This is a genomic window from Caulobacter sp. GW821-FHT11A05 (assembly GCF_058809015.1).
On sequence record NZ_JBXASF010000009.1, the window covers coordinates 124,541 to 179,078 of the forward strand.

The 54,538-nt window shown below is 68.8% G+C and carries 56 protein-coding genes (2 of these 56 cut by a window edge); 27 read left to right on the forward strand and 29 right to left on the reverse strand.

Annotated elements, in window-relative coordinates:
• The 4 genes from AC1RSK_RS14385 to AC1RSK_RS14400 all read left to right on the forward strand — a co-directional run.
• A protein-coding gene (locus AC1RSK_RS14385; RefSeq protein WP_492908252.1) for a DUF2231 domain-containing protein crosses the window boundary here: on the forward strand, positions 1 to 239 show its 3' portion. The gene continues 430 nt to the left of window position 1, outside the view; the window shows 239 of its 669 coding nt (coding positions 431-669); its start codon lies off the left edge, out of view; its stop codon occupies positions 237 to 239.
• Between the two features lie 107 nt (positions 240 to 346).
• Complete coding sequence (locus tag AC1RSK_RS14390; protein ID WP_492908253.1) at positions 347 to 2,089, forward strand: copper resistance system multicopper oxidase; 1,743 nt, start codon at positions 347 to 349, stop codon at positions 2,087 to 2,089.
• Positions 2,086 to 3,093: a copper resistance protein B gene (locus tag AC1RSK_RS14395; RefSeq protein WP_492908254.1), complete on the forward strand. Its 1,008-nt coding sequence runs from the start codon at positions 2,086 to 2,088 to the stop codon at positions 3,091 to 3,093. The genes AC1RSK_RS14390 and AC1RSK_RS14395 overlap by 4 nt, the downstream gene beginning before the upstream one ends.
• Positions 3,094 to 3,151: 58 nt before the next feature.
• A complete protein-coding gene (locus AC1RSK_RS14400; protein WP_492908255.1) occupies positions 3,152 to 3,625 on the forward strand; it encodes a nuclear transport factor 2 family protein in 474 nt (157 codons plus the stop codon).
• A gap of 29 nt (positions 3,626 to 3,654) precedes the next feature.
• On the opposite strand, the gene AC1RSK_RS14405 is transcribed toward AC1RSK_RS14400, so the two are convergent.
• From AC1RSK_RS14405 to AC1RSK_RS14420, 4 genes are all read right to left on the reverse strand, one after another.
• On the reverse strand, positions 3,655 to 4,230 hold the full coding sequence (locus tag AC1RSK_RS14405; RefSeq protein WP_492908256.1) for an RNA polymerase sigma factor: 576 nt from the start codon (positions 4,228 to 4,230) through the stop codon (positions 3,655 to 3,657).
• Positions 4,227 to 4,670, reverse strand: a complete 444-nt coding sequence (locus tag AC1RSK_RS14410) for a Spy/CpxP family protein refolding chaperone (RefSeq protein ID WP_492908257.1) — start codon at positions 4,668 to 4,670, stop codon at positions 4,227 to 4,229. Before AC1RSK_RS14410 ends, AC1RSK_RS14405 begins: the two co-directional genes overlap by 4 nt.
• Complete coding sequence (locus AC1RSK_RS14415; protein WP_492908258.1) at positions 4,667 to 4,954, reverse strand: hypothetical protein; 288 nt, start codon at positions 4,952 to 4,954, stop codon at positions 4,667 to 4,669. The genes AC1RSK_RS14410 and AC1RSK_RS14415 overlap by 4 nt, the downstream gene beginning before the upstream one ends.
• 108 nt (positions 4,955 to 5,062) lie before the next feature.
• Positions 5,063 to 5,338 (reverse strand): metal-sensitive transcriptional regulator, encoded by a 276-nt coding sequence (locus AC1RSK_RS14420; RefSeq protein WP_492908259.1) that lies wholly within the window; start codon positions 5,336 to 5,338, stop codon positions 5,063 to 5,065.
• Between the two features lie 122 nt (positions 5,339 to 5,460).
• Between AC1RSK_RS14420 and AC1RSK_RS14425 the strand changes: the two genes are divergently transcribed.
• Entirely contained in the window at positions 5,461 to 7,818 is a 2,358-nt protein-coding gene (locus tag AC1RSK_RS14425; protein ID WP_492908260.1) for a heavy metal translocating P-type ATPase, read from the forward strand.
• A gap of 97 nt (positions 7,819 to 7,915) precedes the next feature.
• Here AC1RSK_RS14425 and AC1RSK_RS14430 read toward each other — a convergent pair whose 3' ends face one another.
• Together AC1RSK_RS14430 and AC1RSK_RS14435 are read right to left on the reverse strand one after the other, a co-directional pair.
• The gene (locus AC1RSK_RS14430) at positions 7,916 to 8,425 is read right to left on the reverse strand and encodes a hypothetical protein (protein ID WP_492908261.1); all 510 of its coding nucleotides are present in this window, start codon (positions 8,423 to 8,425) and stop codon (positions 7,916 to 7,918) included.
• Between the two features lie 5 nt (positions 8,426 to 8,430).
• Positions 8,431 to 8,751, reverse strand: a complete 321-nt coding sequence (locus AC1RSK_RS14435) for a hypothetical protein (RefSeq protein WP_492908262.1) — start codon at positions 8,749 to 8,751, stop codon at positions 8,431 to 8,433.
• On the opposite strand from AC1RSK_RS14435, the gene AC1RSK_RS14440 reads away from it, so the two are divergent.
• From AC1RSK_RS14440 to AC1RSK_RS14455, 4 genes are all read left to right on the forward strand, one after another.
• Positions 8,744 to 9,301 (forward strand): TetR/AcrR family transcriptional regulator, encoded by a 558-nt coding sequence (locus AC1RSK_RS14440; protein WP_492908263.1) that lies wholly within the window; start codon positions 8,744 to 8,746, stop codon positions 9,299 to 9,301. The genes AC1RSK_RS14435 and AC1RSK_RS14440 overlap by 8 nt on opposite strands.
• Before the next feature lie 104 nt (positions 9,302 to 9,405).
• Entirely contained in the window at positions 9,406 to 10,473 is a 1,068-nt protein-coding gene (locus AC1RSK_RS14445; RefSeq protein WP_492908264.1) for an acyltransferase family protein, read from the forward strand.
• Positions 10,473 to 10,835 (forward strand): hypothetical protein, encoded by a 363-nt coding sequence (locus tag AC1RSK_RS14450; RefSeq protein ID WP_492908265.1) that lies wholly within the window; start codon positions 10,473 to 10,475, stop codon positions 10,833 to 10,835. The genes AC1RSK_RS14445 and AC1RSK_RS14450 overlap by 1 nt, the downstream gene beginning before the upstream one ends.
• Positions 10,836 to 10,876: 41 nt before the next feature.
• On the forward strand, positions 10,877 to 11,029 hold the full coding sequence (locus AC1RSK_RS14455; RefSeq protein ID WP_492908266.1) for a hypothetical protein: 153 nt from the start codon (positions 10,877 to 10,879) through the stop codon (positions 11,027 to 11,029).
• Between the two features lie 211 nt (positions 11,030 to 11,240).
• On the opposite strand, the gene AC1RSK_RS14460 is transcribed toward AC1RSK_RS14455, so the two are convergent.
• The 4 genes from AC1RSK_RS14460 to AC1RSK_RS14475 all read right to left on the reverse strand — a co-directional run bounded on the left by AC1RSK_RS14460 (position 11,241) and on the right by AC1RSK_RS14475 (position 13,061).
• A complete protein-coding gene (locus AC1RSK_RS14460) occupies positions 11,241 to 11,507 on the reverse strand; it encodes a hypothetical protein (RefSeq protein ID WP_492908267.1) in 267 nt (88 codons plus the stop codon).
• Between the two features lie 10 nt (positions 11,508 to 11,517).
• Positions 11,518 to 12,084, reverse strand: coding sequence for a hypothetical protein (locus tag AC1RSK_RS14465; RefSeq protein WP_492908268.1), 567 nt, complete (start codon positions 12,082 to 12,084; stop codon positions 11,518 to 11,520).
• Positions 12,085 to 12,098: 14 nt separating this feature from the next.
• Positions 12,099 to 12,476: a c-type cytochrome gene (locus tag AC1RSK_RS14470; RefSeq protein ID WP_492908269.1), complete on the reverse strand. Its 378-nt coding sequence runs from the start codon at positions 12,474 to 12,476 to the stop codon at positions 12,099 to 12,101.
• Between the two features lie 276 nt (positions 12,477 to 12,752).
• Positions 12,753 to 13,061, reverse strand: coding sequence for a hypothetical protein (locus AC1RSK_RS14475; RefSeq protein WP_492908270.1), 309 nt, complete (start codon positions 13,059 to 13,061; stop codon positions 12,753 to 12,755).
• Between the two features lie 221 nt (positions 13,062 to 13,282).
• Between AC1RSK_RS14475 and AC1RSK_RS14480 the strand changes: the two genes are divergently transcribed.
• Positions 13,283 to 14,167, forward strand: coding sequence for a Cif family virulence factor (locus AC1RSK_RS14480; protein WP_492908271.1), 885 nt, complete (start codon positions 13,283 to 13,285; stop codon positions 14,165 to 14,167).
• A 59-nt stretch (positions 14,168 to 14,226) separates the two neighbouring features.
• Entirely contained in the window at positions 14,227 to 15,531 is a 1,305-nt protein-coding gene (gene hslU, locus AC1RSK_RS14485) for an ATP-dependent protease ATPase subunit HslU (protein WP_492908272.1), read from the forward strand.
• 147 nt (positions 15,532 to 15,678) lie between these two features.
• Here the strand turns inward: hslU and AC1RSK_RS14490 are convergent, their stop codons facing one another.
• A complete protein-coding gene (locus AC1RSK_RS14490) occupies positions 15,679 to 16,152 on the reverse strand; it encodes a DUF2244 domain-containing protein (protein ID WP_492908273.1) in 474 nt (157 codons plus the stop codon).
• A 155-nt stretch (positions 16,153 to 16,307) separates the two neighbouring features.
• On the opposite strand from AC1RSK_RS14490, the gene recQ reads away from it, so the two are divergent.
• Complete coding sequence (gene recQ / locus AC1RSK_RS14495) at positions 16,308 to 18,488, forward strand: DNA helicase RecQ (RefSeq protein WP_492908274.1); 2,181 nt, start codon at positions 16,308 to 16,310, stop codon at positions 18,486 to 18,488.
• Between the two features lie 201 nt (positions 18,489 to 18,689).
• Here the strand turns inward: recQ and gyrB are convergent, their stop codons facing one another.
• From gyrB to AC1RSK_RS14520, 5 genes are all read right to left on the reverse strand, one after another.
• Positions 18,690 to 21,161 carry a DNA topoisomerase (ATP-hydrolyzing) subunit B gene (gyrB, locus tag AC1RSK_RS14500; RefSeq protein WP_492908275.1) on the reverse strand — a complete coding sequence of 824 codons (2,472 nt, stop codon included), beginning with the start codon at positions 21,159 to 21,161 and terminating at the stop codon, positions 18,690 to 18,692.
• Positions 21,162 to 22,310 (reverse strand): DNA replication/repair protein RecF, encoded by a 1,149-nt coding sequence (gene recF / locus AC1RSK_RS14505; RefSeq protein ID WP_492908276.1) that lies wholly within the window; start codon positions 22,308 to 22,310, stop codon positions 21,162 to 21,164. It abuts the gene before it with no gap.
• A gap of 172 nt (positions 22,311 to 22,482) precedes the next feature.
• Positions 22,483 to 23,604, reverse strand: coding sequence for a DNA polymerase III subunit beta (dnaN, locus tag AC1RSK_RS14510; protein ID WP_492908277.1), 1,122 nt, complete (start codon positions 23,602 to 23,604; stop codon positions 22,483 to 22,485).
• 127 nt (positions 23,605 to 23,731) lie between these two features.
• A complete protein-coding gene (locus tag AC1RSK_RS14515) occupies positions 23,732 to 25,378 on the reverse strand; it encodes an AAA family ATPase (protein WP_492908278.1) in 1,647 nt (548 codons plus the stop codon).
• Complete coding sequence (locus AC1RSK_RS14520) at positions 25,368 to 26,150, reverse strand: hypothetical protein (protein ID WP_492908279.1); 783 nt, start codon at positions 26,148 to 26,150, stop codon at positions 25,368 to 25,370. Before AC1RSK_RS14520 ends, AC1RSK_RS14515 begins: the two co-directional genes overlap by 11 nt.
• Positions 26,151 to 26,236: 86 nt before the next feature.
• Between AC1RSK_RS14520 and AC1RSK_RS14525 the strand changes: the two genes are divergently transcribed.
• Positions 26,237 to 26,971: a hypothetical protein gene (locus tag AC1RSK_RS14525; RefSeq protein WP_492908280.1), complete on the forward strand. Its 735-nt coding sequence runs from the start codon at positions 26,237 to 26,239 to the stop codon at positions 26,969 to 26,971.
• Positions 26,972 to 26,974: 3 nt separating this feature from the next.
• On the opposite strand, the gene grpE is transcribed toward AC1RSK_RS14525, so the two are convergent.
• Together grpE and hrcA are read right to left on the reverse strand one after the other, a co-directional pair.
• Positions 26,975 to 27,601 (reverse strand): nucleotide exchange factor GrpE, encoded by a 627-nt coding sequence (grpE, locus tag AC1RSK_RS14530; protein WP_492908281.1) that lies wholly within the window; start codon positions 27,599 to 27,601, stop codon positions 26,975 to 26,977.
• An 8-nt stretch (positions 27,602 to 27,609) separates the two neighbouring features.
• Positions 27,610 to 28,695, reverse strand: coding sequence for a heat-inducible transcriptional repressor HrcA (gene hrcA / locus AC1RSK_RS14535; RefSeq protein ID WP_492908282.1), 1,086 nt, complete (start codon positions 28,693 to 28,695; stop codon positions 27,610 to 27,612).
• 96 nt (positions 28,696 to 28,791) lie between these two features.
• On the opposite strand from hrcA, the gene rph reads away from it, so the two are divergent.
• Positions 28,792 to 29,508: a ribonuclease PH gene (rph, locus tag AC1RSK_RS14540; protein WP_492908283.1), complete on the forward strand. Its 717-nt coding sequence runs from the start codon at positions 28,792 to 28,794 to the stop codon at positions 29,506 to 29,508.
• A gap of 54 nt (positions 29,509 to 29,562) precedes the next feature.
• On the opposite strand, the gene AC1RSK_RS14545 is transcribed toward rph, so the two are convergent.
• Complete coding sequence (locus tag AC1RSK_RS14545; protein ID WP_492908284.1) at positions 29,563 to 29,796, reverse strand: helix-turn-helix domain-containing protein; 234 nt, start codon at positions 29,794 to 29,796, stop codon at positions 29,563 to 29,565.
• Positions 29,797 to 29,806: 10 nt separating this feature from the next.
• The gene (locus AC1RSK_RS14550) at positions 29,807 to 30,334 is read right to left on the reverse strand and encodes a DUF2975 domain-containing protein (protein ID WP_492908285.1); all 528 of its coding nucleotides are present in this window, start codon (positions 30,332 to 30,334) and stop codon (positions 29,807 to 29,809) included.
• Between the two features lie 641 nt (positions 30,335 to 30,975).
• Here AC1RSK_RS14550 and AC1RSK_RS14555 point away from each other — a divergent pair.
• From AC1RSK_RS14555 to modB, 4 genes are read left to right on the forward strand one after another with little or no spacing between them, the layout of a single operon-like run.
• A complete protein-coding gene (locus AC1RSK_RS14555; RefSeq protein WP_492908286.1) occupies positions 30,976 to 31,329 on the forward strand; it encodes a c-type cytochrome in 354 nt (117 codons plus the stop codon).
• Complete coding sequence (locus tag AC1RSK_RS14560) at positions 31,326 to 31,724, forward strand: MliC family protein (protein ID WP_492908287.1); 399 nt, start codon at positions 31,326 to 31,328, stop codon at positions 31,722 to 31,724. Before AC1RSK_RS14555 ends, AC1RSK_RS14560 begins: the two co-directional genes overlap by 4 nt.
• Positions 31,724 to 32,617, forward strand: coding sequence for a precorrin-2 dehydrogenase/sirohydrochlorin ferrochelatase family protein (locus tag AC1RSK_RS14565; RefSeq protein WP_492908288.1), 894 nt, complete (start codon positions 31,724 to 31,726; stop codon positions 32,615 to 32,617). The genes AC1RSK_RS14560 and AC1RSK_RS14565 overlap by 1 nt, the downstream gene beginning before the upstream one ends.
• Before the next feature lie 11 nt (positions 32,618 to 32,628).
• Entirely contained in the window at positions 32,629 to 33,315 is a 687-nt protein-coding gene (gene modB / locus AC1RSK_RS14570; RefSeq protein WP_492908289.1) for a molybdate ABC transporter permease subunit, read from the forward strand.
• A gap of 54 nt (positions 33,316 to 33,369) precedes the next feature.
• Here the strand turns inward: modB and AC1RSK_RS14575 are convergent, their stop codons facing one another.
• From AC1RSK_RS14575 to AC1RSK_RS14585, 3 genes are all read right to left on the reverse strand, one after another.
• Positions 33,370 to 35,061 carry an MFS transporter gene (locus AC1RSK_RS14575; protein WP_492908290.1) on the reverse strand — a complete coding sequence of 564 codons (1,692 nt, stop codon included), beginning with the start codon at positions 35,059 to 35,061 and terminating at the stop codon, positions 33,370 to 33,372.
• Between the two features lie 68 nt (positions 35,062 to 35,129).
• Positions 35,130 to 37,457 (reverse strand): PAS domain-containing protein, encoded by a 2,328-nt coding sequence (locus AC1RSK_RS14580; protein ID WP_492908291.1) that lies wholly within the window; start codon positions 37,455 to 37,457, stop codon positions 35,130 to 35,132.
• Positions 37,458 to 37,627: 170 nt separating this feature from the next.
• Positions 37,628 to 39,991, reverse strand: a complete 2,364-nt coding sequence (locus AC1RSK_RS14585) for a TonB-dependent receptor (protein ID WP_492908292.1) — start codon at positions 39,989 to 39,991, stop codon at positions 37,628 to 37,630.
• Positions 39,992 to 40,147: 156 nt separating this feature from the next.
• On the opposite strand from AC1RSK_RS14585, the gene AC1RSK_RS14590 reads away from it, so the two are divergent.
• Positions 40,148 to 41,344 (forward strand): BaiN/RdsA family NAD(P)/FAD-dependent oxidoreductase, encoded by a 1,197-nt coding sequence (locus AC1RSK_RS14590; protein WP_492908293.1) that lies wholly within the window; start codon positions 40,148 to 40,150, stop codon positions 41,342 to 41,344.
• Positions 41,345 to 41,533: 189 nt separating this feature from the next.
• Here the strand turns inward: AC1RSK_RS14590 and AC1RSK_RS14595 are convergent, their stop codons facing one another.
• On the reverse strand, positions 41,534 to 41,995 hold the full coding sequence (locus tag AC1RSK_RS14595; RefSeq protein WP_492908294.1) for a CC0125/CC1285 family lipoprotein: 462 nt from the start codon (positions 41,993 to 41,995) through the stop codon (positions 41,534 to 41,536).
• Positions 41,996 to 42,106: 111 nt separating this feature from the next.
• On the opposite strand from AC1RSK_RS14595, the gene AC1RSK_RS14600 reads away from it, so the two are divergent.
• The 4 genes from AC1RSK_RS14600 (at position 42,107) to AC1RSK_RS14615 (ending at position 46,991) form a co-directional block, all read left to right on the forward strand.
• Entirely contained in the window at positions 42,107 to 42,565 is a 459-nt protein-coding gene (locus tag AC1RSK_RS14600; protein ID WP_492908295.1) for an SAM-dependent methyltransferase, read from the forward strand.
• The gene (locus AC1RSK_RS14605; protein ID WP_492908296.1) at positions 42,562 to 43,701 is read left to right on the forward strand and encodes a CaiB/BaiF CoA transferase family protein; all 1,140 of its coding nucleotides are present in this window, start codon (positions 42,562 to 42,564) and stop codon (positions 43,699 to 43,701) included. Before AC1RSK_RS14600 ends, AC1RSK_RS14605 begins: the two co-directional genes overlap by 4 nt.
• Before the next feature lie 234 nt (positions 43,702 to 43,935).
• A complete protein-coding gene (gene fdhD, locus AC1RSK_RS14610) occupies positions 43,936 to 44,736 on the forward strand; it encodes a formate dehydrogenase accessory sulfurtransferase FdhD (RefSeq protein ID WP_492908297.1) in 801 nt (266 codons plus the stop codon).
• Positions 44,733 to 46,991, forward strand: a complete 2,259-nt coding sequence (locus AC1RSK_RS14615; RefSeq protein ID WP_492908298.1) for an FdhF/YdeP family oxidoreductase — start codon at positions 44,733 to 44,735, stop codon at positions 46,989 to 46,991. The genes fdhD and AC1RSK_RS14615 overlap by 4 nt, the downstream gene beginning before the upstream one ends.
• Before the next feature lie 114 nt (positions 46,992 to 47,105).
• On the opposite strand, the gene AC1RSK_RS14620 is transcribed toward AC1RSK_RS14615, so the two are convergent.
• The gene (locus AC1RSK_RS14620) at positions 47,106 to 47,597 is read right to left on the reverse strand and encodes a COG3650 family protein (RefSeq protein ID WP_492908299.1); all 492 of its coding nucleotides are present in this window, start codon (positions 47,595 to 47,597) and stop codon (positions 47,106 to 47,108) included.
• A gap of 56 nt (positions 47,598 to 47,653) precedes the next feature.
• On the opposite strand from AC1RSK_RS14620, the gene AC1RSK_RS14625 reads away from it, so the two are divergent.
• The 4 genes from AC1RSK_RS14625 (at position 47,654) to AC1RSK_RS14640 (ending at position 50,679) form a co-directional block, all read left to right on the forward strand.
• On the forward strand, positions 47,654 to 48,790 hold the full coding sequence (locus tag AC1RSK_RS14625; RefSeq protein WP_492908300.1) for a DNA cytosine methyltransferase: 1,137 nt from the start codon (positions 47,654 to 47,656) through the stop codon (positions 48,788 to 48,790).
• Positions 48,791 to 48,881: 91 nt separating this feature from the next.
• Entirely contained in the window at positions 48,882 to 49,859 is a 978-nt protein-coding gene (cysK, locus tag AC1RSK_RS14630) for a cysteine synthase A (RefSeq protein WP_492908301.1), read from the forward strand.
• The gene (locus tag AC1RSK_RS14635) at positions 49,859 to 50,275 is read left to right on the forward strand and encodes a hypothetical protein (RefSeq protein ID WP_492908302.1); all 417 of its coding nucleotides are present in this window, start codon (positions 49,859 to 49,861) and stop codon (positions 50,273 to 50,275) included. Before cysK ends, AC1RSK_RS14635 begins: the two co-directional genes overlap by 1 nt.
• Complete coding sequence (locus AC1RSK_RS14640; RefSeq protein WP_492908303.1) at positions 50,272 to 50,679, forward strand: very short patch repair endonuclease; 408 nt, start codon at positions 50,272 to 50,274, stop codon at positions 50,677 to 50,679. Before AC1RSK_RS14635 ends, AC1RSK_RS14640 begins: the two co-directional genes overlap by 4 nt.
• A gap of 153 nt (positions 50,680 to 50,832) precedes the next feature.
• On the opposite strand, the gene AC1RSK_RS14645 is transcribed toward AC1RSK_RS14640, so the two are convergent.
• From AC1RSK_RS14645 to AC1RSK_RS14660, 4 genes are all read right to left on the reverse strand, one after another.
• On the reverse strand, positions 50,833 to 52,497 hold the full coding sequence (locus tag AC1RSK_RS14645; RefSeq protein ID WP_492908304.1) for an ATP-binding protein: 1,665 nt from the start codon (positions 52,495 to 52,497) through the stop codon (positions 50,833 to 50,835).
• 188 nt (positions 52,498 to 52,685) lie between these two features.
• A complete protein-coding gene (locus tag AC1RSK_RS14650; protein WP_492908305.1) occupies positions 52,686 to 53,147 on the reverse strand; it encodes an OsmC family protein in 462 nt (153 codons plus the stop codon).
• 2 nt (positions 53,148 to 53,149) lie between these two features.
• Positions 53,150 to 53,530: a VOC family protein gene (locus AC1RSK_RS14655; RefSeq protein WP_492908306.1), complete on the reverse strand. Its 381-nt coding sequence runs from the start codon at positions 53,528 to 53,530 to the stop codon at positions 53,150 to 53,152.
• 147 nt (positions 53,531 to 53,677) lie between these two features.
• On the reverse strand, positions 53,678 to 54,538 hold the 3' portion of the coding sequence (locus tag AC1RSK_RS14660) for an acyl-CoA dehydrogenase family protein (protein WP_492908307.1). It continues 306 nt past the right edge of the window; 861 of the gene's 1,167 nt are visible here — the last part of the coding sequence; its start codon lies beyond the right edge, outside the window — the gene reads right to left on this strand; it ends in the stop codon at positions 53,678 to 53,680.

Below are 54,538 nucleotides of genomic sequence, written 5' to 3' on the forward strand. Positions count from 1 at the left end.
GCGCCGGCCTTCCCGCGTCTGATGACGGGAGCGCGCTGACAATTCACCGCTGGCTGGGAACCAGCCTGCCCTTCCTGATCCTGGCTTTGTGGTGGCTCAAGCGGCCGGCCGAGCAGGCGGCGCGGCGTCTGGGCGGGCGCGGCTATGAATTTGCCCTGGCGCTGACGGTTCTGCTGATCCTGGTCCAGTCCTACTTCGGGGCCGAGGTCACACATGGCGCGGGCCACATGATGTTCTGAGCCTGGCCGCGCGGGTGGTTAGGCGGGCGCGGGCGCGGGCGCGTATGATTGAAACGGACCCGGGCCGCCTTGTCTGGTCGGGCGGGCCGAGGTGACTGAGGTATTTCATGGCTGATCTGGCCCGCCGGGCTTTGCTGAAGAACAGCGGCCTTCTCGCCGCCGGCCTTGCCATGTCCCCGCTCCTGCCGGCCTGGGCGCGCACCGCAAGCGGACTGGTGCGCGATCTGCCGAGCCTCTCTGGCCATGACATCAAACTGCGCATCGGCCACACGCAATGGCCGGTCGATGGCCGCAAAGGTCACGCGGTCACCATCAACGGCACGGTGCCCGGTCCGCTTATCCGCCTCAAGGAAGGGCAGATCGCCCGCATCTCCGTCACCAACGACCTGCACGAAGAGACCTCCATCCACTGGCACGGCCTGATCCTGCCGTTCCAGATGGATGGCGTGCCGGGGGTGAGCTTTCCCGGCATCAAGCCGGGTGAAACCTTCGTCTATGAATTCCCGGTCCGGCAGTCGGGAACCTACTGGTATCACTCCCACTCCGGCCTGCAGGAACAGGAGGGCCACTACGGCCCGATCATCATCGAGCCGAAGGACCCCGACCCGGTCGCGTTCGACCGCGAGTACGCCGTCGTGCTCTCCGATTTCGCCTTCATGCACCCCCACGAGATTTTCAAGAAACTGAAGGCGCAGGCGGGGGTCTTCAATTTTCAGAAGCAGACCGTGGCAGGGCTTCTCGCGGGCAGGGATCAGCCGCTCAAGGACCGCATCGAGTGGGGCAAGATGCGCATGGACCCGACCGACGTCTCAGACGTCACGGGCTCCGTCTACACCTTCCTGATCAACGGCCACGGACCGGGCGACAACTGGACGGCGCTGTTCAATCCCGGGGAGCGCGTGCGGCTGCGCTTCATCAACGCCGCGGCAATGACCAATTTCAACGTCCGCATCCCGGGCCTGGCGATGACCGTCGTGCAGGCCGACGGCCAGAATGTGAAGCCGGTCGAGGTCGAGGAATTCCAGATCGCGATCGCCGAGACCTACGACGTCGTGGTGCGGCCGACCGAAGACAAGGCCTTCACCCTGGTCGCCGAAGCGGTCGACCGGTCGGGCATGGGGCGCGCCACCCTGGCGCCGCGGCCGGGGATGGTGGCGGCCGTCCCTCCGTTGCGGGAGCGACCGCTCGCGACCATGAAGGACATGGGCATGGACATGAGCGCCCATGGCGCCATGGAGGGCATGGATCATGGCGCCGACGGCGGCATGCAGATGGATATGGCCGGCATGGATATGTCGATGCGCAATCCCGACAACGCTCCCCAGGTGAAGATGGGGCCGGGCGTCCAGACCATCTCACCGATGCCGATGGACCGCACGGGCGAGCCGGGCCAGGGCCTCGAAAACGTCGGTCACAGGGTGCTGGTCTACACCGACCTTGAAGCGCTCGCCCCCAACCCCGACACGCGCACGCCAAGCCGCGCGCTGGAGCTTCACCTGACCGGCAACATGGAACGCTTCATATGGTCGTTCGACGGTGAGAAGTTCTCGGAAGTCACCAAGCCGATCCCGTTCCGCCTGAACGAACGGGTGCGGGTGACGCTGGTGAACGACTCGATGATGGCCCACCCGATCCATCTGCACGGGCATTTCTTCGAACTGCTCACGGGCCCCAAGGGCCGGCACCCAAGAAAGCACACAGTGAACGTCGCGCCGGGCGGCAAGGTGACGTTCGATCTGACCGCCGATGCGCCGGGCGACTGGGCGTTCCACTGCCACATGCTCTACCACATGCATGCGGGGATGTTCCGCGTCGTCAGCGTGCGGCCGATGACGGGAGGCGGCCAATGAGACGGCTCCTTCCTTTGACCGCCCTGGGCCTGGTGCTGGCGACGCCTGCCTTCGCGCAACAGCACCCCGGCCATCCGCCGGCCCAGCCCGCGCCGAAGGCTACGCCGGCCGAGCCGAAACCCGCGCCCGAGGCCGCGGCGCAGGCTGCGCCCTCCGACGACGCGGCGCTGTCGATGGATTGGCCGACCGAACTGCCGCCTGGCGACCCGCCTCAGGACGCCATGGAAGGCATGGACCACAGCGCCCATGGCGAGATGGAGGCGGAGGTCGGCAACGAGCCGCCGCCGCCGGCCCCGACCGACCACGCCGCTGACGCCGTGTTCGATCCCGTCGCCATGGCCAAGGCGCGCGGCCTGCTGCGCCAGGAGCATGGCGGCTCGCTGAGTTCGCTGGTGATGATCGACCAGGCCGAGTGGCGCGGTGGCTCCGGCCAGGGCGGTTTCGCCTGGAACGGCGAGGGGTGGTTCGGCGGCGACTCCAATCGCCTCGTGGTGAAGTCCGAAGGCCAAGACGGCGGCGGCGATCTCGACGAGGCCGAGGTGCAGCTGCTCTATTCGCGGGCGATCTCACCCTATTTCGATCTGCAGGCGGGCCTGCGCCAGGATATCCAGGACGGTCCCAGACGCACCTATGCGACGGTCGGGTTTGAGGGGCTTGCGCCCTATTGGTTCGAGACCGAGGGCGCGGTGTTTCTCTCGAACGAAGGCGAGGCCTTCGCGCGCCTTGAGGGCAGCTACGATCTGCGGCTGACGCAACGGCTGATCCTGCAGCCACGCGCAGAGGTGAACCTCTCCGCGCAGGACTCCCCGGAGCTTGAGCTTGGCTCGGGCGTCACCGACGTCGAACTGGGCCTGCGGCTGCGCTACGAGGTCAGGCGAGAGTTCGCGCCCTATGTCGGCCTGGTCTTTGATCGCAGGTTCGGCGGGACCGCCGACTATGCGAAGGCGCTTGGCGAGAGCGACAGCGAGACGCGTTTCGTGATCGGGCTGCGCGCATGGTTTTAGGCACGTGACGCGGCATCCGACGCGTCGCTTATTTCAGGCTCTTACTGGGGACACTTCCATGAACCTGCGCATCCCGGCCCTGGCCCTGTGCCTGGCGCTCTCGCCGATCGCGGCGGGGCCTGTCCTGACGTCCGTGGCGCTCGCCGCGCCGGCGAATGGCGCCGTGACCACGGTGGAGGCTTTTCACGCGGCGATGGCGCGCGGCGACGCGGCGGCGGTGGCCGATCTCATGCTCGATGAGGCGGTCATCTTCGAGCAGGGCGGCGCGGAGTCTTCGAAGGCCGAGTACGTCGAAGCGCACCTGCCCGGCGACATCGCCTACAGCCAGGGCATGACCGATACGATCACCAGCCGGAAAAGCGAGGTGCGGGGCGCCACGGCCTGGGTGCTCACCCAGGGCCGCACGACCGGGACCTATGACGGCAAGACCGTCGACCGGCTCACCACGGAGACCATGGTCCTGAAGCGCACGCGCGCCGGCTGGCGCATCGCCCATATCCACTGGTCGTCGCGCGCCGCGCCCGCCAAATAGCGCGGCGGCGGAACCCTCGCGGAAGCGCCTCAAGCGTCCTGCAAGGCGAGCTTTTCGGAGAGCGCGCGGCGCGCCCTGTAGACGCGCAGCTCGATCGCCTTGGCGCTGAGTCCCAGGAGCTTGCCGGCCTCGTCCTGCGAGAGGCCTTCGAGGGCCGTCAGGATCAGCGGCTCCTTGAGGCCGATGGGCAGGTCGGCGATCGCCCTGTCGAGGCGCGCAAGCTGTTCCTGATCGGAGACGGCGACTTCCGGCGAAGGATCGCCGGCGGCCAGGTTCTGCCCGGTCCAGCTGTCGAGGCCCTCGTTTCGGGTGAGCCAGCGGCGCACGGCCCTGCGGCGTGACCAGTCCCGGCATTTGTTGAGCGCGATGCGGCGCAGCCAGGCCGGGAACGGGCGCGACCGGTCGTAGCGCTTCAAGGCGCTCCAGGCGGCGGCGAAGCTTTCCTGCAGCAGATCGTAGGCCTCGTCGGCCTCGCCGGTGTAGCGCCGGATGAATCTATAGAGCGCGTCCTTGTGACGTCGCATGAGCCATGTGAAGGCGCGCTCGTCGCCGGCGACCGCGCGGGCGGCAAGCTCGGAGTCGGGCGGCTCGATCGCCGCGCTCACCGTCCCTCTTGGGTGAGTGCGGCGGCGATCTCGGCATCAAAGGTCCTGGCCTGCTGGGGCGTGAGGACAGCGCGCATGTCGAAGACGTGCGCGATAGTCGCCTTCTGCAGCGCGCCCATCGCCATGTGCAGATGGTCGATGGCGCGGTTCAGCTCGGGCGAGTCCTTCTCGCCCTTTTGAATGGCCGCCGCCAGTTCGCGGTTGGCGGCCTTGACCTCGCCTTCGAGCCGCGCGCGCTCGACGGCGTAGCTTTTTTCGATGACCTCAAGTCGGCGCGACTGGTCTGGGGTGAGGTCCAGGTTTTCATGGACCATGTCGTGCAGGGAGGGCCCCTGTTCGTGGTGGCTCACGACGTAGCGCGCGCAGAGCCATGCGCCGCCACCCGCCGCGATCACGACCAGGACAATGGTCAAAAGCAGATTGCGCAGAGAAGGCTTCATTGGCGACCTTCGAGAAGTTCGGAGGGCGCGAGCGCCGAGGCCGTGAGCGAAAGACTGGGCTGCCGCGCGCGCAAGAGGGCGGTGGCTTCGGCCCCGCCGAAGGCGATGCCCGATACGAGCGCAAAGGAGGCGGCGAGCATCTGCGCCGTGCGCCATCGGCGCTCCACGGCCGCGCAGGCGCGGGCCTGGCGGACGCGGTCCCAGACGCTGTCTTCGAGACTGTCCATCGCCGGCGCGGCCAGTTCGTCGCGCAGATCGCGCAAGGCTTTGTCGAGTGTCGTCATGAGCCGGCGCACCTCCCGCACCCTTCATGCATACGCATCAGCCCGCCCCATCCCTCACGGGGTGAGGGATGGCCGATGACGGCGCGTAGAAGAGGGCAAGGTGGTCGTTCATCGCAAGGACCGCTGCAGGATGGCCACGAGCTCATCGGCCTTTTGGCGCTGGTCGGCGGCGTCGCCGCTGGCGAAGGCGGCGCTGACGCAATGGTCGATATGCTCGCGCAGAAGCTCCTGCTCGACCTTGCTGAGGGCGGCGCGCACGGCCTGGAGCTGGGTGAGGATGTCGATGCAGTAGCGGTCCTCTTCGACCATGCGGCCGATGCCGCGCACCTGGCCTTCGACGCGGCTCAGGCGGTTTTGAAGATTGGCTTTGTTCGCACGATGCATCGACGCTCTCCTGACCAAGGAACATATACCCCCATAGGGTATTTGACAACGGCGGGCGGCGGCTCTATTTCAACAACGATGGATGCCCCCTGGGGGTATCTTCACAATTCAAGGAGGCGGGCGTGAGCGATCCACATCACCACGACCACGGAGGCCACGGCTGTTGTTCGGGAAAGCCCAAGAGTGGCGCCGACACGGTGATCGATCCCGTTTGCGGCATGGCGGTCGATCCGAAGACCACGGCGCATCACGCCCATCATGCGGGCGCGGACTTTCATTTCTGCTCGGCCGGCTGCCGCGCGAAGTTCGTGGCCGATCCCGGGAAATACCTCGCGAAAGACCGCGCCGAGGAGCCGCCCGCGCCGGCCGGGACGATCTACACCTGCCCGATGCATCCCGAGATCCGCCGGGTGGGTCCGGGGTCCTGCCCGATCTGCGGCATGGCGCTGGAGCCGGAGACGATCACCGCCGACAGCGGCCCCAACCCCGAGCTTGCCGACATGACGCGGCGCTTCTGGGTGGCGGTCGCGCTCAGCCTGCCTGTGCTCGCTCTGGAGATGGGCGGCCATCTGTTCGACCTGCACCGCTACCTGCCGGGGCAGTGGTCGAACTGGATCCAGTTCGCCCTGGCGACGCCCGTCGTGCTCTGGGCCGGCTGGCCCTTTTTCGAGCGCGGCTGGGCGTCCTTGAAGACGCGCAATCTCAATATGTTCACCCTCATCGCGATGGGCGTGGGTGTTGCCTGGGCCTACAGCGTGGCAGCCGTCCTGGCGCCGCAGATTTTTCCGGACGCGTTCCGCAAGGCGGACGGCTCCGTGCCTGTCTATTTCGAAGCGGCGGCGGTGATCACCGCCCTCGTCCTGCTCGGCCAGGTGCTGGAGCTGCAGGCGCGCGAGCGCACCTCGGGCGCGCTCAAGGCCCTGCTCGATCTCGCGCCGAAGACGGCGCGGCGCATCCGCGACGACGGGACCGATGAAGAGGTTTCGCTCGATCTCATCGCGGTGGGCGACCGCCTGCGCGTCCGGCCCGGCGAGAAGGTCCCGGTCGATGGCGCCATCCTCGACGGGCGCGCGTCGATCGACGAGTCCATGGTCACCGGCGAGAGCATGCCGGTCACGCGCGACATCGGCGATCCAGTCATCGGCGGCGCGATCAACAAGACCGGCTCGTTCGTGATGCGCGCCGACAAGGTGGGCGCCGATACTCTGCTCTCGCAGATCGTGCAGATGGTCGCGCAAGCGCAGCGATCACGCGCACCGATCCAGCGGCTGGCTGACCGTGTCTCGGGATGGTTCGTACCGGCGGTGATCCTCGTTGCCGTCATCGCGTTCGCGGCTTGGGCCATGGTTGGCCCCGATCCGCGCTTGAGCTACGCGCTGGTGGCGGCCGTTTCGGTGCTGATCATCGCCTGTCCCTGCGCGCTGGGCCTGGCCACGCCCATCTCGATCATGGTCGGCGTGGGGAGAGGCGCGCAGGCCGGCGTCCTCATCAAGAACGCCGAAAGCCTGGAGCGTTTCGAGAAGATCGACACGCTCGTTGTCGACAAGACCGGCACGCTTACGGAAGGGCGTCCGGCGGTCACGACGATCATGCCGGTGGATGGCGTCGACCGCCAGTCGCTGCTCCGCCTCGCGGCCAGCCTGGAACGCGGCAGTGAGCACCCGCTGGGCGACGCCATCCTGCGCGCGGCGGCCGAGGAAGGCGTCAGCCTGACCGAGGCAAGCGAATTTGACTCGCCGGTGGGCCGCGGCGTGCTCGGCCTCGTCGAGGGCAAACGCGTCGCCATCGGGTCTCGCCATTTCATCGGCGAACAGGGGGCGGACATCGCGCCGCTGGATGGAGAGGCCGACGCCTTGCGTCGCCAGGGCGCGACGGTGGTCTATGTCGCCCTCGACGGAAAGCTCGCCGGTCTGATCGGGATCAAGGACCCCATCAAGCCGGGCGCGCGCGCCGCCATCGACGCCCTGAAGGAAGAGGGCGTGCGCATCGTCATGATGACGGGCGACAACGAAACGACGGCGCGCGCCGTCGCCGACGCGCTCGGCATCAGCGAGGTCGCGGCCGAGGTGCTGCCGCAGGACAAGGCGTCGGTCGTCGAGCGGCTGCGCGGCGAAGGCCGCGTTGTCGCCATGGCGGGCGACGGCGTCAACGACGCCCCGGCGCTCGCGGCGGCGGATGTCGGGATCGCGATGGGGGCGGGCGCGGATGTGGCGATTGAGAGCGCCGGCGTGACGCTGTTGAAGGGCGACCTCGCCGGCATCGTGAAAGCCCGCGCGCTCTCGCGGGCCGTCATGCGCAACATCCGGCAGAACCTGTTTTTCGCCTTCATCTACAACGCGGGCGGCGTGCCGATTGCGGCGGGCCTGCTCTATCCGGTGTTCGGGTTGCTGCTCTCGCCCGCCATCGCCGCGCTCGCCATGGCGCTTTCTTCGGTGAGCGTCATCGGCAACGCGCTGCGCCTGCGCGCGGTGCGTCTCTAGAGCGCGTTCCGATAAGTGGGAACCGGTTATCGGAGCAAACGCGCGCCAACGAAAAAGCTAGAGCAAGCGATTTGATTCCATCAAATCGCGCCCTGCTCTAGCCAGCTGGGTCAGGAGGCGCTTGCGTCCGCCTGACCGCCCAAGGTGTTTTTCCAGCGGGCTTCACGACGGAAAGGGCGAGAACGGCGGCGAGCACAATTAAGCCGCCCAGGGCGTGAAGAGCGACCGAGGATTTGAGCGCGCTATAAGCCGCGAGACTCTCGATCCCTGCGGCTGGATAGGCCAGGGCCGCGATGCCTGGCAGTTGAACGAGCAGCACCAGAATGGTGATGACGGTCAGGAGCAGCTTCACCAGCACCCAGTAGTGTTTCGTCAGACCCCAGTTTGTGGCGAGCGATTGAACGACGCCCGTCGCGAGCGCCGCGAGGCACAGAGGCAAGATCATCTGGGTCGCAAGGACAGCGAGCGCGCCGTCGTCGAAGGTCTCGGACGGAGATGCCCGCAGTCCGTTCAGCACGAGGAGCAGAAAGCTCGCGACTGCACCCATGCTGCCGACGGACGTCCCGACATGGAGGGTGAGAAGGGCCTTGCGCAGAGACGGCGACATTCCGCTTACGAGCGGCCCGGCTGATCGGCGGCGCCGGTCTGGGTCGCCGGTGCGAAATGCCGGCCGGGGCCATGCCCCGTTGCCAGCAGAGCCGCGACAGCCAGCGCCGCGACGGCGAGGATGGCGAGCGTCACTTTCACCCAATTGGGCATGGCTGAAGGGTCGGACCGTTTCACGCGTGCTCCCTTCGGCGGCTCGGCGGTGTTGGCAGTATCCCAACCGGCTCGGTCAAGATCGAGACCTGCCGGACGGACAGATCGATCGATCTGTCCGACGAGGTCGCCTTCCAGGCCCGTTGGCGGCGCGTTAGACTCGCTCATGGTCATCAATGGTGAAGCTCGGGGTCGTCAGACGCGGTTGAAGGTGCAGCACGCGCTGCGACACCTCACTCGCACGGCCCCCTACGACGCCATCACCGTCGAAGCCATTTGCCGCGAGGCGAAGGTAAGCCGCTCGACGTTCTATGGGCACTACGCAGGCAAGGACGCCGTGAAGGCAGCAGCCGTCGCCGCTCATCTCTCGGCGGACATCGAGAAAGCGCTGCGCACTGCGTCGGGTCTTCACCCGATCCTTGAGGCGTTGTTCGCGCATGCGCATCAACACCGCGCCCACTACGCAGCCATTCGCTCAGGGCCAGGTAAGATCGTGGCCCTGACAGCGATTGAGGCGGTGCTCGCCGAAGCGCTCGTGCGTGAATCCGGCATTCGTCGCCGCGCGAGCGAAACACGGATTCAACATCCTGCGGCCGTGAAATTTGCGGTGGCTGGCGTGCTCGGCCTTTTAATGGCCTGGCTGGATCGTCCTACGGATAGCGATCCTGAGGTTGTTGCGAGGCAAGCTTCCGAACTCGTCGCGAAAATCCTTCCCGTGATCTGAGGGATGCCGGGGCGAGGGGCGTATCCCCCTTAGAGAGCGCTGGCCGCCCAGCGCTCCGCACGGGGGCGCGCATGTATCCAGGCGATATCCGGCCGTTGACCTCGTTGCGGATCGCGGCCGCCCTGTGGGTGCTGGTCTACCATTTCAGGGACCATCTTGGCCTCGGCGTCGACCGCCTCGGCCTTGTGGCCAAGGGCTATCTCGGCGTCGATCTGTTCTTCATCCTCTCGGGTTTCATCCTCAGCCACGTCTATCTGAGCCGGGTGGAGGCGAAGCGCTTCAGCTACGGCTCCTTTCTGTGGGCGCGCCTGTCGCGGATCTACCACGTCCATCTCGTGACGCTGGCCGCGACGGTCGTCATCTGGCTGGTGGCGATGAAGATGGGCGCGCGCTTCGATCCCGTCGCCTTCGACCCCAAGGTCCTGCCGCAGCACCTGCTGCTCATCCACGCCTGGGGCGCGACGCCGTCGGTGCAGTGGAATTTTCCCTCCTGGTCGATCTCCGCGGAATGGTTCGCCTATCTGACCTTCCCGGCGGCGGCGGTCGTGGTTCTTGCGCTGCGCAGGTTTGCCTGGCTCGCCGTCGTGCTCTCGCTCGGCCTGTTTTTCGTGATGTTCTGGAGCGTGGAGTCGCACGGCCTGCCGCTCTCCGAAGTGACGCGGCTCGGCATCGTCCGGATCGTGCCGGCCTTTCTGCTGGGCGCGTCCCTCTACCAGCTGGGCCGGACCGTGGTCTTGCCGCGTGTTGCGGCCCTGTCGGGCGCCGCCCTCTCGCTCCTGTGGATCGCCATCGCCTCGTCCCTCGATCTGAGCGACGCGGTGATCTGGCCGGCCTTTGGTCTGCTGATCTTCAGCCTCGCCGAGGCCTCGAAGACCAACCCGCGCGGCATTCTTGGCGCGACCGCGCTCGTCTATCTCGGCGAGGTCTCCTACTCGGTCTACATGGCGCACCTGCCGGTCGACATCGCCTATTTCCACGCGCTTGACCGCATCGCGCCCAACCTCTCGGGCCTGGCCGCCTGGCTTGCCTGGCTGGGCGTGTTCGCCGCGACCCTCATCGCCTCGGTCGCCACCTATCATCTGGTGGAGAAGCCGGCGCGCAACTGGATGCGGCGGCATGATCCCTTCATGCGCAAACCGCCGGCCGAGCCGAGACATGAGCCGGTGATCTGATGCGCATGACCGGGCGACCTTTCCCGACCTTCCGAACCCGCCCTGGCGGGGCCCCGGTTGTGCGTGTTGCGTTGGGCGTGATCAGCGCTTTGATTTTGCTCACCGCCCCGCTTTGCATGGCCCAGGCGCAGGCCGATTGCAGCTCGATGGCGATGATGGAGGGCGATCATCAGGGCCATGACCAGAACGCGCCCGCATCGAAACCCGATTGCGCCGTGAGCTGCCGACTGGTCCCGCAACCCGGCGCGTTGATGGCGGTTCCCACGGCCGTCAGCTACGAGATTCACTACGAAACGGAGACGCACACGGGCGAGGGCATCGAGGTCGATCCCGCCGTGCCCCCTCCCCGATGGATGGTCTGAGCCAAGACATTCCATCAATCGACACAACAAGGACTGTGAGCATGAAACCTATCCTGATCACCGCCGGCCTGCTGCTGCTGGCCTCCGGGACGGCCGCTTTTGCGGCCTCGCCCGAGACCGTCATCCAGGCGTTGTCCTCCTGCTGCGAGGCCCTGGCGGCCTGCTGCAGCGGTGGAGCGCCCTGCTGCCCGTAGAGGGATAGCAGGCGTCAGCTAAGGGGAAGGCCCGTGTCGGCAACGACGCGGGCCTTCTTCGTGATGTTCAGACATCCGGGCCCGCCGCGCAGCCCTGGATCGGGATCAAATCAACGCCGTCAGATCGCCGTGGCGTGGCGGCCGGCCGCCCGGTCGAGGTGGCCGTCGAAGGCCGCGCAGACCGAGCGCAGCACCGGTCGTCCGGCCTCGGTCACGGTGACGCGAGGGGCCGCAGGTTGGCGAGCGAGCCGGCCAGGTCGGCCGGTGAGCGGCCATGGCGAGCGCAGACAGCGGCCGGGTCGACTGTCAGGTCGCACATCAGCCGCTCGATGATCTCGCCGCGGAAGCGGTCCTCCTCAGTCAGGACAACGCCCCGCGCGATCGGCAGGGCGCCGGCTCGCGGACAGGTCGGCCCCCGCCATCGCAGGCCGGAGCGGGGACGCCCTTGATCCAGGTCAAGCGCGGGAAGGCGCGCCATCCGACCGGCCTCAGGCGGCGGCCAGCCGCTCGGCGAAGGCCAGGCGGCGAGCCAGGACGGCCAGGGGCAGGGCCAGCAGGTCCAGCATCGCCAACAGGGTGGACTGGCCGACGTCCTCCACCGTCAGGGGTGACAGGATCAGGACGATGACGGCCGCCGATCCGGCCAGCGACAGGATGGCCGGCAGGCGGGCGCGCCAGGAGGCCAGCCAGGCCGGCGCGCTCAGCACGACCAGCGCCAAGGCCTGCGCCCCTGCCACGACCAGGAAGACGTCGAGCAGGCCGGGGCTGTCGTAGAGGCCAAGGAAGATCACCCGGATCCCCGCCGCGGCGGTCGCCAGGCTCCATAGGAGCGCGCTCCACCGGACGGCGACTTCCAGAGCGAAGCAGAAGCCGGCGATGGCCGCTCCGATCAGGCAGATCGCCAGCAGGACCTGGCCCCTGTCGTCGATGAAGGGCGCCAGCAGCATGGCCATGGCCAGCGCCACGATGACCGACAGGGAAGCCCTGCCGGCGGGGTGGGCGTGATCGCGAGGCGTGACCGCGACGCGGTCGATGAGAACGAGCAGCGAGCGCATGGTCTGCCTCCGGGTCAGTCGAGGGTTTCGAGGTAGGCGACGAGGTCGCGGACTTCGGTTGCGTCCAGGCCGGCTGGCCGCATCTCCTGGTGACCCAGGTCCGAGATCGCCAGCAGGCGATCTTCCAGCGCCGGCGCAGGCAGGTCTTGCGCCAGGACGCGGAACGGCGGCGCCATCGGCGCGGGACTGTCGCCGGTCGGCCCGATCGCGTGGCAGGCGGCGCATTTCTGCTGGGCGATCGCCAGACCGCGGCCGATCTCGACGCCAAGCCAGGCGACCTGCGGCGCCGGCGGCTGTGACGGCGGCGGCTTGGCTCCGCTTGCGCAGGCCGATGTCAGAGCAGCGACGAACAGGGCGGCGATAGGGTGAAGGCTGCGGGTCCTGTGGGGCATCGGGCCTCTCCTGCTTCGCGGACTTCGCCGCATGATCCAGCAGACCGCATCTGGCCCCTCGCCACCTTGACCTGGGTCAACTCGGAGCGGCCGGCGCGGACCGCGCTCAGTGCAGCGCAGGTGACGGCAAAAGCGGGCCGAACACCCGGAGGGGCCCGGGCTCAATGGCCGCCCGAGCCCTGAGGCGCCAACGAAGACCGCCCCGAGAAGCATCAAGCTCCCCGGGGCGTCTCGTCGGCCGGAATCGTCGGGGGGAGTGGTCCGGCCGACGATGCCTCAGGCCGACTTGCGGCGCTGCGCGATGGCCAGGCCGATCAGGGCGGCGGCCGCTGCGGCGGCGACGGCCGCCGTCACGCCTGGGTGCTCGCGAACCTCCTTGCCGGTCTTCTCGGCCAGCGTCCTGGACTGGACCTTGGCCTCCTCGACCAGGTCGACGGCCGCATGGGCCAGGGCCGAGCCCGTCTTGGCCATGGCGTCGCCGGTGTCCTCGCCCAGGTGCTTGGCCATCTTCTTGAGGTTGTGGACAACGACGTCGAAGGCGTCATCGACCTCACTGGCGACCTGCTTTGCGATCGACTTGCTCATCCGAGAATCTCCCTTTCTGCTGTTGAGGTCAGGCTAGGTCGGCCGGCTTCGGCGAACCTTGATCTGAATCAACCGGCGCCAGCAGACCGACCAGGTGCTCGGCGACGCCCGCCGGGCTGGAGACGCGCGGGCCCTGCCCACGAAAAGACATCTGAACAGAGTTTCACGGGACGCGCCGCCTGTCCGACCGCTAAAGTCGTCCTCGAACTCCGGAGCGTCCGATGATCCGTCCCCTGCTGGTGGCCCTGCTCGCACTCGCGTTCGCCCTGCCGGCCGCCGCCGCCAAGAAGCCCAAGGAGCCGGCGCCGTTGACACCCGCCCCGGTGGTCGCCGCCGAGCGGGCCTTCGCCGCCGATGGGCTCAGCATGGGAATCAAGCAGAGCTTTCTCAAGCACATGGCCGACGACGCCATCGTCTTCCAGCCAGACCCGGTGAACGCCCGGGAGGCCATCTCGGCCCAGTCCGACAAGCCCGGTCCGAAGCTGGAATGGTGGCCGACCTGGGCCGGCATCGCCGCCAGCAGCGACCTGGGCTTCACCACCGGCCCCTATGCAGTCGAAGGAACCCGGCGCGGCCACTACTTCACCATCTGGAAGAAGCAGGCCGACGGCTCCTGGAAGTGGCTGTACGACGGCGGGCCCAATAGCAGCGCCAAGGATGCCCCGGGACCAGGCGGCACGCCCGGCTACCTGATGGTCGCCAAGACCTCGGCCGGCGACGAGGCCACCGCCTTCGCCTCGGCCCAGGCCGCCGACGCGGCCCTCAACGCCGCCGCCGCCGAGGACGTCACCACCGCCTTCCTGGCCGTGCTGGTCTGCGAGGCCCGGGTGCAGGGTTCGACCGCCGCCCCGGCCCAGGGCTGCTCGACCTTCCGCGAGGAACTGGCCGCCCGTGGCAAGAAGATGAATTTCGCCCCGCTGGGCGGCGGCGCCTCCAGCGGCGGCGACCTGGCCTGGACCTATGGCTCGGTCGACTGGACCATCGCCGGCAAGGCCTTCCGCGGCCACTATGTGCGGGTCTGGCAGTACCGCACCGATGCCTGGAAGCTGGTCTTCGACCAGATCATCCAGGCGCCGCCCAGGACTCCGGCGGGCAAGAAGGGGTGACGTTTGGGGCCCGCGCCCCCATCTGCGGTGATCGACCCTATCAGGAGCCCACACCCCCCGTGACCGAGTTTTCGCCCCGCGAGATCGTTTCCGAACTGGACCGCTTCGTCGTCGGCCATGCCGAGGCCAAGCGGGCCGTCGCCATCGCCCTGCGCAATCGCTGGCGCCGCCGCCGCGCGCCCGAAGCCCTGCGCGACGAGATCACGCCCAAGAACATCCTGATGATCGGCCCCACCGGGGTCGGCAAGACCGAGATCGCCCGGCGCCTGGCCAGGCTGGCCCAGGCGCCCTTCCTGAAGGTCGAGGCCACCAAGTTCACCGAGGTCGGCTATGTCGGCCGCGACGTCGACCAGATCATCCGCGACCTGGTCGAAAGCGCCATCGCCATGGTCCGCGACAAGCGCCGGGCCGCGGTCAAGGCCAAGGCCGAAGCTGCCGCCGAGGAGCGCATCCTCGACGCCCTGACCGGCCCCGGCAGCACCGCCGCCCGCGAGAGCTTCCGCAAGAAGCTGCGGGCCGGCGAGCTGAACGACGCCGAGGTCGAGCTGCAGCTGGCCGACACCGCCAGCCCCTTCCAAGGCATGGACATCCCCGGCATGCCGGGCGGCTCGGTCGGCATGCTCAATCTCGGCGAACTGATGGGCAAGGCCATGGGCGGCCGCACCCGCACCCACAAGACCACGGTGGCCGGGGCCCACGCCCCGCTGCTGGCCGAGGAGAGCGACAAGCTGGTCGATCAGGAGGCTCTGACCCAGGAGGCCCTGGAGCTGGCTGAGAACAGCGGCATCGTCTTCCTCGACGAGATCGACAAGGTGGCCAGCCGCTCGGACCGGGCCGGGGCCGACGTCTCCAGAGAGGGGGTGCAGCGCGACCTGCTGCCGCTCATCGAGGGCACGACGGTGTCGACCAAATACGGGCCGGTGAAGACCGACCACATCCTGTTCATCGCCTCGGGCGCCTTCCATGTCGCCAAGCCCTCGGACCTGCTGCCCGAACTGCAGGGTCGGCTGCCGATCCGGGTGGAGCTGAAGGCGCTCAGCCGCGACGACATGCGGCGGATCCTGACCGAGCCGGAGGCCAACCTGGTCGTCCAGCAGCAGGCGTTGATCGCCACCGAGGGCGTCACCCTGACCTTCACCGAGGACGCCATCGACGCCATCGCCGACGCCGCCGTGGCGGTGAACGGCAGCGTCGAGAACATCGGGGCCCGCCGCCTGCAGACGGTGATGGAGAAGGTGGTCGAGGAGATCAGCTTCACGGCCGGCGACACCTCGAACGCGGCGGTGACGGTCGACGGGGCCTATGTCCGGGACCGGGTCGGGGCGCTGGCGGCGGACGCGGATCTGAGCCGGTTTATTCTGTAGAGGCGGGCGGCCCATCTCGCCGGTGAGCCATAATCCGGGGACACTATATAGATTTTCGCAATGCCCGCCGGCCGCCTCCCGGTCGAAAATCTATATAGTGTCCCCGGATTATGCGGCGCTGACGGTGGGGTCCGGGACAGGACGCACTCAGTACCGCTCCGCCCGCGCCCGCCTGATGGCGTCCCGCAACGCCTGCCCCAACGCCTCGCGCTCGGGCGGGCTGAGCGCCTTGCCGACGCTGTGGCGCTTGCCTGAGAGTCGCAGGCGGACCCGCATCTCATGCTCGCCGAGCGCCTCCAGGTCGACCGCGGTGAAGGCGGTCGGCGAGGTCCAGACGGTGCGGCTGCGCCCCTCGGTCTCCTCGATGACCTCGACCGTCTCGGCGCTGACCCGCAGCCGTTCGCGGCGGTTCAGGGCCCGGAAGCTGGCCTTCAGGGCGAACCAGACCAACACCACGTCGAGGCCGAGGAACAGCGGCGCCGGCCAGGCGCCGATGGCGAAAAAGAAGACGCTGACCAGGGCCGACATCCCGGCCAAGGCGCCGAGCACGACCTTGAAGCCCAGGCCGTTCATCGACCGGTTGGGCGCGATCACGGCATCCATGTAGAGGGCGGCGGCCATGGCCCGATCCTACGCCCTAGGGGCCCTTCAAGACAGCCTCTTGCGCCAGGAACAAAGATGGAACATTGTTCGCCATCTCCCCCTGGCCCCGCGTCATGCCGCCCAGCCTCGTCCTTTCCGTCCCCGCCGCCGCGAGCGCATGGCATAAGGCGCTGGTGACCGATTCTCCCACCCTCGACACCGCCCGCGAGACCCTGCGCCGGGTGTTCGGCCATGCCGAGTTCCGTGGCCTGCAGGCCGGCGTCATCGAGGAGGTGCTGGCCGACCGCAACGTCGTCGCCGTGCTGCCGACCGGCGGCGGCAAGAGCGTCTGCTACCAGATCCCGGCCATGATCCGGCCGGGCCTGGGCCTGGTCATCTCGCCGCTGATCGCCCTGATGAGCGACCAGGTCGCCAGCCTGCGCCAATCCGGCGTGGCGGCGGCGCGGCTGGATTCCAACATTCCCGTCTTCGAGCGACAGGAGATCTGGGAGAGCATCGACCGGGGTGAGCTGGACCTGCTCTACGTCTCGCCCGAAGGCCTGTCGTCGAACGGCATGCTGGAGCGGCTGGCCCGCCTGCCGCTGTCGCTGATCGCCATCGACGAGGCCCACTGCGTCAGCCAGTGGGGCCACGACTTCCGGCCCGACTACCGGCTGCTCGGCCGGCTGGCCGAACGCTTCCCCGGCGTGCCCCGCATGGCCGTCACCGCCACCGCCGACGCCCGCACCCGCGAGGACATCCGCAACCAGCTGAGCCTGCAGGACGCCGCCGAGTTCGTCGACAGCTTCGCCCGCCCGGAACTGTCGCTGAACGCCGAGCGCAAGGTCGGCACGGGCCACAAGCGGGTCTTGGAATTGGTTGGACAGCGGCCCGGCAAGTCGGGGGTGGTCTATGTCGGCAGTCGCGACGGCGCCGACGAGCTGGCCGGCAAACTACGCGACGCTGGCGCTCCCGCTATCCCCTACCACGCGGGGCTGGAGAAGGAGCTGCGCGGCCGGCGGCTTGAGGAGTTCCTGGAGGCCGACGCGGCGGTGATGGTGGCGACCATCGCTTTCGGCATGGGCATCGACAAGCCCGACGTCCGCTATGTCATCCACGCCGACCCGCCGGCCAGCATCGAGGCCTACTGGCAGGAGATCGGCCGGGCCGGCCGCGACGGCCAGCCGGCCGACGGCATCACCCTCTATTCCAGCGCCGACATGGCCTGGGCCTTCCGCCGGCTGGAAAGCCGCGACATGGCCCCGGAGGTCAAGCAGGTGCAGGGCCGCAAGATCCGGCAGTTCTACGGCATGATGGAGGGCACGGCCTGCCGGGCGGCGGCGGTGCGCCGCTATTTTGGCGAGGAGCGGGTCGAGCGCTGCGGCCAGTGCGACCTCTGCCTGTCACCGCCGGAGAGCATCGACGTCACCCAGTCGGCGTCGAAGGCCCTGGCGGCGACGCATCGGCTGGGCGGCCGGTTCGGGCGCGGCCGGCTGGTCGACCACCTGCTCGGCAAGACCAAGGATGTCTCGGATTTCGAGGCCGGGCTGTCGACCTGGGGCATCGGCACGGAGCTCAGCCAGCACGCCTGGCGCGACCTGATCGACCAGCTGCTGTTCGAGGGACTGCTGAAGGAAGACCCGAATGATGGGCGGCCACTGATCGGCCTGGGCGATATCGACGGGGTGCGAGCGGTGTGGAAGTCGGAGCGGTCGGTGCTGATCCGCAAGGACTCGACCCGCGCCGCGGCGGCCGGGAAGACGCGGGCGAGCAAGGGGCGCAAGGATGTGCTGGCGGCGCTGACGGCGGAGCAGACGGTGGTGTTCGAACGGCTGCGGACCTGGCGCAAGGATGAGGCGCAGCGCCAGCATGTGCCGCCGTATGTGATTTTCCACGATGCGACACTGGCGGAAATCGCCGTGCGGCGGCCAAGCACCTTGCCGGCGCTCGCCGCCGTCAGTGGCGTGGGCGAGGGCAAGCTGGATCGCTATGGCGAGCCTGTGCTGGAGGTCGTCGCTGGTCGCGCCAACGCGCTACCCGAGGCCTCGGCCCGTGCCCGCGTCCTGCGCCAGTCGATGAGTTCGCCGGAAGCCCTGCTCTGGACCGGACTGCGGTCGCGTCAGTTGGACGGATTGAAGTTCCGGCGGCAGCATCCGATGGGTATCTATGTGCTCGATTTCTACTGCCCGGCGGTGAAGCTGGCGATCGAGGTCGATGGCATCGGTCACAGCCACGGCCGGCGTCCCGAGGCTGACCGGCGGCGAGACGCCTGGTTTGCGGAGCAGGGCATCCGGACGCTCCGCATTCCCGCTCAAGAAGTCTTCGACGACATGCACGAGGTGCTTCACCAGATCTACCGGGCGGCTCGTGGCTGATCGCTCTCCGCCCCCGAGAGGGGGCGGAGGACGGTTCGGAGCGTCAGCGACGGACCAGGAGGCGGGGCCGCGCCGGCGGTGGAAGGCCAATCCCCAACCACCGGCGGAAACCCCCTCGGTTTGGCTCGCTTGCAGCGCTCGCCAAAGCCACTCCCCCGCCAAGCGGGGGAGAGCGAAACGCTTGCGGCGTCTCAGTTTGAGTTAGGTATCCACCTCGGCGTCCAGCGCATTGGCCTGGATGAACTCCCGCCTCGGCTCCACCAGGTCCCCCATCAACCGGCTGAACATGTCGTCCGCGTCATCGGCGTGGTTGACCTTGACCTGCAGCAGGGTGCGGGCTTCCGAGTCCAGGGTGGTTTCCCACAGCTGTTCGGGGTTCATTTCGCCCAGGCCCTTGTAGCGCTGGATGGTCAGGCCGCGACGGCCCGCCTCCATGACCGCGTTCATCAGGTCGAGCGGCCCGCGCACCGTCTGGCTCTTGTCCTTGCGCCGGAATACCGCCGGGGACGAGAAGGTCTCGGCCAGGGCCACGGCCCGTTCGGCCAGGCGCCGCGCGTCGGCCGCATGCAGGGTCTGGTCGTCGAGCACGACCTTCTCCGACACGCCGCGCTTCATGCGGGTGAAGGTGAAGCCGCCGCCGACCGCCGGCTCGCCGCTCCAGGGACCGTCGCCCTCCTCGGCGTAGAGGTCGAGCCGGGCGGCCGCCTTGGCCACGTCAGGCTCCTCGCCGAGCAGGCCGGCCAGGGCCGCCTGTTCGATGGCGGTGGCCGGGGCGCGCGCCGAGAGGCGCTCGATGTTGGCCCGGGCCCCGCGCGCCGTCTGCACCAGCGCCAGGAGGTCGGCGCCGGTCATCCGTTCGCCGCTGGCCAGGTCGAGTTCCGCCCCCTCGACGCCCTCGTCGATCAGGAAGATCTCCATCTCCGCATCGTCCTTCAGATAGCGCGACGAGCGGCCCTTGCTGGCTTTGTAGAGCGGCGGTTGGGCGATGTAGAGGTAGCCGCGCTCGATCACCTCCGGCATCTGCCGGTAGAAGAAGGTCAAGAGCAGCGTGCGGATGTGGGCGCCGTCGACGTCGGCGTCGGTCATGATGACGATGCGGTGGTAGCGCATCTTCTCGATGTTGAAGTCGTCGCGGCCGATGCCGGCCCCGAGCGCCGTGATCAGGGTGCCGACCTGGTCGGAACCCAGCATGCGGTCGAACCGCGCCCGCTCGACGTTGAGGATCTTGCCCCGAAGCGGCAGCACCGCCTGGTTTTCGCGGTTGCGGGCCTGTTTTGCCGAGCCGCCGGCGCTGTCGCCCTCGACGAGGAACAGTTCGGACTTGGCCGGGTCACGCTCCTGACAGTCGGCCAGCTTGCCGGGCAGGTTGGTGATGTCGAGCGCGCTCTTGCGGCGGGTCAGTTCGCGGGCCTTGCGGGCCGCTTCGCGGGCGGCGGCGGCCTCGACCACCTTGCCGACCAGGACGCGGGCCTCGACCGGATGTTCCTCGAACCAGGTGGCCAAGCCCTCCTGCACCAGGCCCTCGACGGCCGGGCGCACTTCGGACGAGACCAGCTTGTCCTTGGTCTGGCTGGAGAACTTGGGATCCGGCACCTTGACCGACAGGACGCAGGTCAGGCCCTCGCGGGCGTCCTCGCCGGTCACCGAGACCTTCTCCTTCTTGGCCATGCCGGAGCTCTCGATGTAGTTGCCGACCACCCGCGTCAGGGCCGCGCGGAAGGCGGCCAGGTGGGTGCCCCCATCCCGCTGCGGGATGTTGTTGGTGAAGCACAGCATGGTCTCGTGGTAGCTGTCGTTCCACCACAGGGCCAGGTCGACCTGGACCTTCTCGCGCTGGCCGCGGATGACCATCGGCGTCTTGACCAGCGGCGTCTTGGCCTTGTCGAGGTGGCGCACGAAGGCCTCGATGCCGCCCTCGTAGTGCATGATCTCTTCGTAGGGCTCGGCGTCACGCAGGTCGCGGAAGTAGATGGTCACGCCGCTGTTGAGGAAGGCCAGCTCGCGCAGCCGGTGTTCCAGCGTCTTGCGGTCGAAATTGATGTGGCTGAAGGTCGACAGCGACGGGAAGAAGGTGACGATGGTGCCGGTCAGCGGCTCGCCGTTGTCGCGCTTGGGGCTGTCGCCGGTGATGCTCAGCGAGGTCACCGCGTCGCCGCGCTCGAAGCGCATCTCGTGCTGCTTGCCGTTGCGGTGGATCTTCAGCAGCAGGTAGTCCGACAGGGCGTTGACGACGGACACGCCGACGCCGTGCAGGCCACCGGAGACCTTGTAGCTGTTCTGGTCGAATTTCCCGCCGGCGTGCAGCTGGGTCATGATGACCTCGGCGGCCGAGACGCCTTCGCCTTCGTGGATGTCGGTGGGGATGCCGCGGCCGTCGTCGCTGACCGTCGCCGAGCCGTCGGCGTTGAGGATCACCTCGACGCGGGTCGCCCAGCCGGCCAGGGCCTCGTCGATGGCGTTATCGACCACCTCATAGACCATATGGTGCAGGCCCGAGCCGTCGTCGGTGTCGCCGATGTACATGCCGGGGCGCTTGCGCACCGCGTCCAGGCCTTTGAGAACCTTGATGGATTCAGCGCCGTACTCGGCCGCGCCTTCTTCGGCGGTCTGTTGGGCAAGGGGGGTCTTGTCCGGATTGATTTCCGGGACATCGCCAGTGGTTTCGTCGGTCATTCAGTCGTCCAGAACGGTCAGGCCGGTCGGCTCCACGCGGAGTCCCAGGGCCCGACCTTTGAAGGGGTCGAACAGCGAAGCGTCCGTGCCGGTGAGGAACACCTGCAGACCCAGCGCCGCGATTTCGTCCGCCAGGGCGGCCCGTCGAAACGGGTCCAGGTGGGCGGCGACTTCGTCCAGCAACAATATAGGATTCGGGCCGGAAATTGCAGCAGAAAGTCGCGCCGCCTGGGCCAAAACCAGGTTCAGAATCAAGGCTTTCTGCTCTCCGGTGGAGCATTCGGCGGCCGGGCGGTCCTTTTCGGCGTGAACCACCGCCAGATCGCCCCGGTGAGGGCCGGTGAGACCGCGTCCGGCCGAGGCGTCACGGGCCCGGGAGGCGGCCAGGGCGGGGATCAGGCGGGCGGCGATCTCGGCCTCCTCCACCCCCTGTCCGGAAAGGGTTTCCCACTCGCCGCTCAGCGCCAGCCGGGCTCTCGGGAAGGGCCTGTCGGTGCGGGAATCGATCTCCGCCTGCAGGGCGCTGAGGGTGCGGGCCCGGGCGCTGCTGAGGGCGGCGCCATGCTCAGCCATCCGCGCCTCCAGCGCGGTCAGCCAGACCGGATCGGGGGCCGCGCTCTCGTCGGTCAGCAGGCGCATGCGCTCGCGCAGAGCCCGGTCGTAGGCGCTGGCGTGCGCCGCATGCAGCGGCTCGGCGGCGAACACCAGCCGGTCGAAGAACCGCCGCCGGTCCCCGGCCGCCTCAAGGAACAGCCGGTCCTGGGCGGGGGTCAGCCAGACGGGGCGGATATGGTCGGTCAGCCGGCCGGGCGGCACGGTCGTGCCTTCGACCCTGGTCAGGCGGCGCGAGGAGCCGGCCGTCTCCGTGCCGGTGCCCAGCTGCACCTCATCCTCCCCGTCGGAGACCCTTGCGGAGACCGCCCAGGCCCGTCCGACGGCCTCGCCAGGCATCCGCCGCCCGACCTCGGCCAGCCCGGCGCCGCGCAGGCCCTTGCCGGGGCTCAGCAGCGAGATCGCCTCCAGCAGGTTGGTCTTCCCCGCGCCGTTCGGCCCGGCCAGCCAGACGCTGCGGCCATGCGGCTCCAGGCTCCCGTGCTCGTAGGAGCGGAAGTTGGTCAGGGTCAGGGAGGTGAGGGCGGAGGTGGTCACGACAGTTGCTCCCCCTTCGGGGGAGCTGGCAGCGCGAACGCAGTTCGCGATGACTGAGGGGGTCCCCAACGGACGGTCGCGGCAGCTTTCGTACCCGCCCAGGCCGGTGGAGGACCCCCTCCACCACGCTGCGCGCGGTCCCCCTCCCCCGATGGGGGAGGAACTGGGCTCATCACACCCTCAGCGGCATGAGAACGTACTTCACGCCCGCGTCGGTGGGGTCGAGCACCAGCGTCGGGCTGGCCGGATCGGCGAACCGGAACTCGGCCGTTTCGCCATTGATCTGCCCCGCCACGTCCAGCAGATACCGCGCATTGAAGCCGATTTCGAAGGGCTCGCCGTCGTAGTCGATCTCCAGCTCCTCGACGCCCTGGCCGGCTTCCATGTTGCGCACCGTCAGGGTCATGCGGCCCGTCTCGATGGCCAGCTTCACCGACCGGCTCTTCTCGGCCGAGATCGTCGCCACGCGGTCGACGGCCTTGGCGAACAGCTCGGCGTCGACCGTCATGATCTTCTGGTTGTCGCGCGGGATGACCCGCATGTAGTCGGGGAAGGAGCCGTCGATGACCTTGCTGGTCAGGGCCGAGGCCCCGGCGAACTCGAACCGCACCTTCTGGGCGCTGACCTGGAAGCCGACCGACTCCCCGGCGTCTTCCAGCAGGCGCCGCGCCTCGTTGATGGTCTTGCGCGGGATGATCACCCCCGGCTGGCCGGCGCTGCCTTCCGGGGCCGGCATCTCGGCCAGGGCCAGGCGGTGGCCGTCGGTGGCGACGGCGCGCAGCTTGGCCTCGCCGCCGTCCATCACCGTGTGGACGTAGAGGCCGTTCAGGTAATAGCGGGTCTCTTCGGTCGAGATGGCGAAGCGGGTCTTGTCGATCAGCCGGATCAGCTCATTGGCGTCGACCTGGATATGGGCCGACAGGCCGTCGGCGCTCATCACCGGGAAGTCACCGGCCGGCAGCACCGGCAGGTTGAACTTCGACCGGCCGGCCGAGATCTGCAGGCGCGGATCCTCGCCCGAATAGGTCAGGGACACATCGGCGCCGTCCGGCAGCTTGCGGACGATCTCGTACAGGGTGTGGGCCGGGGCGGTGATCTGGCCGGGCACGTCGACATGGGCGGCGCCCTCGTCGACGATCTCCATGTCCAGGTCGGTGGCCGAGAAGCTGACCTGCTCGCGGTCGGCCGACAGCAGCACGTTCGACAGGATCGGAATGGTGTTGCGGCGCTCGACGACGCTCTGAACGTGGCCAAGGGCCTTCAGCAGCGCGGCCCGCTCGATGGTCAGCTTCATGTCTTGTCCGGATCGCCCGCGAATCGGGAAACAGTCCCCAATCCGCCTTCAGAGTTGACCTTCGACATTAGCGGAATCGGCGCAGCAAGAAAGGGGGCGTCCGCTGTGATCGACGGCCGACCGGCATTCATTGTCGCGGGCCGACCCGCGAACTCGCCGCGACCGGCCGAGCCGGCCCGGGGGTCTGGTCCGCCTCTGCGGGCGGCGTCGCTTCGCCCGCTCCGCCGACATCGAACAGCAGCATGCCGACGATGAACAACAGGCCCAGAATCGACAGCAGCGGCGCCCATTTCGGCACGAAGCTGACATAGTGGCTCAGCCGCCCTTCCGCGGGGCGAAGCGTGCGCACGACCTGCATGTGATGTCCGGCCAACCTCACGGCCAGCACATCCGCCGCCGCCGAATTGTACAGCACGCCGCCTTCCCCGCTGCGTGAGATGTGGGCGAGGGTGATCGGCGGCTTCTTGATCGCCCTGTTCCAGCCCGTGCTCGGCCGCTCCAGGACCGAGCGATCAATGATCGGCCCAGCGCCTGGCCTCACCTGATCGTAATACAGAAACGGCGAATGGGTCACCATGATGACCTGGACGTTGAAACAGGCGCTGAAGGCCCGGCAGAGCCTGGTGATCCGGCCCGCGGCCCCGATGGAAAAATGCAGTTCGGGCTCGTCCAGCAACAACACCGACCCGGGCGAGGCCAGCGAGAACAGCAGCATCAGAAGGAAGAGGGCCTGGTTCTCCCCGGAACTGAGGAAGTCCCGAGGCCCCTCCTCATCGATGTCGATTTCCCAGACCCCGTTCCGGAAGATGATCTGGATGCTCCGACTGTCAGGCCCGTCATCGTCTTCCTCGAACACGTATCGCCACTCCTCCTCGATCGAGGTTCCGGCGCCGCAGGCTGATTGATGGAGCGAGAATTCCTTCTTGTCCGGCCGGCCGACCGGCCCCTGTCCGCCAGCCATGTCGAACGACAAGGCCTGAAGGCGATCGATAACCACCCGCGACAGGCTTTCGCCGAGGTTCTTCGGGCTCTCGCGGACGTCCAGACCGGTCCCCCAGTCATACATGTCGGTGTTAATGTAGGAGAGTATCGGCGGATTGGGCAGCTCTCCCCCCGGGAACTGGCGGCCCTCGGTGCGCGGCGACTTCCACCATTGATCAGCCTCGGTCGGTCCCCTTTGGCGCAACTCGGCCGGCCCGGCCTGGCGATCGAGGCCAATGAGTTCCGGCCGGCTCCAGGCGATGAGCGCGGCCAGGGCCTCGATGCCGCCGACAGCCTCCGCTTCTTGCCGTACAATGATCCAGTCGGCGCGGAGCAGCCAGTCGCTGGTGATCGCCGCCTTCAGTGTTTTGACGCTCTTCTGGTCATGCCGGCAGAGGAACTGGATGCTGAGGCGCCGGCCCTGACTGATCGGGGCCAACGCCAGCCAGCGCCCGATTTTTCCGATAGGGTCCGGCAGGAAGTGATCCTGCGAGATCGCCGACGCGTCGAGGGTCTTCAGGGCCGTCGCGAGCAGCGCCGAGTCGGGGGCCGTCAGCGCCTCCAGCCATGCAAGATCGCTGACCGCCAGCCAGAGGTCGATCTCGATGGTGACCTGCTCTCCGAAGCTCAGGTCTCCCTGCTCAAGGATCGGAAGGTGACCCAGCAGGGACAGCGCCTCCAGCACACGAGACTTTCCGACGCCGTTGTCGCCGCGCAGAATATTCAGGCCATCGGCGAAACGAACTTCCTTGAGGCCCATGAGGTGGCGGCCAGACACCCTTTCAATGATCATCGTGGGCGCCCTTTCCCGGACCTTCGCCGAAAGCGATCGTCGCGAGAGTCGCGAGAACGATGACGATCTCGAAGATCAGGACCGTCAGCGTGATGTCCGCCTTGTGGGAATAGTCGCTGCCCCAGACCATGCTCATCTTCACCAGCGCGCAAAGGACGGACCCGGCCGCACAGAGGATGAGCAGGGTCGAGGTATGCTTATGCCGTTGGTAGGAGACGCCGATGTGGGCCTGGACCGTGCGGTAGACCTTCCGGGAGTACAGCTCCATCCAGAGCAGGCAGCCTAGGGCTATGGCCAGGTTCAGATGGCCTATGAGGGCCAGGAGCTTTCGACGGCTGAAGAGTCCCTGCTCCACATCCCAGGCCGCTCCAAGATAGGTGAAAATCTCAATGTGGCCCGCGATCAGCACCCAGATCTGGCCATAGGTGTAGATGCCGAAGACGGCCAGGAAGGCCTTCGGGGCGATGAAGCCGAGGTTGTCGAGGTTTTCACGCAGGAACAGGCCGAGCGACAAGGTCAACAGGCCGGAGCAAAGGCCGATCTTGGCCGGACCCGCGAAATCCTTGACGTCGTCGAACCAGATTTTACGACAGACCAGGGTCTCAGCGTCACAGATGTTCAGCCCGATATGGACCACGATATAGACACCGACGTACAGGAGGCAAAGGCCGGCCGTTCCGTTGAATATCCGCGAGAAATGACCCCCGCCGGCCTTGGACGGCTTTGTCTGCGGCAGCGATGAGGCCGGTGCGGTCGTCGATGCTTGGCTCATCGTGTCCCCCCGAGGCCCGTTGCAAAGATGGTTGCAGGCTATCGATAAAGTTGCAAGTCTCCGCGGGACGCCAGGGGGATGTCCGTTTGGAGTATGTGGTCGCCTGTACCGTCATGGGCCTGGGCATAGCCATCGACGTCATTCTGGCCACCCTGGCGCGCTACCGGATGCTGGGCCTCAACCGGGAGGGATTCGGCTGGGTGTGGAAGATCACCTTCACCCACATCGCCTTTCCGGTCGTTGGCTACTTCCTCGCCATCTATCTGATGGCCCTGCAGGCGGTGCTCAAGCCGCTGGTCGGCCTGCTGGCCTCGGGGCTGCTCTGTTGGCTTCTGTGGACCGTGGCGCGGGATATCCGGCGCGACGCAGCCACGGTCGAAGAGGAACCGCCTGGGCCGGCTACGGTCGGTTGGACGCTCGTGCTGGCCGTCAGCTGGGACGCCCTCTTTTCCGGGCCTGCCAAGGCGGCTCAGGCGGTCGGATGGTCGGAGCAGCAGGTTCTGTGGTCGTTTCCGATAGCCGGCGTCGTTGTTGGGGCTGGCGCATCGGCCGCCCTGATGTTGACCTCACGTCTGCGCAGGGTGGCCGACGAGCGTCGCCTGAGTGCGCCTGGCCCCGGAAACCAGGGTTGGCAGACCCTCGGGATCGTCATCGAAATCGGCGTGTTCGCCTACTTCCTGGCGTTGGCCTTCCTGCGGCTCGTTCTGGGCCTGACGGAATCCATTCCAATGGCGATGGCCGCCGCCGGACTGATCACCGCGGTGATCGCCATCTGGCTGGGACGCGACATTCCCAGAGCCCTGGCGAACCGATCCCAGTAGCCCTCAGGCCTTGGTGTCGATCGCCTCGCCCGACACCTCGCCGGTGCTGGAATAGGGGTTGGCCGCCGTGTTCGCCGTCTGCTCCGGCGCGCCGGCGCCCGAGCCCTTGGCGGCGACCACCACCATGGCCGGACGGACCAGCCGGCCGAACAGGGAATAGCCCGGCTGCAGGGTCTTGATCACCGCCCCGGCCGACACTTCGTCGGAGCTCTGCTCCATCATCGCCTGGTGCAGGTGCGGGTCGAACTTCTCGCCCGTCGCCGGGTCGACCTTCTTCAGGCCGTTGCGCTCAAAGGCCTCCAGAAGCTTCTTCTGGGTCATCTCGATGCCGACCACGAAGTTCTTGACCACCTGGTCCGGACTGTCCTTCGGCGCGTGGGCCGTGGCCTGGCCGAGGTTGTCGGCGGCTTCCAAGAGGTCGCGGGCGAACTTGGTGATCGCATAGGCGCGGGCGTCGTTGACCTCGCGCTCGGCCCGACGCTTGGTGTTCTCCGCGTCGGCGGCGTAGCGCAGGGCCTGGTCCTTGAGGGCGGCGACCTCGGCCTTCAGGGCCTCGATCTCACTGTCGGCTTCGCTGAAGTCGATGGTGTCGTCGTCCTGAATCTCGCTCGGGTTCGTCTCGTCGGTCATACCTGGTCTCATCCGTCCATCATCTGGCCCAGCACCCTGGCGGTATAGTCCACCAACGGGATAACGCGGGCATAGTTCAACCGCGCCGGACCGATCACGCCGATCGCCCCCAGCACCTTCTGTCGGCCCGACATATAGGGAGCCGCGATCACAGCGGAACCCGAAAGTGAAAACAGGCGCGTTTCGGCGCCGATGAAGATGCGCACCCCCTCGGCCTCTTTCACCCCGTCGAGCAGGCCGATCAACTGTTCCTTCTGCTCCAGATCCTCGAACAGGCGGCGGATTCGCTCCAGGTCCTCGGCCGCCGCGCCGTCGATCAGATTGGCCTGGCCGCGCACGATCAGGGCCCGGGCGTCCTCCGCCCCGCCGCCCCAGGCGGCCAGCCCGTCCTCGACCAGCCGGGCGGCCACCGAATCCAGCTCCTGGCGAGCCAGCGCCAGCTCGCCGCGCATCTCGTTTCGGGCCTCGGACAGGGTGCGGCCCTGCAACCGGCTGGCCAGGAAGTTGGAGGCCTCGGTCAGGGCCGCCGGGGTGATGCCCGGTTGCAGCCGCATGATGCGGTTCTCGACCGCCCCGTCTTCCAGCACGATGACCACCAGCGCCCGGTCGGGCCCCAGGGCCACGAACTCCACATGCTTGACCCCGGCCTCGTGCGACGGCGTCACCACGATCCCGGCCCCGCCGGCCAGGCCGGAGAGGATGGCGCTGGCCTCCTGCAGCGCCTCCTCCATCGAGCCGCCCTTGGATTTCAGCCGCCCTTCGATGGCGTTGCGCTCGGCCTCGCCGACATCGCCAACCTCCAACAGGCCGTCGACGAAGAGGCGCAGGCCGGCATGGGTCGGCATCCGGCCGGCGCTGATGTGCGGCGCGTTGAGCAGGCCAAGCGCCCCGAGATCCTGCATGGTGTTGCGGATCGAGGCCGGCGACAGATGCACCCCGCCCTTGGAGATGGTCCGTGAGCCGACCGGCTCGCCGGTTTCCAGATAGCTCTCGACGATCCGGCGAAAGATGTCGCGCGCCCGGCCGTCGAGGTCCGACAGGCTGGGGGTCTGACCCAAGACACTTTTGGGGGGACCGGGGAGGAGAGGGTTCATACGCTTCCTATAGGCCCGGTGGACGCCGGACGCCGCATCTAGGATAAGCGGCCACCTTCGGCGCGCAAGCCGCGCCCTGTTTTACCAAGGATGCCCATGCGCCCCTCGACCCGCGCCCCCGACCAGCTGCGCCAGATCACCCTGGAAACGGCGGTCAACCGCTATGCCGAGGGCAGCTGCCTGATCACGGCGGGCCACACCAAGGTTCTGGTCACCGCCAGCGTCGAGACCGGCGTCCCCGGCTGGATGCGCGGCAAGGGGGCCGGCTGGGTCACGGCCGAGTACGGCATGCTGCCGCGCGCCACCCACACCCGCGGCCGCCGCGAGGCCGCGCAGGGCAAGCAGTCGGGCCGCACCCAGGAGATCCAGCGGCTGATCGGCCGCTCGCTGCGGGCCGTGGTCGACATGAAGGCCCTGGGCGAGCGCCAGATCGTGCTGGACTGCGACGTCGTCCAGGCCGACGGCGGCACCCGCACCGCCGCCATCACCGGCGCCTGGGTGGCCCTGCGGCTGGCCACCAAATACCTGCTCGACGAGGGGGTGCTGACCACCGACCCGATCATCGACCAGGTGGCGGCGGTGTCCTGCGGCGTGTTCGACAACACCCCCGTCCTTGACCTCGACTACGAGGAGGACTCGGCGGCCGAGGCCGACTGCAACTTCGTGCTGACCGGCAATGGCGACATCGTCGAGATTCAGGCCACCGGCGAGAAGCGCGGCTTCACCCGGCCGGAATTCGAGAGCCTGTTCGGCCTGGCGGAAAAGGGCATCGGCGAGCTGTTCGCCATGCAGCGGGCGGCTTGCGGACTGTAGAAACGGGGACACATTGAAATCGCAGATTTCAATGTGTCCCCTCTTCCTGCGCACCTACTCCTCATCGTCCCCATAATCGCTCGGCCCCGGCTCGAAGCTGAGGATGTCCCCCGGCTGGCAGCCGAGCTCGCGGCACAGGGCGTCCAGCGTCGAAAACCGGATCGCCCGGGCCTTGCCGGTCTTCAGGATCGACAGGTTGGCGATGGTGACGCCGACGCGGTCGGCGAGTTCGGTGAGCGACATGCGGCGCTCGAGCAGCACGCGGTCGAGGCGGACGTGAATGGCCATTTGCGCGCCCTCAGATCGTCAGTTCGGCTTCGTTGCGCAGGCGGGCGCCCTCGCGGAACACCTCGGCCAGCACGAAGACGACCATGACGGAAAACCAGGTGGTCAGGCTCCAGCCGCCGTTGGCCCGGTCGACGTCGGGAGCCAGCAAGGCGACCGCGCCCCAGAAGATCCATTTGCCGAGCTCCAGCCCGGCCAGGATCAGCCCGATCAGCCGAAGGCGGCCGACGTTGTCGGGATGGAAGGGATCGCCCGCGGTCAGGGTCTGGCCGATGCGGCGCAGGTTGCCGACGATCAGATTGATGCCCGTGCAGTAGAGGGCGAAGGCGAACAGGCCGGCGGCCAGCACGGGGCCCTTCTGGCCAAGCTCGCCAATGTCATCGATCTCGATCTTGTCGATGATGTCGGTGTTGAAGCTGAGCAGCAGCATGGCGATGCCGAACAGGGCGGCGAAACCGATGACCACCCACAGCACATACCAGGTCACGTCGAGAATGATCTTGAGCAGGCTCGACACCGAGCCGGGTCCCAACGTTCTCATGACCTCTGCGCCCCTGAAACTCACAATGCCCGCGATGGGGGCCGCCTGCCGCCCGCCGTTGCCGATTCCGTGGTTCGGATCGGACGGCGAGCATGCCTCGGCGGCGAGCCTCACGGAAGCCCGCCGGTTACAGCGATTGCGCGACGAAGGTGTAGGCGGCCAGCGGCATCACCAGCACGACGGCGGTGTAGACCAGGGCGACGGCCAGGCGGTCCACGATGGAAGTCACTTTTCCGAAAGACATTTGAGTAGTCCCTCTTTGGTTTGTGGGGAGCGGCGGAAGCGCCGTTCCATGAGCGAGGGAATAGGCCCGCATCGTTTGGCGATCAAATTACATATCGTTTAACGATATTAAACTCACGTAACTTAGTTACCGGACGTTCATGAGTTCCTCCCTCCCCTTCATGGGGAGGGACAGCGAGGCGGAGCCTCGCAGGGTGGGGAAGTCGGATGCCGAGCGCCCAAAGCTCGTGCGCCTGGAAACCCAAGGCCCGCCAACTTTCGAGCCTGAACCTGACTTCCCCACCCTGACGGCTTCGCCGTCTGTCCCTCCCCATAAAGGGGAGGGAGGTTGTAGCGCTGCCCGACATCCGCCATTTGAACTAGGTTGCACATCGACCGACCCGCCGGAGCCCCGATCCATGCGCCTTCTGCTGACCGCGACCCTCGCCCTGATGACCCTCGCCGGCGCCGCTTCGGCCCAGGACGGCGCGGCCCTGTTCAACGCCCAGTGCAAGAGCTGCCACACCCTGACCGGGACCAACGGTCCGGCCGGCCCGAGCCTGAAGGGCGTGGTAGGGCGCAAGATCGCCGGGTCGCCGGGCTACGCCTATTCCAAGGCCCTGTCGGCCAAGGCCGGGACCTGGAGCGACGCCCAGCTGGACGCCTACCTCGCGGGCCCGGCCGCCTTCGCGCCGGGGACCAAGATGTTCAACAAGGTCGCCGATCCCAAGGCGCGGACGGCCATCGTCGCCTATCTGAAGACTCAGAAATGACCCTTCGCCTCGCCGCCCTGCTGACCGGACCCCTGCTGCTGGCCGCCTGCGCCAGCACCGGCGGCGAGCGCGCGAGCCTGCCGATCCCCAAACTGCCGCCGCCCGCCTCGGCGCCCGGCGCGCCCGCCACGGCCCCAGCGATGGCGGCCCCGGGAACCAATCCCGACACGCTCCTCTACCGCTGCGCCGGCGGCAAGCGCTTCACCGCCGCCTGGGGCCTCCCCGGCGACCGGGTGAAGGTGACGGCCGGCGGGACCAGCCAGCTCCTCGCCGCCCGGCCGGCGGCCAGCGGCGCCCGCTACGGCGAGGGCCCGTTCCAGATCTGGGGCAAGGGCGACGAAGCGGTGCTGGAAGGTTTCCCGGGCGGCCCCTACAAGGCCTGCCGGACCGACTGATGGACGCCTTTCCCGCCTTCTTCCCCCTCGAGGGCCGCCGCATCGTCATCGCCGGGACCGGCGAGGCGGCCGAAGCCAAGGCGCGCCTGTTCGAAGGCTCGCCGGCCCAGGTCGTGCGGCTGGAAGGCAGCCAGGCCTTCCTGGTCGGGGCCTATGGCGGCGCCCTGCTGGCCTTCATCACCGGCGACGACCTGTTCATCCAGGCCGCGGCCGGGGCGGCGCGGGCGGCCGGCTGCCTGGTCAATGTCGTCGACCGGCCCGAGCTCTGCGACTTCAACACGCCCGCCGTCATCGACCGCGGCGCCGTGGTCGCCGCCGTCGGCACGGCCGGGGCGGCGCCGATGCTGGCCAGCCTGCTGCGCAACGACATCGAGGCCCGGGTGCCGCCCGGAGCCGGCCGTGTCGCCGTGCTGCTGAAACAGCTGCAGGGCGAGGTGCGCGCCGCCTATCCCGACCTCGTCGCCCGCCGCGCCTTCCTGCGCTCGGTGCTGTCGGGCGAGGCGGCCGAGGCGGCCATGGCCGGCGACATGCCGCGCGCCGAGACCCTGCTGCGCGCCCAGCTGGAGCGGGGCGGCGATCCACTCGGCCGGCTGAGCTTCGTGGCCGGGCGTGGCCCGGGCGATCTGCTGACGCTGCGGGCGTCACGCGCGTTGGCCGAAGCCGACGTCATCTGCGCCGACGCCGACGCCGATCCTTCCGTGCTGGCCCTGGCCCGCCGCGACGCCGGCCGGCTGGCGCCCGAGCAGTGCGATCCCAAGTCCCTCGCCGCCCTGGTCCGCGCCGGCCGCCAGGTGGTGCGGATCATCACCCGCGCGCCCGACGTCTCGACCTTGCGGGCCCTGGCCGCCGAGGATGTCATGGTCGAGGTCATGCTGGCGGCGCCCGGAACCTGATGGGCGGGCTGATGGGACTGACGGCTCAGGATATCGAGATCGTCCTGCTGTCCCTTCGGGTGGCGGCCGTGGCCACCCTGGTCGCCATGCCGCTGGCCTTCGCCGCCGCCTGGGCCCTGGCCCGGGGACGGTTCTGGGGCCGGGGCCTGCTCGACGCCCTCATTCACCTGCCGCTGGTGCTGCCGCCGGTCGCCACCGGCTACGCCCTGCTGCTGCTGCTCGGCCGTCAGGGTCTGCTCGGCGAACCGCTGTCGAAGCTGGGCATCGTCCTGGCCTTCGACTGGACCGGCGCCGCCCTGGCCGCCGCGGTCATGGCCTTCCCGCTGATGGTGCGGCCCATGCGCCTGTCGATCGAGGCCATCGCCCCGCAGGTCGACCAGGCCGCCCGCACCCTGGGGGCCGGGACCTGGGCCCGGTTGACCCGCGTCACCCTGCCCCTGGCCCTGCCGGGCGTGGCGGCCGGGGCCGTGCTCGGCTTCGCCAAGGCGCTGGGCGAGTTTGGGGCCACCATCACCTTCGCCGCCGCCATTCCCGGCGTCAGCCTGACCCTGCCCTCGGCCATCTACCAGGCCATCCAGACCCCCGGCGGCGAGCAGCGCGCCGCCGCCCTGTGCCTGGTGGCGGCGGGGATCGCCGTGGCGGCGGTGATTGGCGCCGAGGCGCTGACGCGCTGGGCGCTCAAGAGGGCAGGCGGTTGAGGAAACGGGGACACATTGAAATCGGAGATTTCAATGTGTCCCCTCTGACCGCTCTCAGAAATCCAGCGACCGCCCCTTGGTCTCCTTCAGGAACAGCAGCGTCGAGAGCACGCTGATGCCGGTGAAGAAGATCGGATAGGCCAGCCCCGCGTAGATGTTCCCCGTCGCCGCCACGATGGCGAAGGCGCTGAACGGCACGAAGCCGCCAACCCAGCCGGTGCCGACGTGATAGGGCAGCGACAGCGCCGTGTAGCGCACGCGCGTCGGGAACATCTCGACCAGGGCCGAGGCCTGCGGCCCGTACAGCGCCGTCGCCGCTATGGTGAAGACCAGCAACACGCTGAACAGGCCCCAGAAGTTGACCCGGGCCGGATCGGCCTTCAGCGGATAGCCGGCCTGCGCCAGGGCGGCCTTCAAGCGGCCCTCGACGCCGGTCTTGACGGTCTTCAGCGAGGCCTTGTCCAGCCCGCCGCCCTCGACGCTGACCACCTCGGTCTCGCCGATCTTCACCCGGGCCAGGGAGCCGGCCGGGGCCGCCTCGTTGTCGTAGGAGATGCCGCTGTTGGCCAGGAAGCTCTTGGCGATGTCGCAGCTAGTGACGAAGGCGGTCTTGCCGACGGGATCGAACTGCAGCGAGCAGGCGGCCGGATCGGCGACGACCACCACCGGCGTGTTGCGGGAGGCCTCGGCCAGGCCCGGGTTGGCGAACTGGGCCATCATGTGGAAGCCGGGCAGGAAGGCCAGCAGGGCCAGCACCATGCCGAACCACATCACCCATTTGCGGCCGTACCTGTCCGACAGCCAGCCAAAGAAGACGTACATCGGCGCGCTGGCCAGGGTGACGACCATCATCAGCTCGTTGACCGTGGCCGGCGGGACCTTGAGGAATTTCTCGAGGAAGACCGGGGTGTAGAAGAAGGCGCAGTACCAGACGGCCCCCTGGGCGAACATGATGGCCAAGAGGGCGATCAGTACCAGCTTGAGGTTCTTCCACTGGCCGAAGGCCTCGCGGAAGGGGTGTTGCGACTGTTCGCCGGCCGCCTTCAGCTTCAGGAAGCTGGGGCTCTCGGCCAGTTTCAGGCGCATGAAGATGGAGATGGCCAGCAGGCCCGCGGAAACGAGGAAGGGCACGCGCCAGCCCCAGGCCTTGAAGGCTTCTTCGCCGATCAGGGTGCGGGTGGCCAGGATGACGCCCAGGGCGCCCAGCAGGCCCAGCGCAGCCGAGGTCTGGATCCAGCCGGTCATCAGGCCGCGCTTATTGGCCGGCGAATGCTCGGCGACATAGATGGCCGCTCCGCCGTACTCGCCACCCAGCGCCGTGCCCTGCAGGATGCGCAGGATGATCAGCAGGATCGGCGCGATGATCCCGGCCTGGCCATAGGTCGGCAGCAGGCCGATGGCGAAGGTCGCTCCGCCCATCATGGTGACGGTGATCAGGAAGGCCGCCTTGCGCCCGACCTTGTCGCCCATCCGCCCGAAGATCAGGGCGCCCAGCGGCCGAAACGCGAAGCCGGTGCCGAACAGGGCCAGGGCCGCGATCAGGGCGGCGGTCTCGTTCAGGCCGGTGAAGAAGACCTGGGAGATGATCCCGGCCATGCTGCCGAAAATGAAGAAGTCGTACCACTCGAAGGCCGTGCCGGCCGAGCTGGCGGCGACCACCGTGGTCATCGAGACGCCTTCACCAGAGGCTTCGGGCGGCGCCGCTTCTGGAGTCACGGGCGCCGTTTCAGCGGTCTGGTCGGTCATAGGCATCCTCCCCCGAGGGTCAGCAAGGGAGGAGGTCTAGCATTGCAACCGCTTGCAGCGAAAGCCGATCAGGCGACAACGACCTGTGGCGCCTCATCCTGCGGCAGGTCCTGGGACAGCCGGGCGATCTCGGCCAGCAGGGCGGCGGGCGACAGCGGCTTGGAGACCACCCCGTCCATGCCGGCCGCCAGATAGGCCTGTTTCTGGTGCGACATGACGTTGGCGGTCAGGGCGATGATCGGCGCCTGGCAGGCCGGGGCCGGCAGGGCGCGGATACGGCGGGCCGCCTCCAGCCCGTCGATGCCGGGCATCTGGATGTCCATCAGGATCAGGTCGTAGAGCCCGCCCGCCGCCGCATCGACGCCGGCCAGGCCGTCGCAGGCCACGGCGGCCTCCGCCCCCAGGGTCTCCAGCAGGCGGGCGGCGATCATCTGGTTGGTCGGATTGTCCTCGACGACCAGCACCCTCAGGCCCGCCAGGACCCCGTCGAGCGGCGAGGCGTCCTCGGCGACGGTCGGCCGCGCCACCGGCGCCGCCACCGTCAGCACGAAGGTCGAGCCGAGGTCCGGCGTCGAGGTGAAGCAGACCTCGCCGCCCATCAGCTCCGCCAGCCGCCGGGTGATGGCCAGGCCGAGGCCGGAGCCGCCAAACTGCCGCGTCGTCGAGGCGTCGGCCTGGTGGAAACGTTCGAACAGGCTTTCCTGGGCGGTCAGCGGGATGCCGACGCCGCTGTCCTCGACCTCGAACCTCAGCAGCGCGCCCTCGCGCCGGCAGCGCACCGTCACCTGGCCCCGCAGGGTGAACTTGACGGCGTTGCCGACCAGGTTGAACAGGGCCTGGCGCAGCCGCAGGCCGTCGGTCTCCGCCCAGCCCAGGCCGTCGGCCCCTTCCAGCACCAGGCCGATGGCCTTTTCCGCCGCCTGCGGCCGCAGCATGCGCACGACGCCGTCGGTCAGGGCGGCGACATCGACCGGCCCGATGGCCAAGTCCAGCTTGCCCTCCTCGATGCGCGAGAAGTCGATGACCTCGTCCAGCAGGGTGGTCAGCATCCGGCCGCATCCCAGGGCCTCGGAGAGCAGCCGCCTGCCGTCCTCGGTCAGGGGCTCGCGATCCAGCAGATGCATGACGCCCAGCACCCCGTTCATCGGGGTGCGCAGCTCGTGGCTCATGTTGGCGAGGAAGCGCGCCTTGGCCTCGCCGGCCGCCAGGGCGGCGCGCTCGGCGTCCATCAGGGCCAGTTCCTGGCGCTTGCGGGCGTCGATGTCCATGACCAGGCCGACGCCCCGGCGGGAGGCGACATCCAGGCTGTAGAAGACCCGCACCCAGCGCTCATCGCCGTCCGGATGGAAGATGCGGAATTCCAGCGGGTCGGTGGTTTCCCCCCGGGCCCAGCATTCGTTGGTCTCAACGACGACCTGCCAATCGTCCGGATGGACGAAGGGCCAGACGCTCACCGCGACCTCATCGAAGGTCATGTGCCGGCCGACCAGCTCGTAGAACTGGTCCGAGGCCCAGAAGGTGCGGTGGGCGTGGTCGATCTCGAAGGCGCCGGCCTCGGCCGCGCGCAGGGCCAGCTTCAGGCGCACCGCGTTGGCGGTCAGTTCCTCGGCCAGGTCGCCAACCCGTTGCTGGCCGCGCAGGGCGGCGTCCCGCGCCTCGGCCAGTTCGGTGACGTTCTGGGAAATGCCCTTCAGCGCGTACATCTCGCCGCGCTTCTCGGTGCGGAAGGTGGCCCGCATGGTCAGCCAGCGGCCGTCGGCGGTGCGGATGCGGTGTTCGATGGTGGCGCCCTCGCCGGTCTCGGCGCCGCGCACGAAGACCTGGCTGACCTCCTCGCGCTGGGCCGGGTCAAGCACCTGGAAGAACTTGTCGGGGGTGTCGATGTCCTGCTGGGGCCAGCCGAACAGCTTGAGCACGTCCAGCGACCAGCCGATGCTGTCGGTGGTCGGCTCATAGGTCCAGGTTCCGATGCCGGCGGCGTCGGCCAGCATGATCTGGTCGCGGCGCGCCGCCTCCAGTTCGGTCGACCGGGCGTGCTGCTCATGGACATCGCGCATCACCCCGACCACGTCGCCGCCCTCGGCCAGGCGGTTGCGGCCCTCGAACCAGCGCCAAGAACCGTCCTTCATCTTCACCCGGGCCAGGTTCACCGCCTCGCCCTGCTCGGCCAGCACGGCGATCATGGCGTTGAGGGCGGCGCGGTCGTCGGGGTGGATGAATTTGTGGGGACTGCGGCCGATCAACTCCCCGGCCGTCCAGCCGGTGACCTTGGCCCAGGCGGGATTGACCGTGACGAACCGGCCGTCGCGGACGACGCAAAACAGGTCACGGCTGTTCTCGAAGAACCACCGAGCCGCGTCCGTTCCCTCCGGCGAGATGGAATTTTCCCCGCTCATTGCCCGCAACTATCCGGCCAAAGGCGTGAACGAAGGGTTCTGCGCGTTGCCCTTGCGTCAGGCCGTCGCACCCGCCGCACAAAAGGACGGCCGCGCCCGTCGGGGGGATGACGGGCGCGGCCTGGGATACCGGTTCTAGGGGGTGTCCGCCTGGAGGAGGATCGAGGCGATCAGAACCGGACCGTGGTGGTCAGCGTGGCCGAACGGGTGTCCCCCGGGATGGCCCAGCCAAAGCCGGAGTTGGAGCGGATGTTGGTGTAGTATTCCTCGTCCGTCAGGTTCTTGACGTTGAGCTGTAGGCCGACCCGGTCGTTGATCGTCCAGGTCACCGAGGCGTTCATGATCCAGTAGTCGTCCGAGTGGAGCAGCGGGGCGATGGCGCTGGCCTGCTGGAAGGCGTACTCGCCCGAATAGTTGGCCCCGATGCCGGCCATCCACTGGTCGTTGAACTGGTAGGTCGTCCAGATATTGAAGGCGTGCTTGGGCGTCAGCGGGATCGGGTCGCCCTTGGTGAAGTCGACGTTGTTCGGCGGCAGGGCCGTGTTGGCGATGTTCTGCAGGATCTCGCTGTCGAGGTAGGTGTAGTTGGCGATCACCGTCCAGTTCTTCAGGATCTGGCCGCTGACCCCCAGGGTGACGCCGCGCACCCGGCTTTTGCCGTCCTGCTGCTGCACCGGGATCTGCAGGTCGTTCGAGGCCAGGCGGATCTTGCTGCGGGTGTTCTGGAACAGCGCCCCGGTCAGCGACAGGCGACCGTCGAGAAGGTCCCACTTGGTCCCCAGCTCGATGACTTCGCCCTCTTCCGGATCGAGGTCGCAGTTCTGGGCCGTGCCGGTCGCCGAACAGCCGCTGTTGACGGTGGCCTGCGACGGGGTGCTGACGTTGCCGTAGGCCAGGTAGATGGAGCCGTTGGCGGCCGGCTTGAACACCACCCCGACGCGGTAGGAGACGAGGTCCTCCTCGTTCTCGGCCCGGGTCGAGACGCCGGCGACGCGGGTCGGCGGGTTCGGGGCGGCCGGGGTGTAGGTGTAGGGGGTCGAGAAGAACTCGCCTTCGTTGTGCTCGAAACGGATGCCGCCGTTGATCGCCCACTGCGGGCCGATCTCGATGTTGTCGAACAGATAGACCGCCTGGTTGTTCAGCTCGCCGTCGCTGATCGTCGTCGGCAGATAGTTGACCGGCCCGCTGTAGACATTGACCGGGTTGGCGATCGAGATCGGCGCCAGCACCACCGTCACGCCCTGGTCGGTGCGCAGGATGTTGCCGGTGACCAGGTCGTAGGTCTCGTTCGAGAAGGCCGCGCCGAGCACCAGGTTGTGCTGCAACGGGCCGGTGGCGAACTTCCAATTGAGGTCGGTCTGGTTGATCAGCTGGGTGTTCTCGGTGTCGCGACGGTTGCCGCGCGGGCCGCTGGCGGTGGCGGTGAAGAAGCCGGGCGCGCCACAGGCGATGGGGGTCTGGGGGCTGGCGGGGAGGGTCTGCGGGTTGAAGCCGCTGGCCAGGCACCAGGCGCCCTGGGGGGCGTCGACGATGGTCGTCTGCTCGATCTTCTGCCAGCGGGCGGTGTTGGTCAGGATCAGGTTTTCGCTGAACTCGTGGCGCAGCTTCAGGGTCAGGCCGTCGACCGTGATCTCCTGGGTGTCCAGGTTGCGATAGCCGTAATAGCTCGACGGATCGACGCCCGGCAGCGGCCCGTTGAGGAAGGCGTTGCTGGCGTAGGGCACGCCGTAGCGGGGCGTGTTCTCGTCTTCCTGGTGGATGTAGGCGGCGGTGAACTGGGTCTTGCCGCCCAGGCCGAAGGTCACGGACGGGGCGAAGCCCCAGCGCTCGTAGGTCTCGACATCGCGGCCGGGGACATCGTTGGCGTGGATCATGCCGTTCAGGCGAATGGCGATCTCGTTGCCCAGCAGCATGTTGGAATCGACCGTCAGGCGGCCGTAGCTGTCGGTGCCGATGCCGGCCGCGATCGTCGTGCGATCCGAGCCGGACGGACTCTTGCTGACCAGGTTGATGCTGCCGCCGACGCCGCCGGAGCCCGAGTAGGCGCCGTTGGCGCCGTTGACGACCTCGATCTGCTGCAGATTGAAGGTGTCGGTGCGGCTGTACTGGGCCGAGTCGCGCAGGCCGTCGGTGGTGATGTCGTTGTTGGCGCTGTAGCCACGCAGGTTGATGCTGTCGCCATAGCCGCCGCCGCCCTCGCCGGCCCCGAAGGTGATGCCGGGCACGGTCTGCAGCACATCGCGCAGGGTCAGCAGGTTCTGGTCGCGCAGGGTGCGGTCGGAAACCACGGTGATGGTCTGGGGATGGTCCAGCGGCTCGGCGGTCAGCTTGGGCGAGACCGGCTTGTCCTTGGCGCCCTTGATCTCGACGCCCGAGACGATGTCGGCGGCGTCGGCCTCGGCGGTGGACATCGGCGCCTCGTCGGCGGCCAGCGCCGTCCCAGCCAGGCCCAGGCCCGCGATCCCGGCCACGGCGGCGACCCCGAGAGCGCGCTTGGCGCGGGCGGTGACGCCCACCGGCTTGAACGAACGCATGTAGAACTGTCCCCAGACTTGAAGTCGTCGCCTGCGACAGCCCGTCGCGTGCGATTGCGAGGCGTTCTTAGTCGCACTGTTTCAAGCTTGCAATGAGAATCGTTCTCAAGATTCCTTTCCGTTGACTCCCGGGCCCCGCTGGGATCGAAGCGCCGCATGAAACTCAAGCCGGAAACTTTCGACGTCATTGTGATCGGCGCCGGCGCCGCCGGGATGATGTGTGCGATCGAGGCGGGAAAGCGTGGGCGGTCGGTGCTGGTTCTCGACCATGCCGCGACGCCTGGCGAAAAGATCCGCATCAGCGGCGGCGGCCGCTGCAACTTCACCAACCTCGAGGGCGACAAGGCCGACCGCTACCTGTCGTCCAACCCCCACTTCTGCAAGTCGGTGCTCAGTCGCTATCGGCCCCGCGACTTCATCGCCCTGGTCGAGCGCCACGGCATCGCCTGGCATGAGAAGACGCTTGGCCAGCTGTTCTGCGACGACTCGGCCAAGCAGATCATCGCCATGCTGCTGGCCGAGATGAAGGCGGCCGGCGTGGTCCTGCGGACGGGGACCGAGATTGACCGGGTCGAACAGACCGACAGCGGCTTCGAGGTCGCCGTCGGCGGCGGGCGGGTCGGCTGCGAGAGCCTGGTGGTGGCCTGCGGCGGCAAGTCGATCCCGAAGATGGGGGCGACCGGTTTCGGCTACGAGCTGGCCCGGCAGTTCGAGGTCGAGGTCACCGAGACCCGGCCGGCCCTGGTGCCGCTGACCTTCGCCGTGCATGTGCTGGACCAGCTCAAGCCGCTGGCCGGGGTGGCCATCCAGCAGGCGGTGGTCGGGGCCGGCAAGACCCGCTTTACCGAGGACCTGCTGTTCACCCACCGGGGCCTCAGCGGCCCGGCCGTGCTGCAGATCTCCAGCTACTGGCGCGAGGGCCAGGAGATCGTCGTCGACATGGCCCCCGGCCAGGACATCTTCGCCTTCCTGAAAGGCGCGCGGACCGAGCACCCCAGGAGCGCCCTGCACACGGTGCTGGCCTGGAAACTGCCCAAGAGCCTGGCGATCCTGGTCGCCGAGAGCCACGGCGCGCCCGGCAACATGGCCGACCAGTCCGACAAGGCGCTGCGGGCGGCGGCCGAGGCGGTCAACGCCTGGCGCATCAAGCCCGTCGGCTCGGAAGGCTATCGCACCGCCGAGGTCACCCTGGGCGGCGTCGATACCCGGGGCCTGGACCAGAAGACCATGGCCGCCCGCGGCGTGCCGGGCCTCTACTTCATCGGCGAGGTCGTCGACGTCACCGGCTGGCTGGGCGGCTATAACTTCCAGTGGGCCTGGGCGTCGGGGTTCGTCGCCGGGCAGGCGGTGTAGAACCCCTCCCTCCCCTTTATGGGGAGGGACAGCGGGGCGAAGCCCCGCAGGGTGGGGAACGCGGGTTCAAGCTGGGACGGTGAGGGGTCTTGGGGGTCTGGACGGTTGGCTCTGGGTGGGCTGCATCCGACTTCCCCACCCTGACGGCTTCGCCGTCTGTCCCTCCCCATAAAGGGGAGGGAGCGCGCGCTACCCCGCGATCTCCCGCGCGTCATAGGCGCCCTCGGGCTTCGGCCCCTTGCCGGCCAGCACTTCCAGCGTCTGACGGTAGCCCGGCCCGCCCGACAGGTCGAAGGTCGTGCCCACCCCAACCCCCACGCCCGAGCGATAGCCGCCCGTGCCGCCGCCGATGCCGATGGTCGTGCCGCCGCCGCGCGAGCCGGTGCGCTCGCCGAAGCGGTCGACCACCCGGAACCAGTCATAGCCGTCGCGGGCCACCACCTCGGCCGCCCGGCGCAGGGCGAAGTCGCTGACCTGTTCCGGCGGCGCGCCGGGGCCGCCCTGGAAGGTGACGCGGTAGCGGCCGGTCTCGATGCGGTAGTCGCTGAAGCCGACACCCCGGGCGTCGGCCTGGGGCCCGTAGGTGGTCGGGGTGGCGCAGGCTGTCACGCCCAGGGTCAGGGCGGCGAGGGCGCAGAGCATGGGGCGCATGGCGTTTCTCCTTGCCAGGAAAACCAGCTTCCACCGACCGAAGTTCCGCCTGCCGCATTGTCGCCCCGGCCCGGCGGGTCTAAGCGAACCCCCATCCAAGGGGAGCGCGCCATGACCTTCACCCTCGAAGCGATCGCCCACGTCCGCGGCGGCCGCGCCGAAGCCATCGACGATGACTGGGGCGGAAGCCGCGCCCGGCTGGTGCTGGCCGATCATCTGCCGGCCGAAGCCCTGGCCAGCCTCGGCGATTTCTCCCACGCCGAGATCATCTTCGTCTTCGACCAGGTGACGGACGACCAGATCGTCAGCGGGGCCCGCCACCCGCGCGGCCGCAAGGACTGGCCGCTGGTCGGCATCTTCGCCCAGCGCGGCAAGAACCGGCCCAATCGGCTGGGCGTCACTGTCTGTTCCATCGTCGCTGTCGAGGGCCGCGAGGTCATTGTCGAGGGGCTGGACGCCATCGACGGCACCCCGGTGCTGGACATCAAGCCGGTGCTGACCGGCTTCCTGCCGCGCGGCGAGGTGCGCGAGCCGGCCTGGGCCCGCGAGATCATGGAGGCCTACTGGTGAGACGGCCGCTGGCGGGCGTCCGCGTCCTGACCCTGGAGCATTTCGGGGCCGGACCCTACGCCACCCTGCTGATGGCCGAGCTGGGGGCCGAGGTGATCAAGGTCGAGGCCCCCGGCCTCGGCGGCGACGCCTCGCGGCCGACCGGGCCCTACCTGCTGGGCGAGCACGACAGCCAGTATTTCCAGACCTTCTCGCGTCACAAGAAGAGCGTGGCGCTGGACCTGAAGACCCAGCGCCCCGACTTCGAGCGGCTGGTGAAGGGCGCCGAGGTGGTGGTCAACAACCTGCGCGGCGACCAGCCGGCCAAGCTCGGGATCACCTATGAGGCGCTCAAAGGCGTGAACCCGGCCATCGTCTGCGGCAGCCTGTCGGCCTATGGCCGGAACAACAGCCGCGAGGCCTGGCCCGGCTACGACTATCCGATGCAGGCCGAATGCGGGCTGATGAGCCTGACCGGCGAGCCCGATGGGCCGCCCTCGCGTATGGGCGTCTCGATCATCGACTTCATGTCCGGCTCGACCTTCGCCTTCGCCGTGGTCAGCGCGTTGCTGTCGGCGCGAACCACCGGCGTGGGCTGCGACGTCGACGTCAGCCTGTTCGACGTGGCCCTGCACCAGCTGAGCTATCCCGCCATCTGGGCGATGAACGAGGGCCATCCGGCCACCCGCCTGCCGGCCGGGGCGCATCCGTCGCTGGCCCCGGTCCAGCGGGTGAAGACGGCCGATGGCTACGGCCAGCTGATGTGCATGACCGAGAAGTTCTGGCGGGAGCTGTGCGACCTGGCGGAACGGCCGGACCTGGCGGCTGATGCGAGGTTCGCCGACCTTGCCGCGCGGCGCGCCAACCTGGCGGCCTTGACGCAGGCCATCGACGGGTTGTTCGAGACGCGCACCAATGCGGAATGGACGGCGTTGCTGGCCGGCCGCGTGCCGTTCGGGCCGGTCAACGACGTCTTCCAGGCGCTGGACAACCCCTTCGTCGCCGAGGTGGGAATGCGCGACGTCATCGAGCACCCGGACCGGCCGCAGGGCCTGCATATGCTCGCGGCGCCGATCCTGATCGACGGGGAGCGGATGCCGGCGGTGCGCTCGCCGAAGCTCGGCGAGCATACGGATGAAGTCCTGGGTGAAGGCTAGCGGCAACGGAAACTCTCCACCCGCGATAGCGGGCGGAGGACAGGTTTCGAGCCTCAAGCGAGAAACCAGGAGGCGGGCCCCGCCGGCGGTGGGGAGGTTCCTCCTGAAACGGACTTGCCCCCCTCCTGCTCTGTCGCTCACGCTCCAGAGCGGTCCTCCCCCCGCAAGCGGGGAGAGAGTTTGACATCGCGCGCCGCCGGTTGCCTCCAAGGCCCACAGGCGTAACCTCCCCCCATGTCCCTGCTTCCCCCCGTGATGGAGGTCCGGTCCGGGCGCCAATGGCGCCGCGCCGGGACCGACCAGGCCATCGAGCGTCCCCTGGCCGACGAGGCCCCGATCGGCATCCTCTATGACGGCCGGCCGCATGCGGTGCTGATGGCCACCCCCGCCGATATCGAGGACCTGGCCGTCGGCTTCACCCTGTCCGAACGCATCGCCGACATCGACCAGATCGGCGATGTCACCGTGGAGGTCGTCGCCGAGGGGGTGCAGGTCGATGTGCGGCTGACGGCCGGCGGCCGGGCCGGACGGGCCAGGGCGCGGGCCCGGACGATGGAGGGGCGGTCGTCCTGCGGCCTGTGCGGGGTGCAGCGGCTGGCCGCCGCCGTGCGGCCGCTGGCGGCGCTGGCCGACGGGCCGACCATCCCCAGCAACGCCATCGCCAGGGCCTTCGAGGCGCTGGAGCGCGAGCAGGCGCTGGGAAATCTGACCCGCGCCGCCCACGCCGCCGCCCTGGCCGACGCCGACGGGACCCTGCGGCTGGTCCGCGAGGACGTCGGCCGCCACAACGCCCTCGACAAGCTGATCGGCGCCGCCGCCAGGGCCAGGATCACCGCCCCGCTCTGCCTGCTGACCAGCCGCTGCAGCTACGAGATGGTCGACAAGGCCGCCGTCGCCGGTTTCCCCATCCTGGCCGCCATCTCGGCCCCGACAGCCCTGGCCCTGCGCAAGGCCGAGGAGTCCAACCTGACCCTGATCGCCCTGGCCCGAGCCGACGGCTTCACCGTCTTCACCGGGGCTGAGCGGATCAAATGACCAAAGGCGTCAAGCCCTACACCCCGCCGGCCGGCGGCTGGGGGTCGCTGAAGGCCGTGGCCGGCGTGCTGGCCGACCAGGACACGGTGGCCAAGGGCGGCCAGGCGCTGCTCGACGCCAACCAGCCGGACGGCTTCGACTGCCCCGGCTGCGCCTGGCCGGACCCCAAACACACCTCCTCCTTCGAATTCTGCGAGAACGGGGCCAAGGCCGTCGCCTGGGAGACCACGGCCCACCGGGCCACGCCCGAGGCGGTCGGCGCCCACACGATCGCGCAGCTCTGGCAATGGTCGGACCACGACCTGGAGAACCTCGGCCGGCTGACCGAACCGCTGCGCTACGACCCAGCCAGCGATCGCTTCCAGCGGGCCAGCTGGGAGGAGGCGATGACCGCCATCGGCGCCGCCATGCGCGCCCTGCCCGATCCCAACCAGGCTGAATTCTACGCCTCCGGCCGCGCCTCCAATGAGGCAGCCTTCCTGTTCCAGACCTTCGGCCGGCGCTTTGGCACCAACAACTTCCCCGACTGCTCCAACATGTGCCACGAGCCGACCAGCGTCGGCCTGGCCGAGCAGCTGGGCCTGGGCAAGGGCTCGGTCAGCCTGGAGGACTTCGACCACGCCGACGCCATCTTCAGCTTCGGCCACAACCCCGGCACCAACCATCCGCGGATGATGTCGACCCTGCGGGACGCCGCCCGCCGGGGCGCCGCCATCGTCGTCTTCAACCCGATGCGGGAGCGGGCGCTGGAGAAGTTCGCCAGTCCGCAGGACCCGGTCGAGATGCTGACCCTGACCGGCACCGACATCGCCAGCCGCTACTTCCAGCCGAAGGTGAACGGCGACGTCGCCGTGCTGACCGGGCTGATGAAGCTGCTGATCGAGCGGGACGCCCTGGACCACGATTTCATCGCCCGGCACACCACCGGCTTTACGACCCTGGCCGCCCAGGTCGCCGCCGCCGACTGGGGCTGGATCGAGGCCCGCTCGGGCCTGACCCGGGCCGAGCTGGAGGACGCCGCCGACATCTATGCGCGGTCCAAGGCCATCATCCTCTGCTACGGCATGGGTATGACGCAGCATCGCTCGGCCTCCAGCCTGGTGCAGCAGCTGGCCAACCTGTTGATGCTCGGCGGCCATATCGGCCGGGCCGGGGCCGGCATCTGCCCCCTGCGCGGCCATTCCAACGTCCAGGGCGACCGCACGGTCGGCATCACGGAAAAGCCTTCGCCCGCCCTGCTGGCGGCCATGGAGCGGACCTTCGGCTTCAAGCAGCCGACCGCCCACGGCCACACCGTCTCCGAGGCCATCGAGGCCATGCGCGAGGGCACGGTGAAGGCGATGATCGCCCTGGGCGGCAACTTCGCCGTCGCCGCGCCCGACCCGGCCCTGACCTTCCCGGCCCTCAAGAGGCTCGACCTGACGGTCAACATCGCCACCAAGCTGAACCGCACCCACCTGTTGACCGGCAAGCAGGCCTGGGTGCTGCCGTGCCTGGGCCGCACCGAGATCGACGTCCAGGCCACGGGGCGCCAGTCGGTGACGGTCGAGGACAGCATGTCGATGGTCCACGCCAGCCGGGGCATGCGGCAGCCGGCCTCCGAGCATCTGCGGTCGGAGCCCTGGATCGTCGCCGAGCTGGCGCTGGCCACCTTCGGCGAGGACCGCCACGTCGACTGGCGCGGCCTGGCCGCCGACTACGACCGAGTGCGCGAGCTGATCGAGCAGGTGTTTCCCGAGCTGTTCGGGGATTACAACGCCCGTATCCGCACGCCGGGCGGTTTCCGCCTGCCGGTGCCGACAGCGGAACGGGTCTGGGCCACGGCCAGCGGCAAGGCCGCCTTCCTGCCCTATGCCTCGGACGATGCGGCGGTCGACGACCCGACGCGCGGCGATCCGGAGGTGCTGATCCTCACCACCCTGCGCAGCCACGACCAGTACAACACCACCATCTACGGGATGAACGACCGCTATCGGGGCGTGAAGGGCCGGCGCGACGTGGTCTTCGCCCATGCCGACGACCTGGCGGCGCGGGGCCTGGCCGACGGCGATCGCATCGACCTGGCCTGCGCCTTCGACGGCGGGGTGGAGCGGGTGCTGCGTGGCTTCACGGCGGTGGCCCGGGACCTGCCGAGGGGGTGCCTGGCGGCCTATTATCCGGAGGCCAATCCGTTGCTGGCTTTGTCGGAGCGCGATCGGAGGAGCGGGACGCCAGCGTATAAGTCGATGCCGGTGCGGATGACCAAGGCGGTCTGACTGCTCACGACGTCTGACGACCCATCCGGCGTCGGAACCCCGCCCAAGACCGCATCAGCCGCCGTGAGTGTCCCTTCTCCCACAAGGGGAGAAGGGAAGCCCAGAGGCGAACCGTTACGGCTGGGGCAGCTTCGCCAGCTCTTCCGCCGAAATCCCGCAGCCCTTCAGCACCAGATCCCCAACCTTGACCTCCGCCGCATACGGATAGACTCGGTCGCTCATGCCGTCGGAGCAGGTTCCCGCCGACAGGGTGGCCACCACGCTCGTGGTTCCGGCCTGGGCGGTCCAGATGGCCTTGCCGGAAGTGGCGGCCAGGCCGGCGTTGGTGGCGGTCACCGCCGGCTCGGGGTCGGGACGGGTCAGCACCAGGGTCGTGCCCTTCACGTCGAGCCGCCAGAAGGGCTCGGTGCCGATCAGGGCGAAGTCGCCGCGGAAGGGGGCGGCCGGGTCGACCGACGTGGTCACCTGCGGCTCGCCCGGCGCCTGGGCGGCGGCCGGCGGGGCGTCGGCGGGCGGGGCGGCCTCACCGCCGCCGGGGGCCTCGGGCGAGCAGGCGGCGAGGGCGATGATGCCAGCGGTCAGGACGGCGAAGGCGATCGGACGCATGTGTTTCCCCTGTTCGGGCTTTGCGCCCGCGCGACGCAGGTTAGACTCATAAGCCGATGAGTCGAAATGGCCCGCTCCGCTTCCTTGAATTCTTCGCCGGCGGCGGCATGGCCCGGCTGGGTCTCGGCGCGGGCTGGGCCTGTGGTTTCGCCAACGACTTCGATCCGGTGAAGGCCGGCGCCTACCGCGCCAACTTCGCCGACGCCGAGCTGCACTTCCACGAAGGCGACGTCTGGCAGGTGCAGCCCGGCGCCCTGCCCGGCCAGGCCGACCTGGCCTGGGCCTCCTCGCCCTGCCAGGACTTCAGCCTGGCCGGCGGCCGCGCCGGCCTGAAGGGCGGCCGCTCGGGCGCCTTCTTCGGCTTCTGGCGGCTGGTCCAGGCCCTGGCCGCCGAGGGCCGCGCGCCCCGCACTGTGGTGGTCGAGAATGTCGTCGGCCTGCTGACCTCGCACGGCGGGGCCGACTTCACCGCCCTCTGCGCGGCGCTGGCCGGCGAGGGCTACCGTTTCGGGGCCCTGGAGATCGACGCCGCCGCCTTCCTGCCGCAGTCGCGGCCAAGGGTCTTCGTCATCGCCACCCGCGATCCGGTTCCGGCCGAACTGACCGGCGGCGAAGCCTTCCGCAGCCCGGCCGTGCTGGCCGCCCGCGACCGCCTGCCGGCCGAGCTGCGCCAACACTGGATCGACTGGCGGCTGCCTTCCCCGCCGGCCCGCAACACCAGCCTGGCCGATCTCCTTGAACCGGACGACGACGTCGCCTGGCGCAGCGAGGCCCAGACCGCCGTCCTGCTGGCCCAGATGTCGCCGCTGCACCGCCAGCGCCTCGACGCCGCCGCCCACGCCCAAGCCCGTTCAGGGGGCCGGGTGGTCGCCGCTGTCTTCCGCCGCACCCGGGCCGGCGTGCCCAAGGCCGAGATCCGGCTGGACGGCGCCGCCGGCTGTCTGCGCACGCCGCGCGGCGGCTCCTCGCGCCAGATGATCCTGGTCGCCGAGGGCGGAACGGTCCGCTCCCGCCTGCTCACCGGCCGTGAAGGCGCCCGCCTGATGGGCCTGCCCGACGACTACCAGCTGCCGAAATCACAAACAGGCAGCCTGCATGTTATTGGCGACGGGGTCTGCGTCCCCGTCGTGCGCTGGCTGGCCGGGGGCCTGCTGGAGCCGCTGCTGCTGGGGGCCGGCCGCGCCGCCGCCTGAAGGCGTCCGCAGACGATCTCATGTGGCGGAACAGCGCGCGGCTCCCTAGACTTGCGCCACAACCCCACGCGAGACCGCCTCGGAAGCCGCCATGACCCATAACTTCGACACCGCCCGCTACAGCCGCGCCGGGCGTGGCAAGATGTTCCCCTCGGTGCTGGACCTGATCGGCGACACCCCGATCGTCGGCCTGCCCCGGCTGTCGGCCGAGCTCAAGCCCCGGGCCGAGGTGGTCGCCAAGCTGGAGTTCTTCAACCCGCTGTCGTCGGTCAAGGACCGCATCGGCGTGTCGATGATCGAGCAGCTCGAGGCCGACGGCAAGCTGACCCCCGGGGCCACCATCGTCGAGCCGACCAGCGGCAACACCGGCATCGCCCTGGCCTTCGTCGCCGCCGCCAAGGGCTACAAGCTGATCCTGGTCATGCCCGAGAGCATGTCGATCGAGCGCCGCAAGATGCTGCTGCTGCTCGGCGCCAAGCTGGAGCTGACCCCGGCCGAGCGCGGCATGCGCGGCGCCGTCGCCCGGGCCACCGAGATTCTCGAGGAAATCCCCGGCTCGGTGATGCCCCAGCAGTTCGAGAACGCCGCCAACCCCTACATCCACCGCATCTCGACCGCCGAGGAGATCTGGAACGACACGGCCGGCCGCGTCGACGCCGTGGTCAGCGGCGTCGGCACCGGCGGCACCATCACCGGCGTCGGCCAGGTGCTGAAGGCCCGCAAGCCGTCGCTGCGCATGGTCGCGGTCGAGCCGGAGAACAGCGCCGTGCTGTCGGGCGGCCAGCCGGGCCCGCACAAGATCCAGGGCATCGGGGCCGGCTTCGTGCCGGTCAACGTCGACCGCGGCGTCATCGACGACATCGTCCAGGTCAGCAACGACGATTCCTTCGCCATGGCCCGCAAGGCCGCCGCCGTCGAGGGCCTGCCGGTCGGCATCTCCTCGGGCGCGGCCCTGGTCGCCGCCTTCGAACTGGCCAGCCGGCCGGAATACGAAGGCAAGCTGATCGTCACCATCATCCCCAGCTTCGCCGAGCGGTATCTGTCGACGGCGCTGTTCGAGGGGCTGTGATGCCTCGGGCCTCGCGGGTTCTCCTCGTCGCCCTGGTGCTGACCGCGCTGTCGGCGACCACGGCCCTGGCCTGCAGCTGCCTGCGCTACCGCAGCGCCGCCGAGCAGTTCGCCAAGGCCGAGGTGATCTTCGTCGGCCGGGCCGACGGGCGGGAAATCCTGCACCGCGACGGCGGGACGCCGACGGCGACGACCCGGTTCCTGGTCAGCAGGACGCTGAAGGGCGAGCGGCAGCGGGTGCGCAGGATCGTCCACGGCGAGGAGACCGGCGGGATGTGCGGCATCCGCTTCCAGCGCGGCCGGACCTACCTCGTCATCGCCTATCGCAGCGAAGGCCGGTGGCGCACCAACAGCTGCTCGGCCCCGCAGTTCCCGCGCGCCGAGTTCGAACGGCTCGCCGCCCGCCGGAGCCGGTGACCGACGTCTACAGTCCGGAGAAGCGCTCCGCCGTCATGCGGCGGGTCAAGGGGCGCGACACGACGCCGGAGCTGAAGGTGCGCCGGCTGCTGACATCGCTGGGGGTCCGCTACCGGCTGCATCGCAAGGACCTGCCCGGCAAGCCGGACATCGTCATGGCCGGGCGGCGGCTGGCGATCTTCGTGCATGGCTGCTTCTGGCATGGGCACGACTGCGCGCGGGGGGCGCGGGTGCCCAAGGCCAATCGCGACTACTGGCTGGGCAAGGTGGGTCGCAACCGGGCCCGGGACGTCGTGAACCGGGCAGCGCTGGAGGCGGCGGGCTGGCGGGTCGAGACGATCTGGGAGTGCGAGATGAAGGATGAGGCGACGCTCAAGGAGCGGTTGGAACAGCTGCTCGCCTAACCCTCCCAAGCTGTCATCCTCCGACGCCCGCAGGGCGATCGGGGGACCCAAGGCGGCCCTCGAAAGACTCTCAGGCCGCTTTCACGCGGACAGATGGGTCCCCCGGTCCGCTTCGCGGCCGGAGGATGACAGCGCCTTGCTTGTTGGAGGTGGCTAGGCCGCCACCGCCGCCGACCGCTGAGCCCCCGACAGGGCCACTTCCAGCGCCGCGTACAGCTGGGCCGGTTCGATCGGCTTGGCGACGTGGCCGGTCATGCCGGCGGCGAGGCAGGCTTCCCAGTCGCGGGCCGTGGCCGAGGCGGTGATGGCGATGACCGGCACGTTCTGGTTGGGGCCCTTCATGGCCCGCAGCTGGCGGGTGGCTTCGCGGCCGTCCATGTCGGGCATGTAGACGTCCATCAGCACCACGTCGAAGGTCTCGATGGCCAGCCGTTCGAGAGCCTCCTCGGCCGAAGCGGAAGTCTCCGGGACGATGCCCAGCGGGGCCAGCACCAGGCCGATGGCCTGGCGGTTGACGGCGTGGTCGTCGACGACCAGCACCCGGGCCTCGACGGCCTGAGGCGCCTGGACGGCGGCCGGGGCCTCGGTGGCGGGCAGGGTCAGGGACAGGGTGAAGACGGCCCCTTCGCCGGGCGCGCTGACGACGGTGATGTCTCCGCCCATCAGCCGGGCCAGCTCGCGGCTGATCATCAGGCCAAGACCGGTGCCGCCGTGGGTGCGGGCGGTCTGCACGCCCAGCTGCTCGAACGGCATGAACAGGCGGTCCAGCTGCTGCGGCGTCATGCCGGGGCCGGTGTCGTCGACGGCGATGGTGACGGCATAGGCGCCGTCATCCATGGCCTTGCCGGTCAGCTGCAGGGTGACGCAGCCTTCCTTGGTGAACTTCAGGGCGTTGGACAGCAGGTTGTTGACCACCTGCCGCATGCGGGTCGGGTCGCCGCTGACCCAGCCGGGCAGATGGCGGGCGCCGAGGATGCGCATGCGCAGGCCCTTGGCGCGGGCCTGCGGCCGCCAGGACCGGACGGCGTCGAGCACGGCCGTGCGCAGGTCGAAATCGACGGCCTCGACGCTCATCCGGCCGGCTTCCAGCTTGGAGAGATCGAGCATGTCGTCGAGCAGGGTGGTCATCATCCGCCCGGCCTCGCCGATCAGCCGGCCCTGCGGATGACCCGCCCGCTCGGTCTCGGCGGCGCCGGCCAGGATGGCGCTGATCGGAGTGCGCAGCTCGTGGCTGATCATCGCCACATAGGCGCTCTTGGCCTGGGTGGCGGCCTCGGCCTCGGTCCGGCGCAGCTCGGCCTCGGCGCGGGCGTCGTCGGAGATCTTGCGGGCCTCCTCGGTGGTCAGCCAGGCGCCGATGATGTTGAGGATGACCAGGCCGACGGCGATCATCATGGTCGAGACCAGCGGCCCCGGGGCGGTGTCGATGTCGAGCAGCGGCAGGACCAGCAGGTAGAGGCCGTAGGGCAGGCAGCCGGCCGCGAAGGCGATGCGGCTGCCGCGGCAGATGGCGATCAGGTTGGTCATGGCGGTGGCGACGACGATCATCGCCAGGGCCGGGCCGTATCGGTCGATGCCCTGCCACAGCACCGGCGCCAGGGACCCGAAGGCGATGGACGAGGGCAGGAAGGTGATCAGGGCGGCGCGGGCCGCCTGGAAGGGGGTGTCGATGCGGTGCTTGAGCAGCTGCACGCCGGTGAAGTGGTCGAAGCCCTGCGCGGCCGTGTAGAGGGCGGCCCAGGCCCAGGCCCAGGTCCAGCCGAAGGTCAGATGCAGGCCCGCGGCGACGCCGACAGCCGTCATCAGCCGGATCGGCATGTGCTTTCGCCGGGCGGCGATCACACCCGCCAGCCCGAAACGATCAGCCCCAGGCTCGTTGGCGGCCGTGGCTGAGATGGCTTCTTCCCCTGACATAGGGGAACAGTGGGGCGCAGGGTCCTAAGACTCAGTGAAAGAACACGGGTCTATGTTTTGGTTAATGACCCGTGTTGAGAAGTCCTGGCCGGTCAGGGCTTTTCGACCACGATCTCGGTCTTCACCGAGTTGGCGATGTAGCAGACCTCATGGGCCTCGTGGTGGAGGTGGTCGAGCTCTTCGGCGGTCGGCTGGCGGCCGTCGAAGGCGATGGCGGGCCGCAGGGCGACCCGGGTGACCGCGATCCGGCCCTCGGCGTTCTTGCGCATCACCCCTTCGGCCTCGTCGCGGTAGCTGAGTACCGAAAACCCGGCCTTGGAGGCGACCCACAGGAAGCTCAGCATGTGGCAGTTGGAGATGGCGGCGACCAGCATCTCCTCGGGGTCGACGGCGTCGGCGGCCGACCAGGGCGCGGGCACCACATGCGGCGAGGCCGAGGCCGGCACGGTGATGCCGGCGTCGAACGCGACGGTGTGGCGGCGGCTGTATTTGCCGGCGATGAAGTCCTCGCCCGGCTGCAAAGCCCAGTCGATGGTGGCGGTATAGCTGGCCATGCTCAGGCCTCCAGCGGGAAGGTGGCGGCCTCGAGCCGGTTGCCGTCGAGGTCCTTGATGAAGGCGGCATAGTAGCCGGTCATCGCCGCCTGGCGAGGGCCGGGCGGGCCGTCATCGGTCCCGCCATGGTCGAGGGCGGCCTGGTGGAAGGCCTGCACGCTGGCCTGGTCGCGGGCCCGCAGGCAGATGTGCAGGCCGGTGTCGCCGGGCTCCGGGCTGCGGTTTGGCCGATGGTTCAGCCAGACCTCGGGATAGCGCTTGCCGAACCCGACCGTGGCCTCGCGCTCGACGAGGCGGCGGTAGCCGAGGGGGCTGAGGACGGCTTCGTAGAAGGCGGCGGAAGCCTGGAGATCGCGGACTGACAATGAGAGATGATCAATCACCGGCCTAACCCCACTTCCGACCTTCCCGACGAAAGTCGGGATCCAGTGTCCACGGACCCAAGAGAGTCATAAGAACGAGCACAGCCTTTGTCCGACAGCGGCCCCTGGATCCCGACTTTCGTCGGGACGATCGGGCGGATTGGAGGGTTACAGCGTCCGGGCGATCAGCACCTTCATGATCTCGTTCGTGCCGCCGTAGATGCGCTGCACCCGGCTGTCGCGGTACATGCGGGCGATCGGGTATTCGGCCATGTAGCCGAAGCCGCCGAACAGCTGCAGGCAGCGGTCGATGATCGAGTTCTCCAGGTCGGTGACCCAGTATTTGGCCATCGAGGCGGTCGCCGCGTCGAGCTTGCCCTTCAGGTGTTTTTCGATGCAGTCGTTGACGAAGACCCGGGCGACGGTCGCCTCGGTCTTGCATTCGGCCAGCACGAATTGGGTGTTCTGGAAGTCGATGATCGCCTTGCCGAAGGCCTTGCGGTCCTTGACGTAGCCGATGGTCAGCTCCAGCGCCCGCTCGATCGCAGCCATGCCCTGGACGGCGATGCCCAGCCGCTCCTGCGGCAGCTGGCCCATCAGCTGGAAGAAGCCCTGGCCCTCGTCGCCGCCGAGCAGGTTCACGGTCGGCACGCGGACGTCGTTGAAGAACAGTTCGGAGGTGTCGGCCGCCTCCTGGCCCAGTTTGTCGAGGTTGCGGCCACGCTCGAAGCCCTCGGCCCCGTCGGTCTCGACGACCAGCAGGCTGGTGCCGCGGGCGCCCTGGCTCGGGTCGGTCTTGGCCACCACGATGACCAGGTTGGCGGTCTGGCCGTTGGTGATGAAGGTCTTGGAGCCATTGATGACGTACTGGTTGCCGTCGAGGCGCGCCGTCGTCTTGATCCCCTGCAGGTCCGAGCCCGCGCCGGGCTCGGTCATGGCGATGGCGGTGACCAGCTCGCCATTGGCCATGCGCGGCAGCCAGCGGCGCTTCTGCTCTTCGGTGCCGTAGTGGAGGATGTAGGGCGCGAC

Excerpts from the sequence above, each read along its gene's own strand:
- rph (WP_492908283.1), top strand. The coding sequence starts at position 28,792 with ATGCGCCCCTCGACCCGCGCCCCCGACCAGCTGCGCCAGATCACCCTG.
- AC1RSK_RS14390 (WP_492908253.1), top strand. The coding sequence starts at position 347 with ATGGCTGATCTGGCCCGCCGGGCTTTGCTGAAGAACAGCGGCCTTCTC.
- cysK (WP_492908301.1), top strand. The coding sequence starts at position 48,882 with ATGACCCATAACTTCGACACCGCCCGCTACAGCCGCGCCGGGCGTGGC.
- AC1RSK_RS14600 (WP_492908295.1), top strand. The coding sequence starts at position 42,107 with ATGACCTTCACCCTCGAAGCGATCGCCCACGTCCGCGGCGGCCGCGCC.
- AC1RSK_RS14465 (WP_492908268.1), bottom strand. The coding sequence starts at position 12,084 with ATGCGCTCGCTGCTCGTTCTCATCGACCGCGTCGCGGTCACGCCTCGC.
- AC1RSK_RS14440 (WP_492908263.1), top strand. The coding sequence starts at position 8,744 with ATGGTCATCAATGGTGAAGCTCGGGGTCGTCAGACGCGGTTGAAGGTG.
- AC1RSK_RS14400 (WP_492908255.1), top strand. The coding sequence starts at position 3,152 with ATGAACCTGCGCATCCCGGCCCTGGCCCTGTGCCTGGCGCTCTCGCCG.
- gyrB (WP_492908275.1), bottom strand. The coding sequence starts at position 21,161 with ATGACCGACGAAACCACTGGCGATGTCCCGGAAATCAATCCGGACAAG.
- AC1RSK_RS14490 (WP_492908273.1), bottom strand. The coding sequence starts at position 16,152 with ATGGCCGCCGCCCTCTACATGGATGCCGTGATCGCGCCCAACCGGTCG.
- AC1RSK_RS14455 (WP_492908266.1), top strand. The coding sequence starts at position 10,877 with ATGAAACCTATCCTGATCACCGCCGGCCTGCTGCTGCTGGCCTCCGGG.
- AC1RSK_RS14575 (WP_492908290.1), bottom strand. The coding sequence starts at position 35,061 with ATGACCGACCAGACCGCTGAAACGGCGCCCGTGACTCCAGAAGCGGCG.
- AC1RSK_RS14395 (WP_492908254.1), top strand. The coding sequence starts at position 2,086 with ATGAGACGGCTCCTTCCTTTGACCGCCCTGGGCCTGGTGCTGGCGACG.
- AC1RSK_RS14520 (WP_492908279.1), bottom strand. The coding sequence starts at position 26,150 with ATGAGCCAAGCATCGACGACCGCACCGGCCTCATCGCTGCCGCAGACA.
- AC1RSK_RS14580 (WP_492908291.1), bottom strand. The coding sequence starts at position 37,457 with ATGAGCGGGGAAAATTCCATCTCGCCGGAGGGAACGGACGCGGCTCGG.
- AC1RSK_RS14545 (WP_492908284.1), bottom strand. The coding sequence starts at position 29,796 with ATGGCCATTCACGTCCGCCTCGACCGCGTGCTGCTCGAGCGCCGCATG.
- AC1RSK_RS14645 (WP_492908304.1), bottom strand. The coding sequence starts at position 52,497 with ATGCCGATCCGGCTGATGACGGCTGTCGGCGTCGCCGCGGGCCTGCAT.
- AC1RSK_RS14585 (WP_492908292.1), bottom strand. The coding sequence starts at position 39,991 with ATGCGTTCGTTCAAGCCGGTGGGCGTCACCGCCCGCGCCAAGCGCGCT.
- modB (WP_492908289.1), top strand. The coding sequence starts at position 32,629 with ATGGGACTGACGGCTCAGGATATCGAGATCGTCCTGCTGTCCCTTCGG.
- grpE (WP_492908281.1), bottom strand. The coding sequence starts at position 27,601 with ATGACCGACGAGACGAACCCGAGCGAGATTCAGGACGACGACACCATC.
- AC1RSK_RS14625 (WP_492908300.1), top strand. The coding sequence starts at position 47,654 with ATGAGTCGAAATGGCCCGCTCCGCTTCCTTGAATTCTTCGCCGGCGGC.
- AC1RSK_RS14620 (WP_492908299.1), bottom strand. The coding sequence starts at position 47,597 with ATGCGTCCGATCGCCTTCGCCGTCCTGACCGCTGGCATCATCGCCCTC.
- AC1RSK_RS14410 (WP_492908257.1), bottom strand. The coding sequence starts at position 4,670 with ATGAAGCCTTCTCTGCGCAATCTGCTTTTGACCATTGTCCTGGTCGTG.
- AC1RSK_RS14435 (WP_492908262.1), bottom strand. The coding sequence starts at position 8,751 with ATGACCATGAGCGAGTCTAACGCGCCGCCAACGGGCCTGGAAGGCGAC.
- AC1RSK_RS14475 (WP_492908270.1), bottom strand. The coding sequence starts at position 13,061 with ATGAGCAAGTCGATCGCAAAGCAGGTCGCCAGTGAGGTCGATGACGCC.
- AC1RSK_RS14635 (WP_492908302.1), top strand. The coding sequence starts at position 49,859 with ATGCCTCGGGCCTCGCGGGTTCTCCTCGTCGCCCTGGTGCTGACCGCG.
- AC1RSK_RS14555 (WP_492908286.1), top strand. The coding sequence starts at position 30,976 with ATGCGCCTTCTGCTGACCGCGACCCTCGCCCTGATGACCCTCGCCGGC.
- fdhD (WP_492908297.1), top strand. The coding sequence starts at position 43,936 with ATGTCCCTGCTTCCCCCCGTGATGGAGGTCCGGTCCGGGCGCCAATGG.
- AC1RSK_RS14460 (WP_492908267.1), bottom strand. The coding sequence starts at position 11,507 with ATGGCGCGCCTTCCCGCGCTTGACCTGGATCAAGGGCGTCCCCGCTCC.
- AC1RSK_RS14430 (WP_492908261.1), bottom strand. The coding sequence starts at position 8,425 with ATGTCGCCGTCTCTGCGCAAGGCCCTTCTCACCCTCCATGTCGGGACG.
- dnaN (WP_492908277.1), bottom strand. The coding sequence starts at position 23,604 with ATGAAGCTGACCATCGAGCGGGCCGCGCTGCTGAAGGCCCTTGGCCAC.
- AC1RSK_RS14615 (WP_492908298.1), top strand. The coding sequence starts at position 44,733 with ATGACCAAAGGCGTCAAGCCCTACACCCCGCCGGCCGGCGGCTGGGGG.
- AC1RSK_RS14650 (WP_492908305.1), bottom strand. The coding sequence starts at position 53,147 with ATGGCCAGCTATACCGCCACCATCGACTGGGCTTTGCAGCCGGGCGAG.
- AC1RSK_RS14595 (WP_492908294.1), bottom strand. The coding sequence starts at position 41,995 with ATGCGCCCCATGCTCTGCGCCCTCGCCGCCCTGACCCTGGGCGTGACA.
- hrcA (WP_492908282.1), bottom strand. The coding sequence starts at position 28,695 with ATGAACCCTCTCCTCCCCGGTCCCCCCAAAAGTGTCTTGGGTCAGACC.
- AC1RSK_RS14450 (WP_492908265.1), top strand. The coding sequence starts at position 10,473 with ATGCGCATGACCGGGCGACCTTTCCCGACCTTCCGAACCCGCCCTGGC.
- AC1RSK_RS14550 (WP_492908285.1), bottom strand. The coding sequence starts at position 30,334 with ATGAGAACGTTGGGACCCGGCTCGGTGTCGAGCCTGCTCAAGATCATT.
- AC1RSK_RS14515 (WP_492908278.1), bottom strand. The coding sequence starts at position 25,378 with ATGATCATTGAAAGGGTGTCTGGCCGCCACCTCATGGGCCTCAAGGAA.
- AC1RSK_RS14470 (WP_492908269.1), bottom strand. The coding sequence starts at position 12,476 with ATGCCCCACAGGACCCGCAGCCTTCACCCTATCGCCGCCCTGTTCGTC.
- AC1RSK_RS14560 (WP_492908287.1), top strand. The coding sequence starts at position 31,326 with ATGACCCTTCGCCTCGCCGCCCTGCTGACCGGACCCCTGCTGCTGGCC.
- AC1RSK_RS14565 (WP_492908288.1), top strand. The coding sequence starts at position 31,724 with ATGGACGCCTTTCCCGCCTTCTTCCCCCTCGAGGGCCGCCGCATCGTC.
- AC1RSK_RS14415 (WP_492908258.1), bottom strand. The coding sequence starts at position 4,954 with ATGACGACACTCGACAAAGCCTTGCGCGATCTGCGCGACGAACTGGCC.
- AC1RSK_RS14420 (WP_492908259.1), bottom strand. The coding sequence starts at position 5,338 with ATGCATCGTGCGAACAAAGCCAATCTTCAAAACCGCCTGAGCCGCGTC.
- AC1RSK_RS14590 (WP_492908293.1), top strand. The coding sequence starts at position 40,148 with ATGAAACTCAAGCCGGAAACTTTCGACGTCATTGTGATCGGCGCCGGC.
- AC1RSK_RS14480 (WP_492908271.1), top strand. The coding sequence starts at position 13,283 with ATGATCCGTCCCCTGCTGGTGGCCCTGCTCGCACTCGCGTTCGCCCTG.